The sequence below is a fragment of the Paenibacillus plantiphilus genome (assembly GCF_927798095.1).
GTDB classification, from domain to species: domain Bacteria; phylum Bacillota; class Bacilli; order Paenibacillales; family Paenibacillaceae; genus Paenibacillus_Z; species Paenibacillus_Z plantiphilus.
The window spans coordinates 125115-182785 of sequence record NZ_CAKMMF010000002.1; the positions used below are offsets into that span (position 1 = coordinate 125115).

Below are 57671 nucleotides of genomic sequence, written 5' to 3' on the forward strand. Positions count from 1 at the left end.
GGTCCCTGCGGCGGAGGCTATTGCCGCCGCAGGGACGCTCCACAGCAGCAGCGCTGCGAGCGCGCCCCGCAGCGCCAAGCGCGCCAGACGCGAAGCGCGCCCCCGTGTTGAACCGGGGCGCCGCTGGGTGCTTCCATGATTGTTCTGTATGCTGTTGAAAATGTCGTTCCATTTCAAATGATCCATCATATTCTGCCTTTAACCTGCAAATTAGTATTATGAAACTCATTGGGGATACATACCGATATTTGTGCGCTTCCGCACATTCATCCGTTTATGCACATAGAGCCTAGTATACCTCTCATTCCACCCTACAGCAATGTCCACTTTAGCCTATGTCAATGGACCTAGTTGAGCTTGCCAAATCTCTCAATAAACAGCAGATTCCGCACTGCAATAAAAAAACACTCCCTTCAAATAGAACGGTCAGAACCTCAAATAGGTTTCACCGATAATCTATTCCGGGGAGTGCTCAAATAAATCACAAATATAAAATTAACATATCCGCAGCGAAGGAGAAGAATTGGTGAATAATATCCATACCCGCACCTGGGATAAAGCCCAGCAATACGATTACCGCTGCACTTAACCAAATGACGATTCCCGTTGTTGCCGGAACCGTTATTTCGTGAGCTTCGCCTGTCGAACGCATGAACATTTGACGAATAATCCCGAAATAAAAGTAATAAGATATAACGCTGGTCACAATCATTATCGCTATGATCCAGTAATTCTGAGCTTGCGCCGCTCCAAGCAGGATGAACAGCTTGCCGAAAAATCCGCCCGTTATCGGCAGCCCTGCCAAGGACAGAACGAACACGATGGTCGCAACAGCAGTCCAAGGCGCACGGTAATACAATCCTCCGAAGCCTCTCATTTCTTCATGACCTGCAGCCTTGCTTATTACAGACAATACCGCAAAGGCGCCGATGTTCATAAACAGGTAGATGACCAAGTAAAAAATGAACTCGCCCACATACGTATGCATGCCGCTTACACCCAAACCGACTGGCACTAGCAAGTAGCCCGCGTTCGCCACGCCAGACAGCGCAAGAAGGCGCTTCATGTTATGCTGTCTCAGCGCTGCAGTCGTACCCGCGATCATCGCAGCGGCCGCCATAATCAGCACGGCGAAGGTTACATCCCCCATAATCGGTTGCGTGTAGCTCCCCAATAGCCCGACATTGGCTACAATTCGGAATAAAACCGCTAATGCCGCAGCCTTCGATATAACGCCCAGAAATGCGCTAATCGGAGTCGGAGCGCCTTGATAGACGTCCGGCGCCCATAAGTGAAACGGGGCGGCGGCGATTTTAATCCCGAAGCCTGCCAGTACGAAGAAGAGGCCCACATACATCAATGCCGACATATCTCCTGCTTTAACCGCGCCTTCTCCGATTAAACCAAGGTTAGTCGTTCCGCTAACACCGTAGAGATAAGAAATTCCAAACAATAGCAGCGCTGATGAGATTCCGCCAGTCACTACATATTTGAATGCCGCCTCAGCCGACTGAACGATATACTTGCGCATACCGACCAAGATATATGTCGTAATGCTCAGCAGCTCCAGACCGACATATAATGTGATCAGGTCGGATGAGGACACCATTACCATTGCGCCTACGACGGCGGGAAGAAGCAAGTAATAGTACTCGCCTTTATTCGGTATTTCTTTCTCCTTCACTGTACCGATACTGATCAGTACAATAAGTGCTGCCGCTACCAGGAAAATGATTTTCATCATGCTGGAATAGCCATCGATCCTGTAGCTGTCTCCAAATATGCGAATAACAGTGCCAATCTGTGACAGGGGATCTTCGGTCGGCGCTTCTGCTTTCAGATCGATCAGACGCCAGATGACGAATGCTAGCGAGGTCAGCAATCCGCTTAGCGTCAACCACCCGATGACCGTTCTGCTTATGCGGCTCGGCATCGCCAGATCAAGAATGACAAGCGCTATCGCAACGGCAATCAAGATCCATTCCGGGGCCAGATAGGCAGCATCGCTCCATGTGAAAGGCTGAAGCTCCTTATGTACTACCTCCATTCTATCCCCCCACTTTCCCGCTGAGCTGCTGCAGCAGCGTATCGAAGCCATGCTTCATCGGCTCGGTCAGCACGGCCGGATATATGCCAATGAGCACGATAAACGCCACAAGCGTTATCATGGGCACCGCTTCGATCAGTCTGGCATCCCGCAGCGTTCCGTACTTCTCCTGCATAGGACCAAACGTAATGCCAAGCACGCTTCGCAGTACATACACCGCAGTTAGTATAACGCCAAGCACGGCAATTGCGGTCAGGATGCGCATCGATTCGAACAATCCCAGCAAGGATAGGAATTCGCCGATAAATCCGGACAATCCCGGCAATCCAAGCGAAGCCATGCCTGCTGTCAGAAGAACACCGCTCATGAACGGCAAGCTCTTCGCAAGACCCCCAAGCTCGCCTAGCTCTGTCGTTCCTGTACGCTCGTACAAGCTGCCGACGATCAGGAACAGCAGCGCGGAGATCAGTCCATGCGACACCAGTTGGATCATCGCCCCCTGCAGGCCAATTTCATTAAAGGAGGCAATTCCGAGCAGGACGATTCCCATATGGCTAATGGACGAATAGGCCAGCACCAGCTTGAATTCCTTCTGCACGAGTGCAAGCACCGCGCCGTATAGAATATTAATGACGCCCAGCACAGCCAGCACGACTGCCCACTCATGCGCCTGCTCCGGGAAGAGAAAGACGCCAAAACGCAGCAGGCCGTAAGCTCCCATTTTAAGCAGGATACCGGAGTGAATCATTACGATAGCTGGCGGCGCTTCTGTATGCACCCGCAGCATCCAGGTATGGAACGGAAACAGCGGCAGCTTAATGCCGAAAGCGACCAGCAGCAGTATAAAAATAGTCCAGTGCATCGTCTCCGACATGAACAGATTGCTGTAATTCCCAGTCCATGCCTCGGCAACATTCACTGCTGCCTGCATATCCAGTAAATTCGCTTTAATGGTCTCATAGCTGCCGCTGAAGGTCTGGGTATCTATGTTGAATCCGGCAGTCGATATGAGCAGAACGAATGCAATCAGCATTATGGCCGACCCGATGCCATTGTAAATGAGAAACTTGTTCGCCGCTTTCTCTCGTCCCATGTACCCCCATATGCCAATAAGGAAGAACATCGGTATAAGCGTCATTTCGAAAAATACGAAGAACAGAATGATGTCACGGGCAAGAAATACGCCCAACATGCCGATTTCGAGCAGAAGAAACCAAATATAGAATGACTTCCACCTTTTTTTGATGTGAATCGAGGCGAGCGCGGCCATCAGAGCTACGATCGTCGTTAACAGTAGCAGCGGAAGCGATAAGCCATCCACTCCCATCTCATACTGAAGCTTGAACGACAAAGTGCCTTCAGAGGTGCCCGTCAATCGGTCAAATTGCGTATCGACCCATGTAAACTGCTCTTCATACGGCTTTCCATCGACTGCTCCGTCATAATCGGCATACAGCCAGAACGAGAGAAGAAGAGGAATGATCGTTGCCACGATCGCGGTTGCCCGCAGAGCGCGGCTGCTGCCTTTTGGCAGTAAGGCAAGAACAATAATGCCCAGCAGAGGGGAGAAGGTAATTAGCGACAATATCGGCAGGTCGGACATCATGACCAAAACCTCCTTCCGACAACGGCGATGATGAGAATAACGAGACCGAGTATCGTAATAAGTCCATAGGTTTGCACTTGTCCATTCTGCAGGCGGGTGCCGCCGCGTCCCAGAAATACGGCTGTTCCGCCAATAAAGGATACGATTCCGTCAATTAAGTATTGATCAATCGCGTTCAGCAGCTGGCCAAGACCGCGCAGCGGTTTGACAAGAATGGCCTCGTAGATTTCATCGATATAATATTTGCGCTCCAACAAGCGTGCAAGCCATGGCGCACGGGAGGATATTGCATCCCGTGCTATAGTCCCTTTGACAAAAACAAGCCAGCCCAGGTAGATGCCGAGAGCTCCAACCGCTGTCGATATAACCATTACAAGCCCGCCGCCTGAATGTGCGGCTGCTGCTGTACCGGTAAGCCATTCGCTCAGCGTGCCGTTCCACGGCGTCTCAATGAAGCCTGCCCCGATTGCAAAAACTGCCAATATAATAAGCGGTATTGTCATAGACAATGGCGATTCATGCGCTTTCCCGTCTCCCTTTGGCTTGCCAGTAAATACGAGGAAGAACAATCGTGACATATAGAAGGCGGTGAAGAATGCTGCGACTACACCGACCACAAACAATGTCGGATTCTCATGCAGCGCTGTAGCCAGAATCGCATCCTTGGACCAAAAGCCTGCGAATGGCGGTATGCCCGACAGCGCCAATGCGCCAATGCCGAAGGTCCACGCTGTAATGCGCATTTTGGACCCTAATCCGCCCATCTCGTTAATATTCTGCGTGTGCACGGCATGGATAATGCTACCTGCGCCCAGGAACAGCAGCGCCTTGAAGAATGCGTGCGTGAACAGGTGAAAGACGCCGCCCGTCAATGATCCCAGCCCAAGGGCCATCATCATATAACCTAACTGGCTCACTGTTGAATAAGCCAGAATTCGTTTAATATCGTTCTGAGCAATTCCGATTGTTGCCGCAAATATTGCGGTAAACGCCCCGATATAGGCAACCGTCTCCATCGCGACAGGCGACGCCTGAAAAATATCAAAGGTCCGCGCCACCAGGTAAACGCCAGCTGCTACCATTGTTGCGGCATGAATGAGCGCGCTGATCGGAGTCGGCCCTTCCATCGCATCCGGCAGCCATACATGCAGCGGGAATTGCCCGGATTTGCCTATCGCTCCCACAAAAATCAGAATCGCGATCAACGTCGTTACCCCAGCAGCAACCGCGCCGGTCTGTCCCTCAAACACATTTTCGATTCGGACGAAATCAAGCGCATGGTCCGGCATGTACCAGAACAAGAGCAGAATAGCGATTAGAAGTCCAGCATCGCCGATCCGTGTAACGATAAACGCTTTTTTCGCCGCCGCTCTTGCCGCAGGCTTCGTATACCAGAAGCCGACCAGCAGGAAGGAGCAGACACCAACAAGCTCCCAGAAAAAATAAAGCGACAGCATATTGTCGGCAAGCACTAGTCCGAGCATAGAGAACGTAAAAAGCGCAATATAGCTGTAGAAGACGCTTATTCGCTCATCATCCCGCATGTAGCCAGCCGAATACACATTGACAAGAAAGCTGACAGCGGTCACGACTACGAGCATCAGTGCCGATAAATTCGTTACTTCATAACCGAAATTCAATTGAAAGCTGCCCAGATCAATCCATTTGAAGCCGTCCTGATAATAGGTGGCCCCGTCTCCCATATGCTCGATTAATACGAGTATCGAGAGTACGAGCGATGCGAGCGAGCCAACCGAGCCGATGGCAACGCCCACCCTCCGTCCGCTTCGACCTGACGCAAGCAGCAGCAGAAAAGCTGCCAGCGGAAATAATGGGATAAGCCATGCCATCTCAGAGAACATTGTATCCACTTCGGTTTACCTCCTCATCTCGTCGTATTCGTCGACATTCACTGTACCGCGAGCACGGAACAACGCAATGAGTATCGCAATGCCTACAGCAACCTCCGCCGCTGCGACGGCAATCGTAAACAATGTAAAGATCTGTCCCGTGAGCGACGGGACGACACCGTACTTGGAGAACGCGACGAGATTCAAATTGACCGCGTTCAGCATCAGTTCAATGGAGAGCAGAACGATAACGGCATTTTTCTTCACAAGCGCACCGTATAAGCCAATACAGAACAGAATCGCCGCCACCATGAGATAGGAAGACAACATTATTCGTTTGCCTCCTTCTTCGCCAGCACAATAGACCCGATAAATGCGACGGTCAGCAGCACCGATATAATCTCGAAAGGCACGACATAGCCGGTAAACAGCAGCTTGCCGATCTCCAATGTATTATCTTCAACTGCTTGCAGAGGCTGCTCCTGAGGAAATTCTGTTTGCCGAATCGCATAGAACAGAATACCGAACAATGCCACAGCGCCTATTCCCACCAAGAGGCTGTGAAGTCCTCGCTTGGATTCCGTCTCGCTCTCTTTATGCTTCGTCATCATTATTCCGAAGATCATCAGGATGGAAACCGCGCCCGCATAGACAAGCACTTGGACGAAAGCCAGAAACTCTGCATTCAGCAACACGAACATTCCCGCTATGCCAATAAATACAGCGGCTAGGGAAACCACCATATGAACAACCTTTGTGAAGTTGATCATGAACACAGCGCCACTAATAATAACTGCGGAGAACACGATGAAGGCTATATACTCACCGGTCCATTCAATGTTAAACATCTTTATTTGGCTCCCCCTTTGGCAGCGGCAGGAGCTCCGATATTGTTATTGTCCTTACGCACATTATGATTGTTGCTGTCCAGCCATTCGCGATCCTTGAACAGATCATCACGGCTGTACGAAGCAAGCTCAAAGTTATTCGTCATCACGATCGCTTCTGTCGGACATACCTCTGTGCATAGATCGCATAGAATGCATATCTCGAAATTAATATCGTACGTATCGATAACTTTGCCCTTCTTCTCAGGGTCGGGATTTGCCTTCCCTGTCAATGTGATGCATTCTGTCGGGCATATGCGCGCGCATTGATTGCAGACGATGCACTTGTCAGGCTCGAAATGCTGAATACCGCGGAATCGATCCGGCATGACGAACGGCACATCGGGATAGGAAGTGGTGATCTTCTTCGCGGTCATCGCTTTGAACGTGACGCCAAGTCCTTTCAACAGTCCTTTCATTCCTGCTCCCCCCGTTATCCTTTGATGAACAGCTCAAGATACAGAGCTGTAATGAACACATTCAAGATCGCCAGCGGCAGGAGCACCTTCCAACCGAAGCCCATGAGCTGATCCACGCGAATACGCGGCATCGTCGCCCTCAGCCAGAACAGGAAAAATACGATGCATGAGAACTTGAGCAGAAACCATACTATTCCCGGCACAAAATCAAGGAAAGGCGCCGGTGGATGCCAGCCGCCCAGGAACAATACCGTTGTCAGCGCCGCGATAGCATAGACATAAACATATTCCGTCAGCATGAAGAAGGCGAAGCGAAAGCCGCTGTACTCAACATGATAACCGGCCACAAGCTCTGATTCCGCTTCCGGCAGATCGAACGGCGTCCGGTTCAGCTCCGACACCGCCGCTATAATGAATACGACAAAGCCGATAATCTGCGGCAGGAAATTCCACTCCCAGAACCAGTTGCCCTGGTGCTCGCCGATGAGGCGAAGGTTCAAGCTTCCCGTCATCATTACGACGCCAACAACAGAGATGACAAGCGGAACCTCGTAGCTGATCATTTGCGCAGCGGAGCGCATGCCGCCAAGCAGCGCATATTTATTGTTCGAGGCCCAGCCGCCGATTACGATCGCTATGGTAGAAATGCCTGACAGCGCAACATAGTAGAGCAGTCCGACATTAATATCTGCAAAATATAAATCCTGTGTATAAGGGATGACCGCCAATACGGCAAAGGCCGGCACATAAGCAAGCGCTGGCGCAAGGATGAACAACACGCGATCCGCCTTGCGCGGAATGGTGTCTTCCTTGATCAGCAGCTTGAAGATATCAGCAACGGTCTGCAGCAGTCCCAGCGGACCTACCCGATTGGGGCCGATTCTAAGCTGCATCCATCCGATAACCTTCCGCTCGAAATAGATCGCATATGTAACGAAGCCAAGTACGATGGTCAGAAGAATAACGCCCCATAGAAAAAAGATGAGCGCATTGCCCCAAGTCAGCGATTCGTCCAGCCAAGCACCCATCAGGCGTCTACCTCCCCGACAACAATATCAATGCCGCCCAGAATTGTAATGAGGTTCGTCATCGTTTCGCCAACGAGCAGCTTGGGCAGTATTTGCAGATTCACGAAGGACGGCCTGCGGAACTTCAGCCGGTACGGCTCTGCCTTGCCCTTGGAAACGATATGGCAGCCAATCTCGCCCCGCGGAGACTCGATGCGTACATATACTTCCCCAGCCGGCGGCCGGATCACACGAGGCACCTTGCCCATGACCTCGCCGGAGGATGGCATCTGCTCCAGCGCCTGCTTCAGGATGCGCAGCGACTGGCGCAGCTCTTCGAGCCGGATTAGATAACGATCATAGCAGTCGCCGGTCTTGCCGAGCGGAACGTCGAACTCAAACCGATTGTACAAGCTATAAGGCTCAGCCTTCCGCAAATCCCAATCCACGCCGGTGCAGCGAAGATTCGCCCCGGACAGGCCATAATCTATTGCCGTCTGTGCATCATATTTGCCGATTCCCTTGATTCGGGCAAGGAAGATTTCATTACCCCCGACAAGGTTGTTGTATTCGTCTAATTTCTTCTCCATGTAAGGGATGAAATCCCTTACCTTGTCAAGCCAGCCTTCCGGAGCATCCCACTTCACGCCGCCGACACGCATATAGTTGTAGGTTAGACGCGCGCCGCACAGCTCGTTGAACAGATCAATAATGATTTCCCGATCTCGGAAAGCATACAGAAATGGGCTCATAGCACCTATATCGAGCAGATAGGTTCCCCACCATACAAGATGGCTCGCAACCCGCTGCAGTTCCATCACGATTAGGCGCATGAATTCGGCGCGCTCGGGAATTTCAAGTCCCATCATCGTCTCTACCGCATGGCAAAGCACATAATTATTCGTCATTGCCGATACGTAATCCATCCGGTCGGTATAAGGAATGATTTGTGTAAAGTTCAAATCCTCGGCGAGCTTCTCGGTGCCACGATGCAGGTAGCCCATAACCGGTATCGCTTCCGTTATCACTTCTCCATCAAGCTTGACGATAATACGGAACACGCCGTGGGTGCTGGGATGCTGTGGTCCAACGTTGAGCAGCAGTTCTTCTGTACGAATCACGGCTATTTACACCTCCGGGTCAAGCGGTTCATAATCTTTGCGCAGCGGATGTCCGACCCAATCGTCAGGCATCATAATACGCCGCATATCGGGATGGCCGGGAAAATCAATGCCCAGCAGATCGAAGATCTCCCGCTCATTCCAGTTGGCGGTTGCCCATATCGGCGTTGCGGAAGCAATTGACGGCGTCTCCCGATCTGTCTTCACCTTCATTGCATAATCCTGCTTGCTCTGAAGTGATACGAGATGATAGACGGCCTCCATATGCGTTTCGTAATCAACGCCTGTAACGTTGCGCAAATAATCGCAATCCAGCGTGGGATGCGTCTTCATCAATTGAGCTACCTCGCTCCAACAGTCGCCTTTAACTACAATGACAGGCATATGAGCGTTCATTTCATTTATGTAAGCTTCTTCAACAGCATCCTCTGAGACTAGCGACCGAATAAGCGCAACAGTTTCATCCAGCAGCGGCTGCTTCGGAGACGGCGTCTTCGGTTCCTCAGGAGCCGCCTCGCTCTCGGCTTTCGCCTTGGCTGCAGCTCGCGCCTCACGCGCTTCAGCAGCTGCCTTCAGCTTCGCTTCGCGCTCGGGGTCAACCGCTGGAGCAGCGGTGGTCTCGGCAACGATTGACGGCTCGGCCGAAATGCTCACCTCAGCTTGTTCTGCTGAAGAAGCTGGTTTGTTCTGTTCTGTGTTCTGTTCTGTGTTCTGTTCTGTGTTCTGTTCTGTGTTCTGTTCTGTGTTCTGTTCTGTGTTCTGTTCTTTGTTCTGTTCCTCGTTCTCGCTCATCGGCCTGTCACCCGCTTCCCGGTCTTCGCTTCATAGCGAATTTTCTCCTGGAGCTTGTTAATGCCGTAGATAAGAGCAGCCGGATTGGGCGGGCAGCCTGGTATATAGACATCAACCGGAACAATCTGATCGACGCCCTTCATGACGGCGTAAGATTTCACATACGGGCCGCCAGCAGTGGCGCAGGATCCCATCGCAATGACCCATTTGGGTTCTGGCATTTGATCGTACAGCCTTCTCAGCAACGGCCCCATCTTCTTCGTTACAGTTCCGGCGACAATCATAACATCAGATTGACGCGGGGAGGTACGGAATATGACGCCAAATCGGTCAAGATCGTAATGAGACGCGCCTGTGCCCATCATTTCAATTGCGCAGCAGGCAAGCCCGAACGTTAACGGCCATAAGGAGTTGCTGCGCGCCCATGCTTTGAGCTCATCCAGTGTGCCCATAAAAACATTGCGCTCCAACTCGCGTCGCTCTTCAGGAGTAATCTTCTCTAGATTGAATTCCATGTAAGCACCTTCTTCTTCCAGGCATAGATAAGACCGATCAGCAGCAGACTGACGAAGATCGCCATCTCTACAAGCACAAAAAGACCGAGCTGATTATACGCCACGGCCCAAGGGTATAGGAAAACAGTTTCGATATCAAATATGACGAACATCAGCGCAAATAAATAGTAGCGTACGTTAAAACGCACTTGACCTTCTCCTACTGGCTCGTTCCCGCTTTCATAGGTGGTCTTCTTCTCTTCATTCGGCTTATGAGGCCGAAGCATCCGTCCGAATGTCAGAGCTACCACCGGGAGCAGAATACCCAGTACAATGAAGATCGCAACAATGACATAATTATTAATGTACTTCTCCACACAATCGCCTCCTTGAGTCGTAATAGGGGCGGGAATAGGAGCCTTCGCGCCTTGGTGAAATTTCCCTCACAATTATAACAAAAGCTGTCACTTGCGTCTATGATGTAATTGTATGCGCTTCCTTGTAAAAACAAAGAAATCAGCCGGCATGTATCCTCCTGCATAGAAGAAGGACAAATCCCTAAGTGGACTTGCCCCTCCTCTCATTCCGTTGCCTGGCATCCCGCAGCTTAATTCTTTCTTTTCTCCACTTCCATTAGTCCGATGATTTTGAGCGATTCCAGCTCTTCATCCGTGAATCTGGACAGAAGCTCCTCCTGCTCCTCTTTGGACATCCCTTTGGCATTAGTGGCCAGATCCTTAAGCTCGCCGATCGAGAACTTATCCAGAATAAGCTTGATGGCTTCATCCTTGTTCTTCACGACCAGTTTTTTGCCTGATGGTGTATTCGGAGTATCTGGGGCCTGGGTATCCCCTCCAATCCCTGATTTCTCAACCGCATCCTGAACATCCTCTGCGCTCAAGCTATCCGCCATCAATTGCTGAACCTCGGGATCAGCAAGCAGCTTGTCCACTTCATCGGAATCTATCATTTGCTCAACGACTTCATCCATCACTCTATCCGTGACATATTGATAAGCGTACTGGTAACCGAAATAGCCGGCAACGACTAGAATTGAAAGGGCAATAATCCATTTCTTCATAAAGCCGTCCTCCTGCTCATCTTCTCATTCAGACTGGCGCAGTTCCCAGCGAGCGATGCACCGGTGTATGCTTATGGTCAACAACTATCGGCAATGCTGCATCCCGCAGCATTCCTACTACCCCTACATGCAACGCCGCACCGCACGCTGGTAGCCGCGCGCGGTGCGATACTTGTTATTGCTCTCTGGCTGCTCCGCCTGTCATCGCCGTGATCTTGCTCCATATGCGAGGGTGCATGCTGAACTTCACACAAAGCGCGTTCGGGAGCTTGCGATGACGCTTGCCCAATTGATATCCGATGAATTTCATCCCAGACTCGGCAATAAGCCTTGGCATCCATAGCCATAGACGCTGCTGATGCAATGATTTCAGCTGATTGCGAATCAGCTTCATCCCTTCCTTGCCTACAGCCGAGTATTGGAATACCCAGTCATTGTTGCGCATGGACACCCCGTTATCGAAAAATCGCCGGAACTGCTGCATCAGCGAATAGTTGTGAGAATGAATGACCTGCGCCTGTGCCGCATAGATGACCGTATAGCCTTGAAGGATGCATTTGGCTGCCAGGAACAGGTCTTCATTGAAGATAACCGGCTCTGGAAACCGTCCTGCTTCAACAAATGCCTCCTTGCGAATGGCCGCACAAACATTGGAGCAGAAGAACGTTTTAATGCCAAGCTTGGGCAGATCCGACTTGTCCTTGCTGGCTGCTATATCCGGATAGTTGTATTCCCGCATCATCCGCTCTAGAATCGTTGCATCCGCTCTTGCCAGCTGCCTGCCATACGAGCAGGCAACCTTCTCATCCTGCAGTGGGCGAGTCAATTCGAAAAGCATGCTCGAATCCGCTGGCATGGCGTCCTGCGTCATAAAGACGAGGATGTCTCCCCCTGCCAATCCGGCAGCATAATTGCGAGTGCCGCCATGATCGAATTCACTTTGCAGCACCGTGAACACACGCGCTCCGCATTGTCTTGCAGTCTCCGCCGTGCCATCAGACGAGGATGAGTCAACGACAATGATTTCATAAGGCTGAAGGGTTTGTCCCTGCAAGCGAGCCAGCAGCCCCCTCAAGCCCGATCCTGCATTGTAAGTTGGAATAATAACCGAAATACGAGGCGATACTGTATCATTAGTAGGCATTTTTATTCATTAAACCTTTCGCTATTGTCTTCACAATAATTCGCAAGTCGAACAGGAAGGTCCAGTTTTCAATATAGAAAATATCATGATTGATCCGATCCTCAATCGAGGTATCACCGCGAAGACCGTTCGTTTGCGCCCATCCCGTGATGCCGGGTCGAATATGATGCTTGATCATATACTTGGGAATCTCTTCTTTGAACTGTTCCACGAAATACGGGCGCTCGGGCCGCGGACCTACAACGCTCATATGACCTGCCAGCACATTGAAGAACTGTGGCAGCTCGTCGATGCTCGTCTTGCGCAGCAATGAGCCAAACCATGTTCGGCGCGGATCATTCTCGACCGTCCACTGCGTATCCGCTGTACTCGGATCAGAAACATGCATTGACCTGAATTTGTACATATGGAAGTTGCGACGGTCAAGCCCCATACGCTCTTGCTTGAAGAGGACCGGTCCTGGAGAGGTGAGCTTGATTCCAATCCAGACAGCAAGCATGACCGGTGAAGTCAGAATAATTGCTACGAGCGAGAAGCCAATATCGAATGCCCGTTTGAGAAGCCTGTTGCTCAGCTCATCGAGCGGAATATCCCTTACATTAATCATCGGAAGACCAGCGAAATTGTCGAAGAACGGCCGGGCTGGCAGAAGATCGAAGAAATCAGGAATAATTAACGTTTTGACGCCAGTCCGCTCGCATTTATCAATAATTCGGGCATACTTCTTATGCGCCTTCAGCGGCAGCGCGATGATCACTTCGTCGATCATAAATTTCTCAAGCGTATCGTCCAGATCGTCGATCGTGCCGATGATTGGCTTCATATGGCTGTTCTCCTGCTCATGGGTCGACTGGAAATCATCCAGAAAACCAATAACCTCGTAACCCAGCTCAGGGTGCTGCATCAAATTATTATAGAAGCTCCGGCCAACTGAGCCCGCGCCAAGAATCAATACATAACGTTTGTTGAAGCCCTTGCGGCGAAGACGGGAGAGCACCCGCTTCACAATATATCGATAAGCGATCATACCCACTACGTTCGCAATCAGGAAAATCGCCAAAAACTCACGCGAAATATGAACTTCCTTCGAAATGAATAGAATGCTGAGCAAGCCCAGAAAGCTCAGACCGTGCACTTGCAATATTTTCAGAATGTCGTAGGAAGGACTTTTCCGCCGTCTTGGAGCGTAGAACCTCACATAGAAACCGATTAATATCGCGGCAAAGGAGTAGATCGTCCCCCAGAGAAGATAGTTTTTGAGAGGAAGTGTGTTATAGTGCGACATCAGTCCGCTGCCAAACTTCAACCAGTACGAAAATAAGAACATCAAAAGAGTGCACAGCAGATCCGATAACACATATATTTGGGTCAGAAATCGTTGATTTTGTCGGATCACAGTTATTTCACTCCTTGCTATACCTTATTTTCGAAGTCGAATCTATCAATATTGTATCAAAAAAAGAAGAGGGAACCAACCCTCAGCACTGTTAACTTCTTGCTTTTTTGCTCGAAATTTGATTCTTCAGCGTCCGTCTCTGTCTTAATAGACGAGGGAACGCCCGAATAAGTTCCACCCAGCACTTCAATAATCCCGGTTCAAAAATGATCAGATAGCCGATTTGCAGTAACTCCAGCCCCAGCAAGCGAGGCAATGCAAGCAGAAGCTTCCCACCGCCCGGCTCATTCTTCACGATCATGAACAAGCGGTTGCGGTAGGATATCCGCCGCAGAAACAGCGGAACTTGCTTCCGGCCCCTGCGTCCCGTATATTTCCAGCCGCGCTCATGAACAGCTGTTGCTTCTGCGACATAATAGGATTGCCAGCCCAACTGCCGAGCCCGCCAGGCGACATCGACATCTTCTTTGTATGCAAAGAAGGCCTCATCATAGAACTGTCCATCCATACTGATGTCGGCAATCATCCTGCGCGCATATACAGAGGCAGCGCCGGATACGCCGAACACATCCCCAGACAGCTGCCACTCGGAAACCTGCTCGCCAGCTCCGCGATCCCATGCCTTGCGAGAGCTCCCCATCTCGATACCGGTACTGTCGATGACGTTTCGATCAGAGGCGAGTATGAGCTGCCCTGTTGCGCTTCCTGTACGGGGATGAAGCTCCATATGATTGATGATGCGTGTCAGGTAGTCGGGGTGAAGCTCAACATCGGGGTTCAAGACAAGAACGTAGTCCGATTCCGTATGGCCTATCGCTTGATTCTGACCGCCTGCGAACCCATTATTGACTTCATTGGCGACCAGTTGAACAGGGCTGTCAAAGCGCCGTACAACGTCGCACGTGCCATCTGAAGAAGCGTTATCGACTACAATTATCCGCTCAATCGGATACAACTGCCGAAGAACAGCCTGCAAGCACCGCTCTATATCTGACTCACTGTTATAGGTTACGATGCATACGCTCGCAGTCGCTGTTCGATTCATGGGTTATCATCCTTTTAAATAATGAATAAGTGCGTCCCGCCAGTGTCTTAGCTCTTGGAGACCGTTGGTCCGGATCGCTGAATGATCCATAACCGAATAGGCCGGTCTTGGCGCAGGACGCGGAAATTCTTCTGTTGTACATGGCTCCAGCTGTATCTTCGTCAAACCGCTTTCCTCGAAAATCGCCTGTGCGAATTCAAACCATGAGCATGTCCCTGTATTGGAGGCATGATAAATGCCGTAATAGTCCGTTTGAGTAAGCTCCAATAAAAAGAGAGCGAGATCAAGCGTATAGGTTGGCGAGCCGATCTGATCGTGAACGATTTTCAGGGAATCGCGTTCGCTGGCAAGCTTGAGCATCGTTTGCACAAAATTATTGCCGTACTTGCCGTATACCCAAGAGGTTCTGACGATAAAGTAACGATCGTGCAGACTGGCTACCGCCTGTTCCCCCGCCAGCTTGGACTTGCCATAAACTGTTCTCGGATTCGTATGGTCTATTTCGTTAAAAGGTGTGTCCCCTGTTCCGTCAAACACGTAATCGGTGCTTATATAACACAGCTTCGCCCCGACCTCTCTCGCAGCAACCGCCACATTGCGCGTTCCTACGGCATTAACGCGAAAAGCCTCATCCGGTTCGGACTCGGCCTTATCGACAGCAGTATAGGCAGCGCAATGAATGACAATATGTGGATTGTGACTGGTAAAGACGGCGCGGCATTGTTCCAGATTCGTAATATCCAGAGTATTGCGGCCGCAGCCGCGAATATCAAAGCCAAGCAAGGACAGGCTTGCAAGTTCCCGTCCCAATTGCCCGTTGCCGCCAGTAACAAGAACTCGCGTGGTATTCATCATGAATTCGTACCCAAGCGTTCACCGTACTGTGTTGCATAGTATTGCTGATAGCTTCCGGAGAGAACCTGCTCCATCCACTCCTTATTGCTAAGGTACCAGCGGATTGTCTCTTTTATGCCATTCTCATAATCATATTTGGGCGACCAGCCCAGCTCATTGCGGATTTTGTCCGCATCAATCGCGTAACGGCGGTCATGTCCTAGACGGTCTGTCACGTAGGAGATAAGCGATTCCGGCTTATTCAGCTCAGCCAGAATAGTACGGACAACTTGAAGATTGTTGCGTTCGTTGTTGCCGCCCACATTATAGACTTCTCCTGAAACACCCTTATGCAATACAAGATCGATGGCGCTGCAATGGTCTTCGACATACAACCAATCGCGGACATTCAGTCCATCCCCATAGACAGGAAGCGGCTTATCATTCAGCGCGTTCTGGATCATAAGCGGAATAAGCTTCTCCGGGAATTGGTACGGTCCATAGTTATTGGAGCAGCGCGTTATATTGACGTTCATGCCGAATGTCTCATGATAGGCCCGTACAAGCAGATCCGCGCCAGCTTTGCTAGCCGAATATGGACTGTTGGCGGCCAGCGGCGTTTCTTCTGTGAAAAGGCCTGTTTCGCCAAGAGTGCCGTATACTTCATCCGTGGACACTTGAACGAACTTGGAAACCTTATACTGCTTGGCCAGATCCAGCAGCGTTTGAGTGCCCATAATATTCGTACGAACGAAGATATCGGGATGCAGAATGCTGCGGTCGACATGAGACTCTGCCGCAAAGTTGATAACGGCGTCGACTCCATCATCGAACAATGGCTCCATTTCCGCTCGGTCCGCAATGTCAGCCTTTGCAAAGCGGTAATTCGGATTTCCCTCTACAGAGCGCAGGTTCTCCAGATTGCCCGCATAAGTAAGCGCGTCAACATTGACGAGCTGATACTCCGGGTACTTCTTCGCCATATAAAGTACAAAGTTGCTTCCTATAAATCCGGCGCCGCCGGTAATTAATAATTTCATTGGCTTAATCTCACCTTTCATAGAGAAAGTTCATCTCCGCGTCAGCAAGCAAGGGATGTTTTGTGTCTTTCTCGGAAAGAATAGGTTGACTTGTCGGCCAATCAATATTTAATTCCGGATCATTCCAAGCAATGCCCCGATCATGTTCCGGTGAATATAAATTGTCCACTTTGTATTGCACCTCACAGTTGGGTACAAGCGTACAAAACCCATGAGCAAATCCTTGCGGCACGAGAAGCTGATGTTTATTGGCTGCACTTAGAATAAAACCTTGCCATTGACTGAATGTAGGCGAGCCTTTGCGAATATCAACCACTACGTCGAAAATGGCCCCGCTTGTCACTCTGACAAGCTTGGTCTGTGCATGGGGACTAGACTGATAATGAAGCCCTCGTAAAACACCAGCTTCTTGAGAAAAGGAATGATTATCTTGAATGAAAGTATGATTAATACTGTTATCTAAAAAGGCCGCTTCGTTATAACTTTCAAAGAAAAAACCTCTACAATCACCATACACAGTAGGTTTAATTAGTTTAACACCATGAAGGTTTGTCTGTAAAACTTCCATGAAATCACCCGCTCTTGTTAACTTTATATTTACACTTAGACTTATTATATTGAACAATATTCAGTATGGTGTTCCTTCTGCGAACTTTTCGCTCAATTAATAAGTTAGCGTTTAATTTTGGATCACTTTTAGTTGAAAAGGATATTCAAAGCCATTATCTACAGGATTCGCAACAGAGATATGAATCCAATCATCAGAAATAACGTCAACTCGAATCACATTTGCTATTCCCCCATTTTCCGCTTCCAGTATTTTAGCATCTTTTATTTTCTCAAGATTTTCAACATTATTTTTCATAAGAATAATTGTTTTAGAATTACTTATTCCTTTCGTCCAGTTGGAATCGGTAAGGTTAGCAGCATGTAAAGAATCCTTTTCCAACTCATCCAACAAATCTTCAACATCAGGCAATACATTGATTAATTGGACATTTTCTACAAGCAACTCCGTCAGATCCTGAGGATAAGAAGTAATATTCAACTTCCCTGCTCCCCCAACCAACTTAACTGGTAACCGCGCTTCTGACAGTTCTTCAGGCAAATTATAATTTCCTGCTCTATCATTTGCCTTCTGTTCAGACGACCAGCCATCACTTATATTTACGATCTTATTTATACCCCACCCAAGAATGCGTTTATTGTTCCATACCGATTTATAAGTAATTGAAATCTCGGCAATACTGCCTTTCCCACTCTCGATACCACTTACCTCGATTTCAAATTGATTGTCTGACAATCTAGTTATGTTGACTACTCCCTCGTTATTGACATTCCTTTCTAAATCATTTATCTCCCAAATCACATTATAGGTGTTCATAAATATAGGACGGTATCGCATTAATATTTCCCTGTAGAAAAACCAATTTGCTCGCTTTGCCCACACTTCCCAATACGTAAAATCTTCCCTTATAGTAGTTACATATCTGGGTTTATGTTCTACAAGGTAGTCAATATATTTTTTTCTGTAATCATCGCCCAGAACATGAATGATGTAGTCGATTCCGGTCGGTTGGAATTTCCCTTGCACCGTTTCTAAGGCAGATGCGTACGTAGAAAAAACAGTCTCATTAGGGTTTATTTTTTGGTTTATTATATTCAAATCGTCCCCATAATTAGTCAAATATCCATTTAATTCAGGGACATATACTTGACGTTCTGGGTTAATAGAATCTATCGTCTTAGGGAGCTGAAAGCAAATTATAAACATACTGCTGACACAAAGGATAAAGATAAACCATTGAGAAATGATGTTAAATGTTCGATACTCATAGATCTTTTTAATCACAAAACAAAAAACGGAGATATAAAACACAAGTTGTAGTGATGTAAACAAGCCGCTCTTGTGACTTGTGTATGCATAAGCATAACCACCTATTAAAGATGAAAGAAATAAGAACAATAGTACCGTTTCGTATTTTCCAAGTGTATTTTTCGCCAATTTCATAGACATGTATATAATAAGAACAACACTACAAACTATCTCGAAATTTATCGGTAAATCGTTCAATACTAGAAGTTTATTTAATGGAGTTCTTTCGTAATACCATGATTGATAAGCTGCTACACCCAAGAAATTGTAGTGAAACCAGCTCCAAAAATTACCTACGGTCAGTATGCTTACAAACGTGAAACATGAAACTATAGCACCCAATAGAAATAATATTGTCCTTTTAGCAAACTCTAACCATATGTATCGGAATTGAGATAAAATAAAAATAAAACTGCCGGCAAGGAACGCAGAAATCCCAAAATCATTTGACCATGCAACGCCAGCTCCAATTAATGCTCCAGTTAACAAGCTTCTAACATAGACTGACTTCACGCGTACCGCGATCCATCCGCTACTCAGTAAATATATTATGGATATGAAAAAAATAATGAATATCCGCTGGGGACGAATTGAATTTCCGGGGTGCAAATTCTCAATAAAATCATACCTCTGAAAGTAATCAATAAGATGCATGAAGTCAGAAAACCCTGCCGCCGCCATCATTATAAGAAAAGTAAGCGCCAATGCACTTAATCTCTTTATGCCATTGAGAATAATCACCAAATATATTGTAATAGCAAATAATAATGGAGTAATAAAATAGGTGAAAAACAAGCTGTTAGTGAAATTATTGTCAAATAACAGTAAAGGAATGGAGTTCAAATATAGAGGGCCAAGCCCTAAATAAAAATAGAAATCAGAAAATGGAATTTGACCACTTAATAATCTTCGTATCCCATTGTAATTTTGAAAATCACCGTTAATGGGATAGAAGTCGGAATAAATGATTCGATTAAGCGCATAATATAATGCTACTGCAATAATCAGGAGGAATAAACCTACTGACAAAACTCTTTCATATCGTCCAATAAATCGAACACCTTGTGAATAAAAAAGTTTCAAGCGACTGCGCAAGATGCCAACATCCTTTCAATTAAATCACAGTACTGGATCATTCAAATATTCATCGCATTTAGAGCACATATGTTGATATCCTTGTTAGTCGAAACTCTTATCTAGTAGAGAATCCCTTGTTAGCTCATTTGCATGAGCCAGAGATACATGGGTGCCTGCATCGGTCCACCACCCTTGAAGAATATCATAGGTCAATTCGTTTGCTCTAATGTAGACATTGTTCACATCAGTTATTTCGAGCTCCCCACGCCCGGAGGGAGTCAATGTTCGAATAATATCAAAAACACGATTGTCATACATATAAATTCCAGTTACCGCAAAATTGCTCTTAGGGATTTTTGGTTTCTCTTCAATAGAGACAACCTTACCATTCACTAAATCGGTAACCCCATATCTCTGTGGATCTGGCACTTCTTTTATTAATATTTTTGCACCTGCTAATTGTTTATTGAAATTATTTACATAAAGTGAAATTTGATCTTCGAAAACATTATCCCCTAGAATGACCACCATTCTTTCACCATTCACGAAATTTTCCGCAAGTCCAAGAGCTTCTGCAATTCCTCCCGCGCTATCCTGAACTTTATACGTAAATGTAACTCCGAATTCTGCCCCACTGCCAAGCAAATTTACAACGGCCCCCATGTGATCCTTACCCGTAACAATCAATATATCAGTAAGCCCTGCTTCTTTAAGCTTATCAATCGCATGATAAATCATTGGATATTTCCCTACTGGAAGCAGATGCTTATTAGTTACTTTAGTAAGTGGGAATAGTCTAGATCCTGTACCACCAGCCAAAATAATACCCTTCATAAATTATAGCTCCTTATCGGACATTATATTTACCAGTAAGTAATCCCAACAAAATTTTCAAAAGTAATAAGTTGCCGCGGAGCGGGCTAATCTTCGTTGGTATCTTGCCTTTAGGATATACTCTGCTCACTGGTATTTCTTTGACTGAAAACCCTAATTTAGGAGCTTTATGTGATAGATAAGCTAACAGCTCATAGGTATCAAAAATCCGTCGAAATGGTTTGATTTTGGGATCTAAAAGAAGTTTGCGTGAATGAGCCCTGAATCCGTTAGTAGTATCGGTATACCGAAAACCGGATAAAATCGACATATAAGGAGCATGAATTAATTTGATAGCTAACTTACGGCTAAAAGGAGTGTTTACTTCTTGACCTCCGGGTACATATCTAGAGCCTTGGACAAAATCCATGCCATTATCCAATTCCGTTATAAAATTCGGTATAGATTCTACACTGTCCTTGTTATTCCCATCAATGGTAACAACACCTTCATAGCCACGTTTCATTGCATAAGCAAATCCCATGCGAAGCTGAGCACTTAGTTTACCTGTGTCACGCTTTGTAAGCAAGACGCTAATCCCATTTCCCCTAAGAAAATCATGTGACAAGGAATCGTCAGTACTTCCACCATCCAGAATGATAATATCAATTAGCTCCGATAGACCCTTCATCCGATTTAGCTGTTTGCGTATTTTTTCACCTTCATTAATAACAGGAATACAAACACAATACTTATGACGCTTTGGCAGAAATTCAACACTTTCAAATGAAGGTACTTCCCACTCAGCAGTATTCAACCCGAAACTCCTCCATTTTTCCCGAAGTAGACATTGTTCACATAGCGCAACGCCTGATACAATGCCTCATAATTACTAGTTAGTTGACCATTTTTCATTTCAATTGATACCCACTTATCATATTGGGTTGCTTGTAAAAATGAAGCTATTGCACTGTGACCACTTTTGCAAGTACCAGGAATGAGCAGATTTGGATCACTAATATGAAAATGAGTGGCATGTGGCAAGCACTCAGGCAGAATCTCATCCGGCTGTTCTCCATTGATTAACATCGTGCCTGTATCCAGATGCAAACCAAATCCTGGGTGATCTACATTTTTAACCAACTGAAGCCCCTCTAAAGAAGTTGTTATAAAGTCACAGCCGTATTCCTTTGGATTAGGCTCAATACAAAATATCACACCATTATCTACAGCAGTCTGTCCTATATCCCTAAAGAAACTGACAGCTTCTTCATAGGCCGCATCCCGGTCACAATTTTCAATTAGTCTGTTTTTTGGTGAACCAAACACCAGAGTCTTTATAGAAAGAAGTCCTGCTAATCGAATAATTTTATTCAAATATTTTTTGGTCTCGACTGATCCTTCGCCGAACATGGATAGATGCGGCTTGCCGAAAAGCAGCGCCTGCATGGCTACTGGAGTTAGGCCACGCCCCAGCCATTCATCACGGTATTCTTTAATCTCCGCTTCCGTTGCCTCAATGGGTTCTTGCCACCTTTTAGTAGGTGCAATCTCAATACCAGACACATCATGATTATGCAAGAGGGGCGTTATCTCTGCATTCTCGCCAGCCTCCCACGCAATATTAGAGACGGCTAATTTCATGACTTCCTCAATTCTTCAGACTGAAAGGTCTTAATCTGAGTAAGAACTTCTTGCTTACTAGTCATATAAACAGAATACCCTTCAAATAAAGAGGCATGCTTACTGTGCATGTCATACTTAATCGAAGGATTATCAGTTTCATTCCGAAACACCCTATCAAAACAAACCGTTGCGACTTCTTCCGCCGAAACGGGCTCTGTTGCAAAATTAATCGTACCAACTCCGGCTTCTCTGACAATTGAAAGATCATTCCACAAACGAGACATGTCGTAAAACTGGAATACACTTCGATAGTCCGTTAAATGAAGACAATTTTCATTCATGAGATCAAAAATAAAATTTTTCTTTAATCCCTTTCCAAATAATCCAGGGAGACGAACTATAAAATGACGACTGAACTGCTTACGCACGAACTCTTCTAAAAAATACCGGTGTTTTCCATATGCCTGTGCATTCTCTACCGCAATAGCACTATCCTCATCGACCCCAATAGGCTTCTGGTAAACATCTACAGTTGATATTAAAATAAATTCATCCGCCTGAACTTGAGATAAGTAACTCATTAACCTAGACAAGTTATCCCAATCAGCTTCTGGGTCCTGATTAGCTTTCCACTTTACTGCCGGCGCGCCAGCGCATACGACCTGTGAATAGTGTTTTCCCTGAATCTCCTCAATATTCTTAGAGTTATAAAGGGCATCAAAAGATGTTTGTTGCAAAAGAATCGATCCCACAAACCCCGTAAATCCAATCAAAGCTGTTGTCATATTTTCACCTCGTTGTTTGATTCGGTTGATACAGCAACTTCTTGCATGGCAGTTTGCTTTTCCGTATTTTTCGATTTTTGGATCAATTGAACCGATTGAGTAGAATAGAACGGGCGGTCCTGCAGTTCAATTAATATTCTTGAAATATATTCCCCCAGCATACCGACAATAAAGAAGAGACCGGCAAAGCCAAAGCTAATTAAGATCATAAGGGTTGTCCATCCCTCAACTACGCTTCTATTAAACGAATAATTGAATAGTGCATATCCAGCCATGAATAAACTAAATACAAAAAAGGCTACTGACAAGTAATGTGAAATTTTCAATCCAAGGTTGGAGAAGGAAACAATAATATCAAATGCAGTTCCCATGTTCTCTCGATTCATTTTCTTTGATCGTGACGCAGTAGAATCAATTGTTAATATCATTTTTTTGTACCCGGAATACGCGTACAAAGCTTTACGATATCTCACTTTTTCTTTAAGGTTTAACATTGCGTTTAAAGCACGACGTGAAACTAGACGAATAACCTCGGTTCTCAAATCAAGGTCTAAGTACGAAATTTTATTTATTACTTTATAGAATAATCGTGTTTTCCAAGACGCCGACTGGAAGGGAGATGCGGCAACGATATCATTTCCCTGCATAGAAATGCTAAACATGCTTCTTAATATCGCTTCATCAATGCTCATGTTAATGTCTTCAAACTCAAATACAAAGTCTCCCATCGACTTGATTAATCCGGCCATCATTGCTTTTTCAATTCCATGCTTATGTGAAAGATTGATGATGCATAAATCCCCTTGCATGCATTCAGATGCTTTCTTGGCTTCTGTAACAGTGGCGTCTGTACTTGCGTCATTTACAACAATGATTTCATAATATTCAAAGATATCAGCCAAGGCTTTATCTATTTGGGATAACGATGATTTAATAATGTCTGCTGCATTATGCGTATACACAACAGCAGACACGAACACTTTCTCCTTCACAGCAGCATTTCCTCCAAATCATAGATTGTATTAAACTTGCCTGATAAAACAGAAAGAAAAAGCGGCTTCTGAGAAGATTTGCGAAATACCGTAGGACGGGAATCATCAATCTCCGCAGCATGTAGAACAGTTTTGACAGCATATAATGAGGATTCGTAACGAAACTCTATATCAGGATTCAAAAACTTATTGGCCAACTGATTCATACGATACCAATTCGACTGCGGCTTTTCTGAACAATGATTACAATTTTGGAGATGATCGGATGTACAATCTATTCTGCTGGATTGACAAGAGAATACAGGTGTATCTTGAGATACGGATTCATGCGGTGTATAACTAACTGACGTTAACGAATGATATCCTGTTTTTCCAAATGGCATTATTGAGAAGAATGGACCATCCATTAAAGTAATTCCAACATTGCGAAGATTATCCCCAGCTGAGGTTAAAATAACTTCACATAATTCAAATTTTGTTTTAAATGCTTCATACCCAAAAGTATTTAGTATTTGATTAATACTAGCGTATGTTGCATTTAATACAGTCGATGATGTAATTCTCTCACCACTTATGAGCTCCACTTCGTAAGCATCACAATCTTCTACTACTTTCTTAATTCTTGAATGATATTTAATATCGATGTTATTCATATCCCTGAATTTCTCTAGAAACCATTCTCTCATTAAACTAGCATCATACGTGTATTCTAATGTTTCAAAAGCAGCCTCTACCATACCTTTATTGAAGTAAGCATTAGGATTGACTTCTTCAGATGGTATCTTTACATGCTCACAGAATCGCTGAAACTGCTCAGCATTTGTAAGGGAGTCATACTGGGCAATTGCATAAATTTTCTTGAATTTACTATGAATAGCAAAATCAAAATCCCTACTGAAACGCTCATAATACAATGCAGATTTGGCAGCAGTGGAAACGCTTCGCGGATAATGATATCCATTGTGAACACGAGCTTGATTGATAAAACTTGCACGTTGTATTGGCTTATCATCAGCTTCTAATATTATGACTCTCTTCCCTTGATCACCAAGTAACTTTGCCGCATACATTCCAAAAATCCCCGCACCGATAATAACTGCGTCATATCTTCTCATCATGAGTACACACCTTATGTCCTTAGTAATTAAAAATAATATAGGTCCCGATCATCAGCAATGCTATCCCCAAAATTTTGGATATAGTAAGCGGTTCATTAAAGGCAATAACAGATATAAGAACAACACCAATAGTAGTTAATGCCTGTGACACAGGAGACACTTTACTCAAATCCCCTTTAGACAAAGCTAAAACATAAAAAAAGAAACTCAAACCATAAACAACTGCTCCTGAAATTATATAAGGATTAACAACTAATTTCGTAATATAACCGATAGAAAATCCATTATCACCCAGTCCATTAACTGCATGCTTTAAAAGACCTTGTGCTAATAAATTAAACACCAACGCAGCCAACAGCAAAATTAAAATCATATGAGCTCCTTTCTATTGTATCGAACTAACGATATTATAACAAAGAATCACTTCTTCTATTCCTTTTTAATTGAATAGAAAGAGATGGCAATGATAAAAGGTGCAATTAATGTAACAGAATAAAAGTATCTCGCATCTTGTGCAGGAGTCGAAATCATTAATCCCGCTGCTTCAAACAAAACCGGCGCCACTATAAGCAGTGCTCTTCTATCATTACGACGAATGAAAATAAATCCAAAAAGTAGAACCGCAAATAAAAACATGGCTGGTCTCCAAAACAACCAGTTATTTGAAGGTTTCTCAGTAAACCTAATGATTTTATTTATTGCTTCTTTTAACACTGGAAGAGCATTAAATTGAACTAAATTGTAGGGATTATCAATGATTCCGATATTAGTTGTGTATGTATAACCATCTGTTGGCTGTTGAATTTTCCAAACCAAGGATGTCATGTTCTTCCAATCTTGAATGAAAATCGTTGGATTTCTTCCTGCTAGTTGAAGCCAATATCTAATAAAATCCCATTTATTCTCTGCCAAAATTTCCGCATTAAGTTTAGGGTGAAATAAAAGATAGTTTGCAGAATAGGGGGAGTATATCGTATCCTCTCCTTTCCAACTAGATATAGGCAATATTGAAGTGAATAAGCTCTGTTCTTCAGATCTTAAACCGACATTATGATGTATCATTGTTCCCACTTGATGTAATTGAATACCGAATTTAAAATGTGGAGGCGCAGGTTCAACATTTAATAATCGAGATAATGGCCCACTTATAAAACCAATACCTAAAAGTACTGAGAGCGTTATTAACAGGCTCTTTTTCCAGTATTGCTTATAGAACAAAAACATGAGTACAATAACTCCAATTACAGTTACTATTCCATTATGTCTGAAGAGTCCTACGCCAATCAAAACAACTATAAATAATGAAATATTTACTTTTGACTTCAGCCACTCATAATCAGATTTATAAATATATACCGTGAAAATAACCAACAACAGACTAAGCACAGCGAAAGGGATATCTTTCCATAACGTTACTGACATAACACCATTTACTGGATTGAGAGCATAGAAAAGCAGCAGAATGTATGTAATGGATTTATGAACCCCTAGCTTTCTGAGTTGATAAATAGCCCCTCCTAATATGGATGACATCAACAATATCTGACATATTGATACCAATGCAGGTGAAGAGTTTATTTTATAAATGCCCCATAAAAGCAAGGTGTGCAAAATAGGGTGCCAATCAGTAAATTGTCCGGTTTGTATCTGCATGTACTGGTTAATAGAATCTGCACTCATATTAGCAGGGTAATAAATGATCAAGTAAACTATATAAATTATAAGTATTGTTCCACTATAAATAAAAAACCGCGAGAATCTTCTTGTATGACCCTCACTTCTGACAGGCTTGTATGATAACAAGTATGTAATTGAGACAAATAATAATATGCTCAAAGAAATTACATTTACAATAAAATTAACACCTTGTTCTATAGCAGACAGTTCAGACAATGAAAAGGATACCTCTTGTATAGTACCTGACTCACTGTAGAGATCTTTTTCGATTGTATCACCATTAAAAGATACTATTGCTTTCCCACTCCACGGGTGGCTTCCGAGTTTTAGATTAACACTCTCGTCCACTTCTCCTTGCCAACTGAAAACAGCTCCTTTTACAGCAGACTCCAAAGAACCCTCAATAACTTTCCAACTGTTGCTGTCATAATTAATAGCAAGGTTCTCAAAACCAACTCGCTTACCATCAACACTAAGTTCATTTATCCATACTTCTGAACCTTGTGCACTCGCATTCGCTTCTCCTTTAACTGTAATGGTTAGTTGAGAATCACGAGATGATTGAAAATACCCCGAATTAGGCCCGCTTAAAGGAATCGCCGCAATTAAAGCTAGAGCAAGAATACAACTGAAAACTAATGAAAGCCACAGAGATTTCCTGGAATTGGTCTTCATTTTGCAAATAAATTTCGGTCCAACTTTTGATACTACACCAATAAATACAAATAGAATGAATAAAGCAGTTAAATAAGCCCCGATTCGTGACAATGGAATATTCACTAAAATTGTATTATTCATAAATACAGTTAGAATTAGTGAAATAAAAAAATAAATCCATACAGTTCTATTCAGCAACTCAGGCAACTCCTGACAGTATTTAGATTCATCTGAACAGTTTATGCAACTTAAGTTTAAAAAACAGAGATAAAAGCTTTTTCCCGGTGTTTGAGTTCACAATACGCATCAATTCATATTTCATTTGGTTTCTGTCTTGCGTATCAATAATCTCGGAATGAGTAGAAAAAACCAAATCGGGATATTCTAAAGTAGGGTTATTCCATAAATATCCTGGTCCATTTGCATAAACAAGATTATACAACTCTGCACCGTATTTGTTAAATAGTTCCGGGTGTTCAATTGTAATTTTTTTATATAACTCTACAACTATTTCTCTATCAAATTTTCTTGACATAGAATCGGTTCGAATCCTATAGCTAACTAAAGGACTCGGTATAGAAATGCCGATGCACCCTGCCTCACACATACTTATCCATGCCTCATAATCTTCCATCCCCTTATCCATTTGCAGTTTATTCAATCCAAAACTAATAAAATCACTTTTCCTAATAACAGGAAATGCAGCCAACATATTCGTCAGCAGCAAGTACGGGAATTCAGCATTGTATGTTACCCAAATGTCATCCCGCTTACCGAAATACTGTACCCAAGAATATATGAAAGATACATTACTGTAACATTCCAATAAGTCAATCGATCTCGCATAGTATTCAGGCGATACCAGATCATCTGCATCTAAAAATGTAATATATTCACCTTGTGCAGCATGAGCGCCAACATTTCTGGCATTTGCCAAGCCTTGATTCTCAATATCAATAATTCGGATGCTACTATATTTTTCTTTAAGTTGGGACATTAACTCAATACTCATTTCTTCATCGCTACCATCATTAATGATAAGGATTTCATAGTGCTCATACTGACTATCAAAAATGCTTTGCAAGGTTTCAACTAAGTACTGTCCTAAATTGTAGAAAGGAATGATAATCGATAGCATCCCTTTGGTTCCTCCTACTTGTATAGCAGGCTTACTATAGGGTAAGTTATGATTGGGTGAAGGAAAAATCTTTGAATAAGTGGAATTCACGCCTAATTTTTCAACACAATGATCAAACAAATTTCCGCTGCTCAAATCACACAATGCATCTTCTTTCACATAACATCTTGCAATTTTTGCTGCATCTTCATCCCATACAACAACACAATCTGATGCGGCAAGACAAAATTTTTCCGTTTGACGTACCCAATATAATGGGAAGCGGTAACTGCCGTGATCAGAAAAATGACTGATGTTAGATTTAGAAAACAATAAAATTATAGGAATATCTTTTAACTGCGGATGGCGTGTCCATTTGTGCTGCAATAAAAAGTAAGCATAACTGGCTGCTGCATTCACTACAATTAGGTCGGGCTTAGAAGACACTATACATTCATCTATCATTTCTTCTGTTAAATTTAATGATGACGCCAACGGCTCGCCAAGATGAATTCCAGGAAGATGAGAGGTTGTTCGAATTTTTTTGATTTTACTGGGATCACAATCATATTTATCGTAATTACTAAATATTAAGACATCCATTTTGTTAAGCCACTTCTCAACACTACTTGGAAGTTCGACCTCCCCCTTACCTGGAGCAAACCATACTTTCATCTTAGCACCACCACACTTTCAACTTCGTTTCGCTACCCTGTATGCCAGTTGAAGAATTTTTCCCGCCAATTTCCCTTTAACACCACTCATGCCATCTACTCTAGCTTTTAACCTGTGATAGATTTTCCTCTTCAGAACGATCTCCTGATTAGACCTTGATTCAGAGTTGCTCTCCATTGAGAGATAAGGCCATAATTCAAAAGGCATCCACTCCCTCTCCTTGGAAAGACTATGTGAGAACAATACATTTTGACTGCTGCTAATATCCAAACTGTAATCGGATGTATGAATGAGTACTTCCGGAATCACGTAGCCTTCCTTATTCACATTTAAACGCTCAGCATAAGCTCCATACCTGATATCGTAAATATCTCTTAGCGTTGAATTGTTTTTCCCACGACAAATCATTCTCGTTAATGCTTCATATGGCATATAAGGATTATTCCGATGAAGTTCGTATTGCAGAGGATGGGTCTGCTTACCTGAATTATAGCATCCAACGTACTGCACATCAGAATTATTCAAAAATACTTGCTTTGATTTTGTTAAATAGACAGGACTAATATTATCATCTAAATAGCATACCAGATAGTGTTCGCCTATCTTTAAATTCTCAACTTCGGTAAGATCAAGCTTTCTTGCGTATCTCATCTTACCTAAAAAAGCAACTGGCATTCCCTGTCCTTCAGCACTATTTAAAACATAGCTTCTCTCTGGATTAACCCCAGGCAATTGATGAAATTTATTAATTTGATCAAAACTCACCGGTATCGGGCTTTCATTGATGATAATAAGAGAAAGATCGAATGGAATTTCCACCCTATTCTGATGATTGTCTATAAAGATTTCATTTGAATTATAAACTTCTATAAATTCTGATGGTTTAACTACTGTATACGGTCTGGATAAATTCCGCAAAAGCTCATCATCTTCAAATAATCGAGATATATTCCTCATCAAATCTGCACTTGACCCGTCAAAAAAAAGAGCATTTCTCTCATGAGTAAAGAAATCCTGGAAAGCTGGTATAGAATTGCAGATTACAGGGACTCCTAAATTATACAGTTCGTGAATACTGTAACAAAATGATTCAACAAAGTTGGGGAAAATAGAAAATCTTATTGTTTGAAGTATCTTCTCTAGTTCTTTTCTATTAAGCTGACCAGTGAACACAAACCTTTTTTGTAGCTCATTAGGGATTCTCTTAAGAAGCTGTTCCTTATAAGGCACTCCATTCGCATCTAAACCATCATAACCAACTAAAAAAAATCGGGTTCGATTCGTTGGATTCAAGGATATATAAGAAAGTGCTGCATCAATATACAGATCCACACCTTTTAGTTGGAATATCCTACCATAAAATAGGACATCTTGTTTTTCATTGCTTTGTTTATACTCAATGCCTTCCCATGCTTTCACCGGAGGAGTCGAAATTTTTATTTTATTTTCTGTTACTTTATATCTCTGGGCATAAATTTGCCCCCATCCTTTTGAGGGAGCAAGAAGAATATCCGCATTTCTTATAGCATCTTTCTCCATCTGATACATCTCTAGTTTTTCATGCTTGAAATCCAGCTGATTCTGTTCTAAATCCATTAAGTCAATTGTACAGTGTGCACGGACGGCTAGTATACAATTTCTAAATTGCCCCTCATACTTCTTTGCTTGGATGGAAAAGTATCCTATCCCAACGTAATCAAAAAACTCTATAAAATCAACTTTTTCCCTAAAGGAAATTTTTTTTAATCCGCAATAAAACTGGAAACTTTTCCATAAAAACAAATTCCGGAAATGATCAATTGCCGGTAAATCCAAATCTTGAAGCAATGTTTGAAGACACTCTACTTTAATATGATCTGGATTAGGAAGAGTAGACTGATACTGTTCTGAGAACAGCTGACATTCATGTAGTGGCATATCCAAGAGCAATATTATCTGATTCTTCGGATCTTGCAATAATTCGTGAATTGCACTCCAAATAAATACACCACACCCGCCTGGGTTAATTGGTGCCAGTTCATAAGAAACAAATACATACGTTCTCGTCATCTCTCTACGACTCTCTTCCCAGAAATTCATTTACACTTTGTATAGACGAGCTTCGATTTGCTTCTCGCCATTCTTTATATAAATGAATAATTTCTTCTTTGTAACGCAATGCCATTTCAGCTTTTTTGGCAATTTCAACAGGATCATCAGGTTTATTGACCACAAGATAATCCTTTAATTTAGAACTATCTTCGAAATAATGATGATTAGGTCCGGTAATGCATGGAATCCCCATCTCTAAACTTTCTAAAGGCAATAAAGGCGCGCATTCTGAGAACGTGATATAGAAGTTAATATCATTTTCGCTCATTTTGCTTAGCATTTCACTGCGTGGTACTGTAGTTTGATTCCCATCAATTCTTATATCTAATTGATGAGCAAATTGTTTCATTCGCTCATTATATGGAGTCGCATTAATTTGAGCTCCCTTGATTAAGCTCGCCGCCGCAATTTGCGTGTATGCATTTTTATTCCATGTATTTCCTGATGCATACAATCCGATAATAACCTGTCCCTCAGCAGTATTAACTTTTCTTTTCTCTAATTCAGTTTCAAATGTGATTGCATTCTTAACAAAAAAAGTACGGAAACCTTTTAACCGATATAGTTCTGCCATACTTGCCTTGGCAAATCCAAGTGAGTCAATAATATTCAAGTAATACAGGTGGAGTATTTCCTGGAATCGTATCCAAGAGTAGTCCTCAGACATATGGGTTGTGTTCCCATGCCAAAAAACCTTTATAGATGTCTCAGGTGAGATACTTTTAATTTTCACAGCCAAATCGTGATATCCGATCGCAAAACCGCTGAAAGTAATAGTTCTAAACTTTTTCGCGCCAAGAATAATAGCAATATTATTCATCTGTTCTTTATTATGAATTTCTTTTACTTCTATTGTCGTATTAAATAATTCATTGGTGGAATTCGAGACCCCCAACCATTCCGGTTGATATATGGCAACATCGGCCCCTTCCGAAATTAATTCCACCTTATTCTTTATTGCAGAAGTAATACTGTCAAACTGCTCATTTGCTTCTAGGGTGGTATTATTTATTTCGACTGCATCTAAGCGACTGTTTCTATTCCGCTTCACAAAAGCGCGTAGAGGTCTAGTCATAGCATAAAAACGATCCATGCTTCTAAAACGTGCGACCAATTTCCATGCCAATGAACCTTGAATATCTTCCAACACTGAACTCAGATAAATATTGTTCGTTTCCAGTTCATTTGTTTTTCTACTTAAATCACTATTAATTGATTGGAGTTGACTCACTCTTGAATTCAACTCATTGTTTGAGAGACGAAACTCGTTGTTCATTTCCGTTAATTTATTTTTCTTGCTTTCCAATTCAGTTAGTATCTGTTTTGCCTTTTCGCATTCTGACTCTAATGCTTTTATTTGTTGATCTAAAGTTCCCTCTCTCTCTTGACGATTTTGGAGTTCAATAGTTCTCCAGCCAACTTCACCTTCAAATTCCTGCATACGCGGCAGTATTCGTTGATCAATTAAATAAAGCCTTCTATACATCGTTTTAATTTCCACTTGCTGATAACGAATATCATCAGAAAGCGGAATAAAGTATATATCTTGATTGGATGCCACTTTACTTAATATGATGCATTTTTTTTGTAGAGCAGCATAGTCTTCTACAATAGCATGCCCCCAGCAACCACTATGATCTTCAAAAACCAATTGAGAAGATTCTACATGTGTATTCTCAAAATGTAGAATGCCATGTTTAGATACCCTTATGAGCTCTGCCAGTATTCCTTGAAGATGCTCCGGACGGATATGAATCAAGACAGAAACCGTGTATACAATATCGAAGAACTTATCTGGAAAAGGAAGTTTTGTTCGCGGTTCAATTAAAATCATTCGGTTTATCAATTCTTGCTTATCAGCTAATCTATTTTTCAAACTATCTAACATAGTAGGGCTTTGATCCACGCCATATACTTCAATGTTACTAAGTTCATCCAAGTACTCGACATGCCTTCCAAATCCAACGCCAAATTCTAATACTTTCGATTGGTTTGGAAGCTTGGAAAATATACTAGATAGAACTACTTCTTGAATACCATATAAGGGCTGCATGGAGCGTCTTTTTTCGACTTCATCCATCCACCCCAAGCCATTTTCTTGCCACCACATCTCGTTCTCAAAAATTTTATTTTCCATTTGAGTCTCCTCTTACCTTGATTTCAACTGGTACATGTATTTTATAATGAACAGGCCTGTCTAGTTTCCGTACAACTTCAAAAGCAACAACCCCATCAATTTGTTCGTACAAGTAAACATCCGAGTAATTTTTATCTGTTACTCGATTCAAAGCAACAGATATGGAATAACTCCCCTGCCGCAGCAAAACTGGGAAATTAAAGCTTACCCTTTTCACTTCTTCCTTCTCCATATCAAATAAATCAATTTTCTCATCAAACATTGTTGTTCCGAATAAATCAATACCTGTAATATCTCGCACTAAGAAAGATATATTGACATTGTCTGTCTTAATTTTAGATTTTATTTTACAATCCAGAATAATATTTTGCCCAAACTCAACTGCTTTTATTGGATTACCAACATAGTCTAGAGTTTCTACCGCCTCAAAAGAAACTTCTCCTTTTCCATATTTAAAATCACTTTTACTGGTTGCAGCATAGTTGTCGTTGCTATCATCATCACTGTCTGTTCCAGCAACATTATTTAGTTCTTCACGAATCATCGCCAAATATTGGTTAGTTATTCGTTCTGAAGTGCCAACATTAATCAATTTTCCCTTTTGCATTAATATTGCGGAATTACACATCGATTTTATCGAATCCACAGAATGACTAACAAATAATAATGTGACCCCTTGGTCCTTCAATTGTCTCATCTTAGAGACACATTTAGCTTGAAATGCCATGTCTCCTACCGCCAAAATTTCATCGATAATCAATATATCCGGATCCATATTTATTGCTACTGCAAAAGCTAAACGTGCAAACATACCGCTGGAGTAAGTTTTAACAGGTTGTTCTAAGTGATCTCCAATATCAGCGAAATCTTCAATTTCTTTTATTTTCTCCTGAAGCGCATCTCTATTAATTCCAAACATAGCAGCGTTCAAATATATATTTTCTTTGCCTGTAAATTCAGGATTAAATCCCGAACCCAATTCTAAAAGAGCAACTACCTTCCCGTTTACCTGTACATCTCCGGTTGAAGGCGCAACCGTCCCTGCTATTATTTGCAGCAATGTGGATTTTCCAGACCCATTCTTCCCCACTATTCCTACAGTATCACCTTTTTTCACTTCAAAAGAGACATCATCAAGTGCTTTAAATTCCTCATGCCGTATTTTTTTCGTAAAGAATTGAAAAAATCTCGCACTAGGTGAATGGTACATCTGGTATGCCTTACTAATTCCATCAACTTTAATCGCTACCTCATTAGATAACATCTGCAAATCCCTTCTTCAGAAAATAGAATAAGCCAAGTCCCAGAACAAAAACGAATGATGCTCCTAATAGAGCCAGTCCAAACTCAGAAAGATCAAACATTTGTCCTCTAATAAATATATCTCTTGAGAAATCAATAATAGGTGCAATAGGATTAATAGACAACAAAAACTGAAACTGTTTCGGTATTATCTCTATTGAATAAAACACGGGAGATAAATAAAATAATACATTTACCGCAATTCCGGTTATATATGTCAAGTCTCTTAAATATACACCTAACGCTGAAACTACCAATGCAATCCCCGCAGAGAATAATATAACTGGAATGAAAACGATTGGGGCAAATATTAATGTCCAGTTCGGAGTATCAAGTAACAATACTTTCCCAATAGCTAAAAGCCCTACAGAAAACATATTGTTCATTGCAGTTGATAAGACAATACTTATAGGCAGTATTTCTATTGGCATGACAACTTTTTTTATATAATTGGCGCTTTGTGGCAGTACCGCAACAGCACGATTAATAGACTCAGCAAATATATTAAAAGGAATCAATGCAGAAAAGATCATAAGCGTATATAGCATATCACCGCTTTCCACATCATTGCCCCACTTCAACTTAAATACAGCAACAAATATGAAAGAATATACCGCCAGCATTAGCAGTGGTGAAATAATCGCCCATACAATCCCTAGAGAGGAACCTTTATATCGCTGCAAGAAATCACGCTTTGTAAATTCTAACAATAAATTTCGAGAATGAGAAAGTGTTAACAATTTTCTTACGAAGAGCTTTGCGTGTCTCATAAAATCCCCTTAAAATTACGAAATGAAATGTTTTTGGAAGACAATACTCAAAGAAGCACTTTCCGAGACTTGTTGTAATATATTAAAGTATTTGAAAGTCCGGTTTTCAGGTCAATTTGCGGTGTCCAACTTAGCATTTGTATCGCGCATGAATTATCCAACTGGCTATCTCGGATATCTCCAGGCCTCTCTTCTTCATAAATAGGAGATAATGAATTTCCGACAATCTCCCCTAGAATATTCAACAGTTCATTTAGTGAAACACTCGTATTAGAGCTCACATTAACCGTACCCTGACTTCCTAAACAAAGCGATGCTAAGTTGGCATTGACTACATCATCTATAAAAATAAAATCGCGAGTTTGATAGCCATCTCCTAAAACAACAGGTCTTTCTCCCCTAGAAATTTTATCAAGAAAAATTGCAATCACTCCTCCTTCCCCACGAGGGTCTTGTCTAGGCCCATAAACATTTGAATAACGCAGTATTGTATAATCCAATCCATACAATTTATTAAATGATTTAATATACAATTCAGGCGTATACTTTGTAATTCCGTAGAATGACTCTGGATTTATTGTATGACTCTCTTTAATAGGCAAATATGAAGGCAACCCATACACAGCTGCAGATGAAGGATAGATAATTTTTCTAACCCCATTATCTACACATCCTTGAAGTATATTCAAAGTTCCCCTAATATTTATCTCCTGATCCAAGAGAGGTTCCTTTAACGATCTTCCAACACTTACTTGTGCTGCATTGTGGATGACCACCTCTGGTTTGAAGTCACGAAATACTTGTTGCATTTCATCAGCATTAATATCGATCCTGACACATTGATGACCATACTCTAGATTCTTTTCGAGTCCTGTAGAAAAATTATCAACGATTAAAATTTCATGTCCATCTTTCTTGCAGGCATCAGCAATATTTGAACCAATAAACCCGGCCCCGCCGGTGATTAATATTCTCATAAGTAATCAGGTTCTTCCCTTCACAGTTATTTTCTCCTCGGCTTTTAGGCAAAGCCTCATATATTGAAGCAGTTCTTCTTTCAACTCTTCATGATCCAAAGCAAAATTTAGTGTCGTTTTAATAAAACCCAATTTTTCGCCTACATCGTAACGAGTCCCATTAAAGTGATAGGCTAAAATTCGTTCATATTCAATTAATTTACTTAAAGCATCCGTTAATTGAATTTCACCGCCAGTACCCTCTTCTTGATAAGCAAGTATATCCATAATTTTAGGGGTAAGAATGTACCTGCCCATAATTGCTAAGTTTGACGGCGCACTTTCTCTTGAAGGTTTCTCGATTAAGTTCATAATATTGTATATTTGATTGTTATAATCAACCACATCGACAATTCCATATCTTGACACTTCTTCATTAGGAACAGGCTTAACTCCTACTATAGACGACTGATGGATTTCAAAAAGTTGCATCATTTGTTTCAGACAGGGGACTTCCGCTTTTACAATGTCATCACCCAATAAAACAGCGAAAGGTTCATTCCCTATAAATTTCCTTGCACACCATATAGCATGGCCAAGCCCCTTAGGTTCTTTCTGCCGTATGTAATGTATATCAGCCATGGCTGATGATTTTTGCACTTCACTTAAAAGTTCGAATTTCCCCTTCTCTCGCAAATTATGTTCCAATTCAAAACTGCTATCGAAATGATCCTCTATAGCGCGCTTCCCTTTCCCTGTTACTATAATAATATCTTCAATTCCCGACTCTACAGCTTCTTCTATAATGTATTGAATCGTGGGCTTGTTAACAATTGGCAACATTTCTTTGGGCATCGCTTTAGTCGCTGGAAGAAACCTAGTGCCGAGACCTGCTGCTGGTATTATCGCTTTTTTTATTTTCATATAAATTAATACCTCCAGTAAATGAGTTTATCGATGGATTTTCGAACAAAGCCTAATTGTAAACTAGAGATGCTATTATCGGATTTAATGCTATTAATTGATATTTATTAACGCCATTTTACCAAAACTCAAATTTTAATGCTATTTTATTAGTCCGCCATTTATTGTGAATCGCTGATATATTAGCTTGTCTTTCTTATATGAGGTAATTATTAGAGCAGACACTATCTAGCTTTAAACTCCCCACTTTGTTAAAATTATAACTTGTGAGATCCTACAAACGCTATTACCAATTCAAAGGAGCTTTTACTATGAAAAAGAAACTCCCGTCGCCTTCACAACTAAATCGCGACGACAGTAACACATCCCTACTACAATGGGCCATACTAGCCGCAGTCATCCTCTTTATCCTTATCTTCCAGTTTCGAGTAGCGCTATTCAACGGATTCACTATCGGCAATGGCTTTGCCTTTGGCTTTGAAGCTCCTTTACTTGAAGCCATGATCTACACATTCGCACTTTTGCTTATTGCCGGCATACGGTTCATTAGCATTTGGAAGTTAAATGACTATAGAGCAATTCTCTCAATGGCTGTATTGTTTCTTCCTATCATGTATCTAACATCCTATTCCAGCGCAGTAACTGTACACAACGCCAAGATGATGGTGCTCACTCAATTTATGATCGCCACCTTCTTCATAATAGGTTTGTATATAGCTGAGAACAAGCTTCACCGCAACATAATAGCTTTGACCATTCAACTATCCGGCTACGCGGTCGTCATCTATGGATTAATGAATCTCTTCGGCCAGGCATATTTCCCTAATGCGATGTGGAAAGCCGATGAATCTTTCAGGATGACATCGATATTCCAATATTCCAACACTTATGCTGGTTTTCTCACTGCATTGTTCTTGGCTGGTTTATTCCTGATTATTCACACGAAACAGTGGCAATGGCGCTTCCTCCATGCCTTTATGCTTGTACCAATCTGGGTTTCTTTCATGCTTACTTATTCTCGGGCTGCTCTATTAGTGGTACCGGTTCTTGTCCTTGTTATTCTCCCTTTCCTGCGTATTAGCAAGCAATTCACTTATTTAATATACATGTTTCTCGCAATTGTTTCATCTTTGGCTATTTTGAGTAATATAACTGTAGTTGCGGATAAAATAGCCATCGCGCTTGATTTTGCTTCTGAATTAGGAAATACATTCTCCATTTGGAATGAACAACCGATGCTCGGCTGGGGGATATTGCTTGGAACATCAATCATAGTCGCAGCGGCCATAACATTCATTCATCCAAGACTGCTGCAATGGCTTAACACGAAAACAACTAGATTTAATTCAAATAAGCTCTCTTTCATCATAGTTCCTGCCATCTTCATTATTGTGGGAGTCTTGGCAGCCACACTTATTCTATCGAGCAGTGGGATCAGATCTCTGTTGCCTGCAAGCATTGCAGACCGAATTACCAATATTAACTTTCAGCAGCACAGTGTATTGGAACGTACAACCTTCTACAAGGATGCTCTCAAAATGTCCGCTGATTATCCGCTAATTGGAGCAGGCGGCGGAGCTTGGACTCTGTTATATGAAGAGTATCAGAACAATCCTTATAACAGCAGACAGGCACACAGCTACTTCTTTCAGCTATTAATAGAAATTGGCTGGATCGGCCTCATCCTAATGATTGCATTTCTGATTACGGTCTATTCATTGTTTATTAGATCGTATTTCAAAAATCCTGAGCTGCGTGGCGGACATTTATTTTTCTTTATTCTATCAATTTCGATCCTTGCTCACAGTATTATCGACTTCGACATGAGCTACAGCTACCTGGCGATAATAGTGTTTCTATCCCTTGGCACAATGCTAGCTCCATATCACAAGAAATTAATTATACCTTCGTTGGAAGCGTTCAAAGAGCGTAAATGGCATCTTGTCTATCCAATTATACTTTCAGTTCTCGCTATAATCTTGTTACCCTGGGTATACCGTGAATATAATGCTAATCTCTCTTTCCGCCAAGCCATTCATATGGCTGTGAAGGAGCAGAAACCGCTTGATCAAATCATACCTTTTATTGATCAAGCCATAATTAATTCACCGACTCAACCAGATTTCACGCTCAAGAAAATAAACTGGATGAAGCAAGCTTATGAACAGACCGGTGATCCCAAATACCGTCAAGAAACAAAAAAATTAATTGATCAACTGAAACATTTTGAGCCCTACAATCGTTTTCTATTATTAGAGGAGTATTACTACTACAAATCTGAAAATGATTCCGGCAAGGTATTACAAATTTTAGATGAAGGAATCAAGAAATTTCAATGGGATATAAACTTCTATGAAGCAGCGATTATGGAATACTACTTGGCCGGCGAAGCGGATAAAGAAACAAATCCAGAACTCACGGACTCAAAATGGAAGCATTCTCTCGAATTGTATCAGAACGTCTTGGATCGTACAGAACAGCTCAAGGCTTTGCCAGAAGAACAACTTCAAGGTCGGAATTTCAATGTAACTCTTCTAATAAGACAAGCTATTGGACTTATTCATTATTATCATAGAGATTACCCCGAGGCGATTAACCTGCTTAATCAGGACATTGCTGGGGATCTGAATGATCCTAATGTGAGAATAACAGTCAGATACTATTTAGCTGCCCTTGAAGCAGTCGGACAAAAAGATGACAATTTGTTCACAAAGTTGATTGAAGCCGATGAAAATGAGAGAATAGCAGTTGAAGACTTATACAAGACTAACTAACGGAAATTTCTAATTATTTCTAGCGCTATTCGTTCATTGTATAATTTAACTCTTTCATTCCTCACTAACCTGATATATAATAACTAATCGATAGCATTCTCTATCCTTTCATGAAAGGAGGTGAAAATGAAAATGAAAAAAGTTTTTAAAAGCAAAATTTCAGCACTTATCGCAACATTGATGATTGTTTCAGCACTCGTACCGGTTCTTGCATTCGCTGCTAACGCGAATGAGATCAAAGTTAAGATCGATTCGCAAACCGGTAATGTGACAGGTTCTGTATATGTAACAGATACTGTGTACAGTGATCTTGGTGGTAATAACGTTATTGTTTATGTATATGGCGAGAATGCTACTACAGCTAGTAGTACAATTACTGCTACTTACAATGCAAACGGATATTACACATTCAGTACATCAGTCTCATGTGCTACATACGTGACTCTCACATCATCTGTTGCCGGTCTCACTTACGGCGAAATTCGGAACACGAATACTTGCAGTAGTGGTAACAACGGTGGTTATTTCCCTGGTATCGGTAATAACGGCGCTGTAATCGACAACAATGGTAAAGTAGACGGTAACGGACTGGGCAATCTCTTTGCACAAGATAAGAACCAAACGATCACATCCAAATCCGATGTAGTAACAATTCCTGCAGACGCTTTGATCAAAGGTGAGTCTCTGACGCTTAAGCTGGAGGATGGTACTTCCATCACTCTGCCTATCGCTGCACTGAAACTGGAAGAGCAAGCTAAATCCCTTGGGGTGGAGCTTAAAGATCTGGTGATCCGTGTAGAACTGAAGAAACTTGCTGGTGACGCTGCTAAAGCGGTAACTGATGCTATCTACGGAATCGATGCGAAACCACTGGCTACGCCAGTTGATTTCAAAATCGTAGCTGTTGGTAACGGTAAGGAGCAACAAATCAACAACCTTGGAACGTACTTCAAACGTACTCTTCCAGTTGCTGGTACTGTTGATTCCAAAACGGTAACCGGCGTATTGTACAACCCAGCAACGAAAGAGCTGAGCTTCGTCCCAGCTACGTTCGCAGCTGAGAATGGCAATACGATCGCTACCCTTCTCCGCAACAGCACGAGTATCTACTCTGTCATCCAACTGGACTCTGTATCCTTCAAGGATCTGGCGAACCACTGGGCACAGAAAGATATCGAAACTCTGGCAGCGAAGTTGGTTGTTGAAGGTACGGGCGCTAACAAGTTCGAACCTAGACGCAACATCACTCGCGCTGAGTTCGCGGCACTGATCGTCCGTTCACTCGGACTTGATGCTACTGGTACAACATCGAAGTTCTCTGATGTTTCGTCCTCCAAATGGTATGCTGGCGTTGTAGCTGCTGCTGCTGAAGCTGGTATCATCAAAGGTGACGATAAAGGTAAATTCAATCCGAATGCGAACATCACTCGCAAAGAGCTATCTGCAATGGTAGTTCGTGCAGCTGCATTTGCAGGTAAAGAAGTTAAACTGACAGATGCGGAAGTATCTGCAGCACTGGCTAACTTTACGGATGCTAGCAACTTGGGCTGGGCAAAAGCGGAAGTCGCTGCTGCTGTTAAATCCGGTGTTGTTCTTGGCCAATCCGCTACGAAAGTAGCAGGTAACGCTAACGCAAACCGTGCTGAAGCAGCTACAATGGTTATCCGTTTCCTTGGTAACGTTGGGTTCATCAACAACTAATCCTTCTTAGCCAAAAAGAAAGAGCTCCCTTATGGGGGCTCTTTCTTTTTGGCCTGCATATATCATCAGTTGATCGCATTCAAACAGTGACCCTAATTATAGATCGTTTAAGTAAAAACTTGGCCTAAAGTTGAAGTAACCTCTGACTACGTTGGTGAGGTTCGCTACAGGGACCGAATAAACTTTTTGATCACTGTTGTTCATGGATTTCCTGATGCTTGGAGTCTATGCTGCGTTGTTTGGGTCTGCAAATATTCCTTGATACTATGGACATTCTCAGGACTCCGTGTACCGAGAAAACTCCTTGTCACGATCCATTGCTGCGGTTCGGAAGCTTCCTTGCGGGTACTGGCTTGCAGCTGCGCCAAAAGCGATCTTCATCGAATGTGCGGTGCGGTGCGATCCGGCAATGCATGGAAATACCCACAAGGAATCGTCCTCGTATTTCAACGGTTTGCGACAGATTACTTCGTGATACAGTATCTACGACTCAGAAACATCGGCCTACCCTATATTCCAATCCATCCATAACAAAAAGCACCGCCTCTCTCACATCATACATGAGATTGACGGTGCTTCATTGGTACTAGCTGTTACACGCGATGCTTGGCATCCAGACGGTTGATCGCACGCTGCAGTGACATCTCCGCACGGCGGAAATCAAACTCGTCACGCTTGCCGCTTAGACGCTGCTCAGCACGCTGCTTGGCAGCTTGTGCACGCTCAATGTCAATATCCGCCGGCAGCTCAGCGCTCTCGGCCAGGATAACCACCTTGTCCTTACGGACTTCGATGAAACCACCGTTAACAGCAATCACTTGTTCTTTACGATCCTTCTTGATTGTAACAGGCGCGATCTTAAGCGGTGTTACGAGCGGGATATGATTCGGTAGAATCCCCAGCTCGCCTTCAACGCCCTTAACGATCACCATGCTAACCTGCTCAGCGTATACTTTACGCTCAGGTGTAACGATTTCTAATAAAAAGGTGCTCATGTGGAACCCTCCTGCCTTTCGCTATTACAGCGTTTTGGCTTTCTCCACGGCTTCTTCAATCGTACCAACGTACATGAATGCCGCTTCCGGCAGATTGTCATGCTTGCCGTCCAGGATCTCTTTGAAGCTGCGAACCGTTTCTTTAACCGGTACATATTTACCAGGCGTACCTGTGAATGGCTCTGCAACGTGGAAAGGCTGGGACAGGAAGCGTTCGATTTTCCGTGCGCGGGCAACGGTCACTTTATCTTCCTCAGACAGCTCATCCATACCAAGGATCGCGATAATATCTTGAAGCTCTTTGTAGCGCTGAAGAATTTTCTTAACGCCTTGAGCGACATTGTAATGCTCTTCGCCAAGTACTTCCGGTGTCAGAATACGCGAGGACGATGCCAGCGGATCAACAGCCGGGAAGATACCTTTCTCGGAGATTTTACGCTCCAAGTTAGTTGTAGCATCCAAGTGGGCAAATGTTGTTGCTGGAGCCGGATCGGTATAGTCATCGGCAGGAACGTAGATTGCTTGAATCGACGTAACTGAGCCTTTTTTCGTGGACGTGATACGCTCTTGCAGTTGACCCATCTCAGTTGCGAGTGTTGGCTGGTAACCTACCGCGGATGGCATACGGCCAAGAAGCGCGGAAACCTCGGAACCTGCTTGGGTGAAACGGAAGATGTTATCGACGAACAGAAGAACGTCTTTACCCTCTTCATCACGGAAATACTCAGCCATTGTCAAACCTGTCAAAGCAACACGCTGACGTGCGCCTGGCGGCTCGTTCATCTGACCGAATACCATTGCCGTCTTAGGCAATACGCCGGATTCCTTCATCTCGTGGTACAAGTCATTACCTTCACGCGTACGCTCGCCAACACCTGCGAATACGGAGATACCGCCGTGCTCTTGTGCGATATTGTTGATCAGCTCTTGAATCGTAACGGTTTTACCTACACCCGCGCCTCCGAAAAGACCGATTTTACCGCCTTTTGCATAAGGTGCCAGCAAGTCGATAACTTTAATTCCTGTTTCCAGAATTTCCGATTGCGTGGACAACTCATCGAAAGTCGGCGCCTCACGGTGAATCGGCAAGTTCTTAGGAGATTTAGCTTCGCCTGCATTGTCGATCGGTTCGCCCAGAACGTTGAACACGCGGCCAAGTGTTGCTGCACCTACCGGAATGGTAATCGGTGCGCCAGTGTCCACAACTTCAGTTCCTCGAACGAGGCCATCTGTCGTACTCATGGCAACAGCACGAACGATATTGTCGCCAAGATGAACAGCAACTTCAAGCGTCAGGTTGATATCTTTGCCGCCTTCAGCTTGAGCCTTATGCTCAACTTTGATCGCGTTCAAAATTTCCGGCAAGTGACCGCGTTCGAACTCAACGTCGACAACCGGACCCATGACGGATACAACGCGTCCTTTTTTCATGGTTTTCCCTCCTGCTTCCTTCATGGTTTCTTATCGAAAACCGGTGTAAGTCCGGTCAATTATGACTGTGCATTCGCTCCAGCGACGATCTCGGAAATTTCCTGAGTAATTGCTGCTTGTCTCGCACGGTTGTACGTCAGCGTCAGGTTATTAATCATCTTCGTCGCATTCTTCGTTGCATTGCCCATTGCTGTCATCCGTGCACCAAATTCACTTGCTTTACCGTCCAGCAGCGCAGAGTAGATCAGTGTCTCTGCATATTTCGGCAGCAACACTTCCAGCACTCCCTCAGGAGATGGCTCATACTCATAATTCGCCGCTGCTGTTGAACCGCCTACTTCTTCAAGCGGCAGCAAACGTTTAGCCGTCGGAATTTGCGTCAGCGCGTTGACGAATTCATTGTAGAACAAGTAAAGCTCATCGTATGCACCCTGCTCAAAGTTGCCCACTGCAGCGGAAGCAATCGATTTGATATCCGCAAATGATGGGGAATCCGGCAGCCCGGTTACTTCCTCCACGATCGGCATATTACGGCGGCGGAAATGATCGCGCCCTTTGCGTCCAATAACGAATAGAACATATTCGTCAGTTGACTTATGCTTTTCTTGAATCATAAGGGTCAGCTTACGAATGATGTTAGCGTTATAACCGCCTGCAAGTCCGCGATCAGAAGTAATGATCAGATAGCCCGTTTTCTTGATTGGGCGTGATTCCAGCATAGGGTGCTTAACGCCCTTCGTGCCTGCCGCAATACTCGCAACGACTTCCTTCATCTTCTCCGCATACGGACGAGCAGCTAGTGCAGCTTCCTGTGCGCGTCTCAGACGCGAAGCGGCAACCAGCTCCATCGCTTTCGTAATCTGCTTCGTATTCTGCTTGCTCTTAATTTCCCGCTTAATGTCGCGCATGTTAGTAGCCATTTGGTTCACCCGCCTTTGTTGCTTGGCCATGAATGACATCGCCAAAGCCTGGTGTTGTTGCCTATTATAGGAGCTGCGCACGCAGCGCAGCCGTCATATCGTTATGCTGATACAGTAAAGCCCTTCTTGAACTTGTTGATTGCATCTACGAGAGCTTTCTCGTTGTCAGCAACAAGATCCTTGGTATCGCGGATCGATGCCGGAATTTCCGGATGATTCGAGTCGAGGAACGACAGGAATTCTTTCTCGAAGCGCAGAATATCCACTACTGGAATTTCATCAAGATGGCCTTTAACCGCTGTGAAGATGGAGATAACTTGCTTCTCAACCGGCATTGGCTGGTTAACGCCTTGCTTCAGAATTTCCATTGTACGAGCACCACGGTTGAGGCGCGATTGCGTCGATTTATCAAGATCGGAACCGAACTGCGAGAACGCAGCCAGCTCACGGTATGCTGCCAGATCAAGACGGAGCGTACCAGCAACCTTTTTCATCGCTTTAATTTGCGCCGCTCCGCCTACACGGGAAACGGAGATACCAACGTTGATTGCCGGACGTTGTCCGGAATAGAACAGGTCAGCCTCAAGGAAGATCTGTCCGTCGGTAATGGAGATAACGTTCGTCGGAATGTATGCGGATACGTCAGACGCTTGCGTCTCGATGAATGGCAATGCGGTCAATGAACCGCCGCCGTTCTCTTCGTTCAGCTTCGCTGCACGCTCCAGCAAACGGGAGTGAAGATAGAAGACGTCGCCCGGATAAGCTTCCCGACCCGGAGGACGGCGGAGCAGCAAGGAAAGCTCACGGTATGCTGCCGCTTGTTTGGACAAGTCATCATAGATAACGAGAACATGCTCGCCTTTATACATGAAGTATTCACCCATCGCGCAGCCTGCGTATGGAGCCAGGAAGAGCAATGGAGCCGGCTCGGAAGCAGCAGCCGTTACAACGATTGTGTAGTCAAGAGCACCATTGCGGCGAAGTGTTTCTACAACGTTGGCAACCGTCGATTGCTTCTGACCGATTGCAACATAGATACACTTCACGCCTTTGCCCTTTTGGTTGATGATGGCATCGATTGCGATAGCCGTTTTACCTGTTTGGCGGTCACCGATAATAAGCTCACGTTGTCCGCGGCCAATCGGAACCATTGCATCAATTGCTTTAATACCGGTCTGCATAGGCTCATGAACCGATTTACGGTCAATTACGCCTGGAGCAGCGGATTCAACAGGACGGAAAGTTGTCGTGTTGATTGGGCCCTTGCCATCAACAGGCTGTCCAAGCGCGTTAACAACGCGGCCAAGCAGCGCTTCACCTACAGGAACCTCCATGATGCGGCCAGAGCGTTTCACTTGGTCGCCTTCACGGATATCCTTGTATGGTCCGAGAATAACGACACCGACATTGCTCTCCTCCAAGTTGAGAGCCATACCGATAACGCCATTCGAGAATTCGAGAAGCTCGCCGGACATTGCGTTCTCCAGTCCGTGCACACGAGCGATACCGTCACCGACTTGGATGACCGTCCCGACATCTACAACTTGAATCTCGGATTTATATTGTTCGATCTGTTGTTTAATCAGCGTACTGATTTCATCAGGTCTGATACTCAATTCCGTTCACCCCTATCTACAATGCTTGAGTTTTCAAAGACTTTTCCAGACGTGCCAGCTTGCCGGACAGACTTCCATCGAACAGACGGTCGCCGATGCGCACCTGCACACCGCCGAGCAATGCCGGATCCACGACTTGCTCCGCTACAATTTTCTTGCCTGCAACCGCACTGAACTTCTCTACGACTTTTGCCAGCTCGTCTGCGCTCAGCAGCTTCGCTGTATATACAGTTGCTTGCGCTTGTCCAAGCGCTTCACCTGCAATCTTCGTATAGGCTTCATATACTGCGCCAATCGCCTCATGGCGTCCGCGAGCAATAAGAAGCTCCAATGTATTCAGAACAGCATCGGATATTTTTCCGGATAACGCGCCTTTAATAAGGGCGGTTTTCTTCGTAGTGTCGATATTCGGGAACCCAAGGAAGCTGCTGATTGACGCATCTCCTTCAAGTGCTTGAACGACGAGTTTCAGCTGTTGCTCGATATCTGCGATCGCATTCTGCTGCTGCGCAAGCTCGAACAACGCTTTAGCGTAGCGCTTGGCTACAACACTCTCGCGGCTCATTTGCTTCCAACCTCTTTCAAGTATTGGTCAACAAGCTGCTCCTGCGATTTCTCGTCGATTTGTTTCTCGATAATTTTCGAAGCGATCATAACAGACATGCCGCCCACTTGGCTGCGCAATGCTGCAATCGCTTTATTTTTCTCGCTATCGATATCCTTAACTGCCTCGTCCTTCAGACGACCAGCTTCAGCTTTCGCAGCATTCATGATGTCGTCTGCTTGCTTCGAGCTTGTAACTTTAGCGGACTCAATAATCTCGTAAGCTTCCTTGCGTGCTTGCTCAAGCGCTTTTTTCTGCTCTTCAAGATGCTCGCCAGCTTGCTTGCGGCTCTCTTCAGCAGTACTCAATTGCTCTTGAACGAGCTTCTTGCGTTGTTCCATAATACCCATCAATGGTCCGAATGCATATTTGCTAAGGAGCCATAACAGCGCGAGGAACGCGATCATTGTAAATACGGTCGATTCCCATACAAATTTATCCATGTATGACACTCCTTTCTTCGTTCATTGCTTAATTGATGTGCCAATCAAAACGAAGGCGTGGATGGCATAGGCCAACCGCGCCAACCGTTATATGGAAACCTAAGCAGCTCCGAAGTAAAGAAGGAAGCCGATAACTACGCCGATGATAGGAACTACCTCAACGATACCTACACCGATAAACATCGTTGTCGAAAGCGTACCGCGAAGCTCAGGCTGACGGGAGATACCTTCGATTGTTTTACTTACGATCATACCGTTACCGATACCTGCGCCCAATGCGCCCAAACCAATTGCCAAAGCTGCTGCCAAAAATTCCATTTTGAAATCCTCCTAAAAAAGGTTATTTTTTGTTTTGCTTGTATATAGTGATTCCCGCCTTGCGCGAGGCGCTCGGTACAGCCGGGAAATTAAGCACCTTGCCTTAGTGATCCTCGTCATGCACGGTTGCTTGCGAGATATACACCATCGTTAGAATTGTGAAAAGGAACGCTTGAATCCCACCGACAAAAATACTGAATCCCTGCCATACGGCCATTAACGGGATACCTATCCATCCCAGCATGAGAATTGTCGAAATAAGTACCTCGCCGGCAAAAATATTCGCGTACAAACGCAGCGAAAGCGTAAGCGGCTTGGAAAGCTCTTTCATAATGTTCAGCGGGAAAAAGATCGGGAACGGTTCAAAGTAGTGCTTCAGATAATGCTTCGTATTCTTCGTCACACCGAGAAAGTGAACCAGGAAGATAACGATAATCGCCAGTCCTGCCGTTACGGACAAGTCCGCTGTCGGAGACTTCCACCATGCGATATGGGCATGTCCATCGTATTTGGTAATATCAGCTTCGGTTACGACTACCGAGCCTGCGATTTCCAACGGTTCATGATGCTCTGTCACGATACCGAACGGAAGACCGAGAAGGTTCGATATAAAGATGAACATAATCAACGTAATCCCAAGATTGATGAAGTGCTTCGCCTTGCTGAGCGGCATCGTGCTAGCTACGGTGTCGTGTACGAACTCGATAACCCACTCCATAAAGTTCTGCATCTTCGAGGGATTGTGAACAGACAGATTGCTCACGGCTACCCGCGCGATAATGAATACGATTAAGCAGGATACGATGACCGCGATCCATGTGGAGAGATCAATGTGAAAACCTGCAACCTCAATTACCGGAAATATATGCATATTGTGTTTTCACCCCTTTCCGCTGCTGCGCTTGGAATAAGTAACGATACCAATCAGAAAAACCATTATCTGTACATAAAAGGCTGCGGACAAGGTCGCTGCGACATTCAGATGTTGCGGAAACTTGTTGGCAATCATGACGACTAACAGTACGGTGGCAAGCCTTCCTGCCAAACCAAGGCTCATCTTCCTCGGACCCTGTTCGACTGTTATGCGGCCAATGTAATCAATACGCCGGCGCAATAGCAGCCCGTTGAACAGACTGGCTCCGCAGCCCAGCACAATACCTGCTGCAACCGCTCTGCCATCCGGAACGAAAGCCCAGACTACCGTGAATAGCGACATCATGTAAAGAGCCGATCGCATTGCTTTCTTCAAGATTTCATCCATCGGTGTCCTCCATTATGAGCCTGACCAGTAAGACACAGGATAAAATGCCTGCCGCTACGCCAACAAGCACACCGCCTATCATCCAGCCTGGCGAGTCTCCAAACAACGTGCCGACATAATAGCCCAAGAAGATGCAAATTGCGAAGTCTAACCCCATTACGCCGACGAGCCCTGCAGCTCGCCACGGATTGTCTCCGCTACCCTTTTTTTTCATGACATTTACCCCTGTCAACCCTCATACATTTTATCGAAGCGGCATGACTTTTGTCAATTGATATAAATTCAAACATTTAGTGAACGGTATGCCGCAAAGCCTTGATGTATCAAGGTTTTACCGCCCACCAAACCGTACAGTAGCACTGTATGCTGTAACCTTCTCCATCAGCCCTGCCATACCGTCCAAACTATGAACGTTGTGTGAACGGCTGAGGGCGCTCGCTTGTCCGTCCAAAATGATGCAGAATCGCTTCAACAATCCTTACAGACGCTTGTCCGTCGCCATATGGATTAGCGGCCTTGCTCATTCGGTCGTACAGTGCAGAATCTGTCAAAAGCGCATAGGCTCTGTCGAATACGAGCGCCTCATCCGTACCAACCAGCTCAAGCGTGCCGGCTTCGATTCCTTCGGGACGTTCTGTTGTATCACGCAGCACCAGTGTTGGCACGCCGAACGAAGGCGCCTCCTCCTGCATGCCGCCCGAGTCCGTCATAATCATGTAGGCATGCGGATAAATATTATGGAACTCGAATACGTCCAGCGGCTCAATCAGCTTGATTCGCGGATGGCTGCCGAGAATTTCATTGGCGGGCTCGCGAACAGCCGGGTTCGGGTGAACCGCGTAGACGATCGCTACATCCTCGAACGCATCCGCAATTCGTTTGACCGCACGGAAAATATTGCGATGCGGCTCGCCCAGCGATTCACGCCTGTGAGCTGTCATCAGAATCATCCGCTTGCCCTGCGCCCAGTCAATAACGGGGTGGGAGAACGACTGGTCTACCGTATATTGGAATACATCCGTCGCCGTATTGCCTGTCACATAGATGGCAGCCTCCGACTTATTCTCCTTGCGCAGATTGCCAGCCGACCAATCTGTCGGCGCAAAATGGACATCAGACAGCACGCCAGCAAGCTGACGGTTCATTTCCTCAGGGTACGGAGACAGCTTATTCCAGGTACGAAGACCTGCCTCTACATGGCCAACCTGTATTTGCTGAAGGAATGACGCATAGCTGGCGAGGAAGGTCGTCTGGGTATCGCCATGCACCAGCACGATATCCGGCTTGGCCTCGCGAAGAATCGGTTCAAGCCCTTCCAGCACGCGCACCGTCGTCTCTGTCAGCGTCTGCCGATCCTTCATCACATTCAGATCATAATCCGGCTCTATCTTGAAGAACTCAAGCACCTGGTCAAGAATTGCCCGATGCTGTGCGGTCACGCATACGATTGACTCGATCTCATCCCCATGCTTCTCCAGCTCCAGTACAAGCGGAGCCATCTTTACTGCCTCTGGACGCGTTCCAAAAATAGTCATTACTTTAAGTTTAGCCAATGAAAGTCACTCCTATTAAAACTGATTCATTTTTCAACCATATCTCTGGTTCATGCAGGATCGCGAAACATCTACTTGGTTCCGAACATCCGGTCACCGGCGTCACCAAGTCCGGGCACGATGTAACCGTGTTCATCAAGCCGCTCGTCCAGTGCCGCAATATAGATATCCACGTCAGGATGCGCCTTCTGAACAACAGCGACACCTTCCGGCGCTGCAATCAGGCACATCAGCTTGATCTGGACGCAGCCGCGCTGCTTCAACGTATCAATGGCCGCGCAAGCGGAGCCTCCTGTCGCCAGCATAGGATCAATGACAATAAGCATCCGTTCTGTCGCATCAGACGGCAAGTTCACATAATATTCAACCGGCTCCAGCGTGTCAGGGTGACGGAATAATCCAATGTGGCCTACCTTGGCTGAAGGAATCAGCTTCAGAATGCCATCGACCATGCCTAGTCCTGCGCGCAGTATGGGGATCAGACCCAGCATACGACCGGAGACGACATTGCCAACTGCTTCCGTAACCGGAGTTGATACCGGAACAGCCTGGAGAGGGACATCTCTTGTCAGCTCATAAGCCATCAAGGTCGCCACTTCATCAACAAGCTCCCGAAAATCCTTCGTATTTGTACTTTTATCACGTATGTGTGTCAGCTTGTGCTGAATGAGCGGATGGTCACAAACTGTAAGTTTGCCCATATGTATCACCCTCCTGTGAAGACTGCTTCGCCTGCGGATTCGCAACCTGTTTTACAATTCAATCACAACCTTGTTTATTATAGCATCGGATGCTTCATTCTGCACACTTCCAGGGGGCTTGAATTATGAATACAAGCAAAGAACAGGCTGGTATTTCCGCCTTATGGAGATAGCTGAAGAGCATTTTGCTATGCTTTGGCATCTGTAAGGTGGTTTTTCAGCGTTACAGCGCGCCTCACTCCTCTTTTCCGTGCTGTAACGCGGTATTTCCGCCTTATGGAGATAACCGAAGGGCATTCTGCTATGCTTTGGCATCTGTAAGAAGGTTTTTCAGCGTTACAGCGCGCCTCACTCCTCTTTTCCGTGCTGTAACGCGGTATTTCCGCCTTATGGAGCAAATATCTGTACTGACTTTCTCTATAGTCTGACTTTATACGAAAACAGAAAGTAACTCCCAACTCCCATTTTCATTCTGGGAGGCCGCACCAACAACATCATAAGAGTTTTTACAGGTAAATAACTTGAAATGTCCGCTATGTCCGCTATGTCCGCTATGGGCGTGTTAGCTGTCTTTGGCAGGTAACGAAGATGGTAGCAAACGGCTCATCCACTCATGCAGAACGTCCGTTGCGATTATCCCTGTAGACTTTCTCAACAGCATGAAAGAAGCATACAACTCGTTCATACGCAAAATAGCGCCCCCCCTATTACTGGAGACGCCGATTCACATGTATGTGCGAGCATATTTCTCAGCAGGCACTTTCCGCTGCTCTCATGCATGTCTCAATACATGTCTGAATACATGTCTGAATACATGTCTAAATGTATGGTCTGCATATCCGAATGCATGTCTGCCTTTCTGCATGCCCGTATGTCTGTCTGCAGTCTGCCCATTGCCTAGCTGCTGCACCCGCCCCCACCACAGCTGCTGCCGCATGAGGAGCCTCCGCCTGAAGAGTCGCCGCCAGAGGAGCCCCCGCAGCCGCTATTCGAGCCGTCATTGCCGCTGCCCTTGTCATCGCTGCCGTATACAGCTGGGGAGCTCCCACAGCTGCTGTTGTTGGTCACATCCCGCTGCTCCTTCGTTTGCGCGCCATCCATCTGCTGGATGAATTTATCCTCGGAATCCATCGAAGCAAAAAACAACGCACCCGATAATATGCCTGTCATATAAACAGGGTCGCCCCAATTGGCGGTATCATTCGCAGAATTCCTATCGGCGGGTCTACGGTCCAGCGCTGCTCTCGCCAGCGACGAGCCCCGCTCGATCAAATAATGCATCGCGCTGCGGAGATCCTCGAACTTCTCGGCTGCAGCAGTATTGAAGTGCCGCTCCAGCAGCTCTTCCCGGCTGTGTTCTTGCAGCTCTGCGATGCGTTCCTTGGACAGAGGCGTCCGATAGAACGCTCCCCACAGACGCGAGCTTGGCGCAGCAGCCTCGAACAGTTCACCATAAACCCAATCGAACCATGCTCTTTCGCCGGAATTCGGCTTACTTCCTGCCGCATGCGGTGCATGATGGATCATGCTTCCGCATAATTGCTTGCCGAATTGCTCGTACTCCCAAGTAAACATGAGTATCTCATGCCATACATCATCCACTTTCGCACTGTACATCGGAACATTGCGCAGCAAAGCGCACATAAGAAAATATCGTTTCAGCTCAAACCATAACCAGTTCCACTCATCGTCACGAAGCCGGGGCTGCGCTTTGAGTACGCGATCCTTCACTCTCGCCTCAAAGTCAGAGGACAGCGCAGCTTCCAGCCGCTTCGCAGCCGAATGCGCGGGATGGCCCTCCGGCACTCCTAGCGCTACGGGAGGCTTGCTTGCAAAAACAGACGGCGAAATTCTCGATATCCTTGGCGATGACCCGCCGCCGACTCTTGACCCGCGATTCTTGCTGCTTGACCGAACGACAACAACCGAAATCATAACAATAAGAACGAATACGAAAAGTACAGCCACACCGCCTACACCCATACGAATCACCTGCTTGTTATTGGTATAGCTCCATCATAGCATGAGAAAAGCAAGGGTCACACCCTTTTTATGTAAAATATTCACTATTCCATGTGAATGGGGATATACAAGTCAATTTCCGTATCCGCATGATCTGCGCCAAGGAAACGCGCATCATACAGTTCGTAATCGATCGCCTCTACCGGTACAAGGCCGTTTTGAGGGAGCAAGCATTCGTAGATCCCGCTCATAGTGTGTACGATCCCCTCGACATTGCCTTGATGGGAGAACACCGCATAAGATTGCTCAGGCACCTCAACCTTAACCATTCCATGCGGCACTTGCACTTCCACTTCCCCCACCTCAAATCCTGCGACATAAGTAAACAATCCATCCTTCCCCGGAATGCCCAGCCCATAGGATATATCCGGATTGACGATATGACTGACCTCATGCTCGCGCAATTCAAACCGCTCCCACAAATCGCTTATACTGCCACCGCTGTCCGAGCTATGCCACTCCATCCCCACCACTGTAAAAGCCGTTCGCCTGACGATTCGCACCTCTCTATCCAGCTTGCCCGCGCTCCCCATGTCACTTAGAATCTGTTCGACATTATGAAGCAGAGCATGCTGCCTGGCAATTTCATCGCGAATGAGTTCTGCCTGCTCCTCCAGAATTCGCTTGATTCGCTCGTCATCATACAAAGCGCCGCAGCACTTAAGCTCGCGAATAATTCCAATTCCCACTTTCATTGATCGCAGAAAGAGAATGCGCTTTAATTCGTTCAGCTGCTGGGGCGCATAATAGCGATACAAATTGTCGCCCCCAACTTTTGCGGGTGCAAACAATCCAATCGCGTCGTAATGGCGCAGCGTTTTCGTGGAGACCCGGAAAATCCGGGCTAGTTGGCCAACCGTAAGCATTCGTCACCCCGCATCTGCTCTATCATCGCAGCAGTTCTTCAACAATCTCCTCTTCAATAGCTGCAAGACGATTCAACGCCTGAGACAGCATGGACCAGTCCTCATGAGCAGCATGCGTATGGCATTCGCCAAAAACCACCGCTTGCCGGGCTTTCAGCTCTGACAGCGCAGGTGCGAAATCCTTCAGGAAGTCAGCGGTGTCCATTGCTCTGCGCGCCCCAAGCTGGAACAGAAAGTGCTTCATGTTCCCAATACTATCGGGTGTCATGTCTCCTTTGCTTACTGCATCCGCGAATACTCGAATAGCAGCAGCATTCACAATCCTTCCATTCCGAGCAGCCCACTCTATCGTTCTACTGTACAAGTTTCTATAATATTTCATTGCTTGCTCGCGGATTTCCTGCAAGGACGGATGATTTATGCGCGTTGGCTGCGCCCACATCCGATAGGGTCTGCGCTTCCACTGAATGTTCTCCGCCTTCCAGGCTTCAATTAAAGAGGCATGAGACAGCTTCACATGCGGATAGCCACCCGGATCATGGATATAGATGAATTGATCGTCCATCCGGTGTGCCAGAACATAATGATCGCAACCGCCCAGGTAAGAATGATTGGGATTGTAGGTCAGCATCCCCATATCTAGTGGCCCAATAACGACAGGCCCTTGCGAGAGCGCCTCTCGCAGAGCCGCCAACGGAGCACCATCCTCTTCTGATAGCGGCGGACTTCCAACTGCTGTAAAACCTAGCAGCTTCAACGCGTTATCGATTCCTGCATCCGGTGTGTGATCACCGTTGAACCAGGCAGCTTGCTGCGATTCCTCCCAAACTGCGCCAAATCCGACACCTGTCAGCACTTCAATGACTGATGGGGAGATCCTTTCACCGATACTTTCAAGCAGCATAGCAGTAGAGTTCGCATAACAATAAGCTCCGTTCCCAATATAACTTACCATCACATTCACAGCCTTTCTGTTGGGTTGAACTAATCATACAGCGTTTCCCCAAGGGGAAGGTCAAGCGTGCTAGCCATCTTCACATAACCTCCTACGTAAATACATGCTGCACTTCCATTGTGCCATCCATTTCTGCGCGAGAACCATCCGCTTCCGCAACACCTCGATCCCCGGACTGTTCGTGCACTCGCGTTTAGGAGGACTATGCGCCCTCCTCTGAACGATATGCCCACTTGCAGTGGAGAGCGTCCAAGACATGCAAAAAAAGCTGCTCCCGCATCGTCTGATGAAAGACGGCAGGAGCAGCTTTTAATCGCAAAGCTTAGTAAGCCAGGCCAGGGTAGAGCGGGAATTGAGCGGTCAGATCACGAACCATGCCGCGCGCTTTTTCAAGCACTGCCTCATCCTTCGGGTTCTTGAGCGTGATAGCGATCACCTCTGCGATTACCTTCATCGCCGCTTCATTCATGCCGCGCGCAGATGCCGCAGGCGTACCGATACGGATACCGCTAGTTACGAACGGACTTGTCGGATCGAATGGAATCGCGTTTTTATTGACCGTAATTTGCACGGAATCAAGCACATGCTCCGCTTCTTTACCTGTAATGTTCAGGTTGCGAAGGTCGATCAGCATCAAGTGGTTGTCCGTACCTCCGGATACAAGGTTCAGACCATGTCCAATAAGTGCTTCTGACAATGCTTTTGCATTGTTGACAACGCTTTTGCCATATTCTTTGAAAGAAGGATCAAGCGCTTCGCCGAATGCTACAGCTTTCGCTGCAATAATATGCATAAGCGGTCCGCCCTGGGAGCCTGGGAATACAGCTTTATCGATAGCTGCTGCCCACGGCTTGCGGCACATAATCATACCGCCGCGAGGTCCGCGAAGCGTTTTGTGCGTCGTAGTCGTTACGAAGTGTGCATGCGGCACTGGGCTTGGGTGAAGACCAGCGGCGACCAATCCAGCAATATGCGCCATATCGACGAAGAACAATGCGCCTACGTCATTTGCGATTTGACCCATCTTCTCGAAATCAATGATGCGCGGGTAAGCGGATGCGCCAGCAACGATCATGCGCGGGCGATGCTTGAAAGCCAGCTTGCGAACTTCCTCATAATCAATCGTGAACGTCTCTTCGTTTACGCCATAAGCAACAAAATTATAGAGCAAGCCGGAAGCATTGACCGGGCTGCCGTGCGTCAAGTGTCCGCCATGTGCAAGGTTCATACCAAGAACCGTATCGCCAGGCTGAAGCGCCGCCAGATAGACAGCCATGTTCGCTTGTGCGCCGGAATGCGGCTGAACGTTAACGTGCTCGGCACCGAACAGCTCCTTCGCACGATTGCGAGCGATATCCTCAGCAATGTCTACATGCTCACAACCGCCATAGTAGCGTTTGCCCGGATAGCCTTCCGCATATTTGTTCGTCAGTACAGTGCCCATTGCTTCAAGCACTGCTTCCGAAACAATATTCTCCGATGCGATAAGCTCGATATTGTCGCGTTGGCGCTGCAGCTCAAGGCCGAGCGCTTTCACCAATTCAGGGTCTTGCTTACGTAAATTTTCCATTGTTCAATATCCTCCCTTTATATAAATAACAAAACACGGCTAATCACACGTATTGCTGCTTCTGGCATTGTCCTCATCCGTATAGACAGCACGGCTCCCGCCGATAAGCTTGGGACGCGCATAAGCCATCGTTGCATGGGCGAAGCCAATGGTTCGAATGGACGGCCGTACCGGCACTGCCACGCGACGGAGATGCATGCCGATGAAGGTATCGCCAATGTCGATACCGGCATGAGCCTGCACCGTTTCCGTCAAGCAAGCATCAGTCAGCTGGCGGTAAGCGAAAGCGGCCATTGATCCTCCGGCTCTGGGCATCGGAATAGCCGACACCTGCTCAAGTCCATAACGCTCCGCAACCTCTCGCTCCATCACCAGCGAACGATTCAAATGCTCGCAGCATTGGAAGACAGGATGAAAGCCGATGTCGCGCCGCACAGCCTCAATGCCTTCGTAGATCGCTTCAGCGGTCTCCAAAGTACCTGATGTGCCGATATACTGACCTTGCACTTCACTCGTGCTCACTCCGAGAACAAGCAGCTGCCCCTCGCGCAGACGGGCAGCGCTCGCCAGCTCACGCAAAATAGT

The 57671-nt window shown here is 44.9% G+C and carries 54 protein-coding genes and 1 pseudogene (1 of these 55 only partly in view); 2 read left to right on the forward strand and 53 right to left on the reverse strand.

What is annotated here, in order from left to right; all coding sequences use genetic code 11:
• The 35 genes from L6H65_RS01970 to galU form a co-directional block, all read right to left on the reverse strand.
• Positions 1-189: hypothetical protein (locus L6H65_RS01970; RefSeq protein WP_236338640.1), on the reverse strand; the 189-nt coding region annotated here is incomplete at its 3' end.
• A gap of 292 nt (positions 190-481) precedes the next feature.
• Positions 482-2047: an NADH-quinone oxidoreductase subunit N gene (locus L6H65_RS01975; protein ID WP_236338641.1), complete on the reverse strand. Its 1566-nt coding sequence runs from the start codon at positions 2045-2047 to the stop codon at positions 482-484.
• A gap of 1 nt (position 2048) precedes the next feature.
• Positions 2049-3653: a complex I subunit 4 family protein gene (locus L6H65_RS01980; protein ID WP_236338642.1), complete on the reverse strand. Its 1605-nt coding sequence runs from the start codon at positions 3651-3653 to the stop codon at positions 2049-2051.
• On the reverse strand, positions 3650-5524 hold the full coding sequence (nuoL, locus tag L6H65_RS01985; RefSeq protein WP_236338643.1) for an NADH-quinone oxidoreductase subunit L: 1875 nt from the start codon (positions 5522-5524) through the stop codon (positions 3650-3652). The genes L6H65_RS01980 and nuoL overlap by 4 nt, the downstream gene beginning before the upstream one ends.
• Before the next feature lie 6 nt (positions 5525-5530).
• Positions 5531-5833 carry an NADH-quinone oxidoreductase subunit NuoK gene (gene nuoK, locus L6H65_RS01990; RefSeq protein WP_236338644.1) on the reverse strand — a complete coding sequence of 101 codons (303 nt, stop codon included), beginning with the start codon at positions 5831-5833 and terminating at the stop codon, positions 5531-5533.
• Positions 5833-6351: an NADH-quinone oxidoreductase subunit J gene (locus tag L6H65_RS01995; protein WP_236338645.1), complete on the reverse strand. Its 519-nt coding sequence runs from the start codon at positions 6349-6351 to the stop codon at positions 5833-5835. The genes nuoK and L6H65_RS01995 overlap by 1 nt, the downstream gene beginning before the upstream one ends.
• A 2-nt stretch (positions 6352-6353) precedes the next feature.
• The gene (gene nuoI / locus L6H65_RS02000; RefSeq protein WP_236338647.1) at positions 6354-6809 is read right to left on the reverse strand and encodes an NADH-quinone oxidoreductase subunit NuoI; all 456 of its coding nucleotides are present in this window, start codon (positions 6807-6809) and stop codon (positions 6354-6356) included.
• A gap of 14 nt (positions 6810-6823) precedes the next feature.
• Positions 6824-7837: an NADH-quinone oxidoreductase subunit NuoH gene (nuoH, locus tag L6H65_RS02005; RefSeq protein WP_236338648.1), complete on the reverse strand. Its 1014-nt coding sequence runs from the start codon at positions 7835-7837 to the stop codon at positions 6824-6826.
• Positions 7837-8937 (reverse strand): NADH-quinone oxidoreductase subunit D, encoded by a 1101-nt coding sequence (locus L6H65_RS02010; protein WP_236338649.1) that lies wholly within the window; start codon positions 8935-8937, stop codon positions 7837-7839. The genes nuoH and L6H65_RS02010 overlap by 1 nt, the downstream gene beginning before the upstream one ends.
• A 6-nt stretch (positions 8938-8943) precedes the next feature.
• A complete protein-coding gene (locus L6H65_RS02015) occupies positions 8944-9729 on the reverse strand; it encodes an NADH-quinone oxidoreductase subunit C (protein ID WP_290370285.1) in 786 nt (261 codons plus the stop codon).
• Positions 9726-10244: a NuoB/complex I 20 kDa subunit family protein gene (locus L6H65_RS02020; protein WP_236338650.1), complete on the reverse strand. Its 519-nt coding sequence runs from the start codon at positions 10242-10244 to the stop codon at positions 9726-9728. The genes L6H65_RS02015 and L6H65_RS02020 overlap by 4 nt, the downstream gene beginning before the upstream one ends.
• Positions 10229-10600 (reverse strand): NADH-quinone oxidoreductase subunit A, encoded by a 372-nt coding sequence (locus L6H65_RS02025; protein WP_236338651.1) that lies wholly within the window; start codon positions 10598-10600, stop codon positions 10229-10231. The genes L6H65_RS02020 and L6H65_RS02025 overlap by 16 nt, the downstream gene beginning before the upstream one ends.
• A 230-nt stretch (positions 10601-10830) precedes the next feature.
• Entirely contained in the window at positions 10831-11304 is a 474-nt protein-coding gene (locus L6H65_RS02030; RefSeq protein ID WP_236338652.1) for a hypothetical protein, read from the reverse strand.
• 175 nt (positions 11305-11479) lie between these two features.
• Positions 11480-12448: a glycosyltransferase family 2 protein gene (locus L6H65_RS02035; RefSeq protein ID WP_236338653.1), complete on the reverse strand. Its 969-nt coding sequence runs from the start codon at positions 12446-12448 to the stop codon at positions 11480-11482.
• Positions 12438-13844 (reverse strand): undecaprenyl-phosphate glucose phosphotransferase, encoded by a 1407-nt coding sequence (locus L6H65_RS02040; protein WP_236338654.1) that lies wholly within the window; start codon positions 13842-13844, stop codon positions 12438-12440. Before L6H65_RS02040 ends, L6H65_RS02035 begins: the two co-directional genes overlap by 11 nt.
• Before the next feature lie 91 nt (positions 13845-13935).
• Positions 13936-14889 (reverse strand): glycosyltransferase family 2 protein, encoded by a 954-nt coding sequence (locus L6H65_RS02045; protein WP_236338655.1) that lies wholly within the window; start codon positions 14887-14889, stop codon positions 13936-13938.
• A gap of 6 nt (positions 14890-14895) precedes the next feature.
• Entirely contained in the window at positions 14896-15744 is an 849-nt protein-coding gene (gene rfbD / locus L6H65_RS02050) for a dTDP-4-dehydrorhamnose reductase (protein WP_236338657.1), read from the reverse strand.
• Positions 15741-16763, reverse strand: coding sequence for a dTDP-glucose 4,6-dehydratase (rfbB, locus tag L6H65_RS02055; protein WP_236338659.1), 1023 nt, complete (start codon positions 16761-16763; stop codon positions 15741-15743). The genes rfbD and rfbB overlap by 4 nt, the downstream gene beginning before the upstream one ends.
• Before the next feature lie 10 nt (positions 16764-16773).
• Positions 16774-17331 carry a dTDP-4-dehydrorhamnose 3,5-epimerase gene (gene rfbC, locus L6H65_RS02060; protein WP_236338660.1) on the reverse strand — a complete coding sequence of 186 codons (558 nt, stop codon included), beginning with the start codon at positions 17329-17331 and terminating at the stop codon, positions 16774-16776.
• Positions 17332-17442: 111 nt separating this feature from the next.
• Positions 17443-19734, reverse strand: coding sequence for a hypothetical protein (locus tag L6H65_RS02065; RefSeq protein WP_236338661.1), 2292 nt, complete (start codon positions 19732-19734; stop codon positions 17443-17445).
• Between the two features lie 84 nt (positions 19735-19818).
• A complete protein-coding gene (locus L6H65_RS02070) occupies positions 19819-20550 on the reverse strand; it encodes a sugar phosphate nucleotidyltransferase (protein WP_236338662.1) in 732 nt (243 codons plus the stop codon).
• A gap of 13 nt (positions 20551-20563) precedes the next feature.
• Positions 20564-21346 (reverse strand): glycosyltransferase family 2 protein, encoded by a 783-nt coding sequence (locus L6H65_RS02075; protein WP_236338663.1) that lies wholly within the window; start codon positions 21344-21346, stop codon positions 20564-20566.
• On the reverse strand, positions 21343-22173 hold the full coding sequence (locus L6H65_RS02080; protein WP_236338664.1) for a sugar phosphate isomerase/epimerase family protein: 831 nt from the start codon (positions 22171-22173) through the stop codon (positions 21343-21345). Before L6H65_RS02080 ends, L6H65_RS02075 begins: the two co-directional genes overlap by 4 nt.
• On the reverse strand, positions 22170-22940 hold the full coding sequence (locus L6H65_RS02085; RefSeq protein WP_236338666.1) for a Rossmann-fold NAD(P)-binding domain-containing protein: 771 nt from the start codon (positions 22938-22940) through the stop codon (positions 22170-22172). The genes L6H65_RS02080 and L6H65_RS02085 overlap by 4 nt, the downstream gene beginning before the upstream one ends.
• Entirely contained in the window at positions 22937-23932 is a 996-nt protein-coding gene (locus L6H65_RS02090; protein ID WP_236338667.1) for a glycosyltransferase, read from the reverse strand. Before L6H65_RS02090 ends, L6H65_RS02085 begins: the two co-directional genes overlap by 4 nt.
• Positions 23929-25050 carry an FAD-dependent oxidoreductase gene (locus L6H65_RS02095; protein WP_236338668.1) on the reverse strand — a complete coding sequence of 374 codons (1122 nt, stop codon included), beginning with the start codon at positions 25048-25050 and terminating at the stop codon, positions 23929-23931. The genes L6H65_RS02090 and L6H65_RS02095 overlap by 4 nt, the downstream gene beginning before the upstream one ends.
• 19 nt (positions 25051-25069) lie before the next feature.
• Positions 25070-25423: an EamA family transporter gene (locus L6H65_RS02100; RefSeq protein WP_236338669.1), complete on the reverse strand. Its 354-nt coding sequence runs from the start codon at positions 25421-25423 to the stop codon at positions 25070-25072.
• Positions 25424-25479: 56 nt separating this feature from the next.
• A complete protein-coding gene (locus L6H65_RS02105) occupies positions 25480-27582 on the reverse strand; it encodes a DUF6020 family protein (protein WP_236338670.1) in 2103 nt (700 codons plus the stop codon).
• A gap of 28 nt (positions 27583-27610) precedes the next feature.
• On the reverse strand, positions 27611-29176 hold the full coding sequence (locus tag L6H65_RS02110) for a glycosyltransferase family 2 protein (RefSeq protein ID WP_236338671.1): 1566 nt from the start codon (positions 29174-29176) through the stop codon (positions 27611-27613).
• Between the two features lie 18 nt (positions 29177-29194).
• Positions 29195-31225 carry a glycosyltransferase family 4 protein gene (locus tag L6H65_RS02115; protein ID WP_236338672.1) on the reverse strand — a complete coding sequence of 677 codons (2031 nt, stop codon included), beginning with the start codon at positions 31223-31225 and terminating at the stop codon, positions 29195-29197.
• Between the two features lie 4 nt (positions 31226-31229).
• Positions 31230-33404, reverse strand: a complete 2175-nt coding sequence (locus tag L6H65_RS02120; protein ID WP_236338673.1) for a methyltransferase domain-containing protein — start codon at positions 33402-33404, stop codon at positions 31230-31232.
• Positions 33394-34668, reverse strand: coding sequence for an ABC transporter ATP-binding protein (locus L6H65_RS02125; RefSeq protein ID WP_236338674.1), 1275 nt, complete (start codon positions 34666-34668; stop codon positions 33394-33396). Before L6H65_RS02125 ends, L6H65_RS02120 begins: the two co-directional genes overlap by 11 nt.
• Positions 34658-35476: an ABC transporter permease gene (locus L6H65_RS02130; protein ID WP_236338675.1), complete on the reverse strand. Its 819-nt coding sequence runs from the start codon at positions 35474-35476 to the stop codon at positions 34658-34660. Before L6H65_RS02130 ends, L6H65_RS02125 begins: the two co-directional genes overlap by 11 nt.
• Before the next feature lie 47 nt (positions 35477-35523).
• Positions 35524-36453, reverse strand: coding sequence for an NAD-dependent epimerase/dehydratase family protein (locus L6H65_RS02135; RefSeq protein ID WP_236338676.1), 930 nt, complete (start codon positions 36451-36453; stop codon positions 35524-35526).
• A gap of 6 nt (positions 36454-36459) precedes the next feature.
• The gene (gene galU, locus L6H65_RS02140) at positions 36460-37356 is read right to left on the reverse strand and encodes a UTP--glucose-1-phosphate uridylyltransferase GalU (protein WP_236338677.1); all 897 of its coding nucleotides are present in this window, start codon (positions 37354-37356) and stop codon (positions 36460-36462) included.
• Between the two features lie 311 nt (positions 37357-37667).
• Here galU and L6H65_RS02145 point away from each other — a divergent pair, with 311 nt between their 5' ends.
• Both L6H65_RS02145 and L6H65_RS02150 read left to right on the forward strand, forming a co-directional pair.
• Positions 37668-40130, forward strand: coding sequence for an O-antigen ligase family protein (locus L6H65_RS02145; protein WP_236338678.1), 2463 nt, complete (start codon positions 37668-37670; stop codon positions 40128-40130).
• Positions 40131-40256: 126 nt separating this feature from the next.
• Positions 40257-41831, forward strand: coding sequence for an S-layer homology domain-containing protein (locus tag L6H65_RS02150; protein ID WP_236338679.1), 1575 nt, complete (start codon positions 40257-40259; stop codon positions 41829-41831).
• Positions 41832-42082: 251 nt separating this feature from the next.
• Here the strand turns inward: L6H65_RS02150 and L6H65_RS26885 are convergent.
• From L6H65_RS26885 to L6H65_RS02235, 18 genes and pseudogenes are all read right to left on the reverse strand, one after another.
• Positions 42083-42227 (reverse strand): annotated as a pseudogene (locus L6H65_RS26885) (IS30 family transposase); the annotation flags it as partial.
• Between the two features lie 197 nt (positions 42228-42424).
• A complete protein-coding gene (locus L6H65_RS02155) occupies positions 42425-42826 on the reverse strand; it encodes a F0F1 ATP synthase subunit epsilon (protein ID WP_236338680.1) in 402 nt (133 codons plus the stop codon).
• Between the two features lie 24 nt (positions 42827-42850).
• Complete coding sequence (gene atpD, locus L6H65_RS02160) at positions 42851-44257, reverse strand: F0F1 ATP synthase subunit beta (RefSeq protein WP_236338681.1); 1407 nt, start codon at positions 44255-44257, stop codon at positions 42851-42853.
• Positions 44258-44316: 59 nt separating this feature from the next.
• Positions 44317-45177: an ATP synthase F1 subunit gamma gene (atpG, locus tag L6H65_RS02165; protein ID WP_236338682.1), complete on the reverse strand. Its 861-nt coding sequence runs from the start codon at positions 45175-45177 to the stop codon at positions 44317-44319.
• Positions 45178-45278: 101 nt separating this feature from the next.
• A complete protein-coding gene (atpA, locus tag L6H65_RS02170) occupies positions 45279-46793 on the reverse strand; it encodes a F0F1 ATP synthase subunit alpha (RefSeq protein WP_236338684.1) in 1515 nt (504 codons plus the stop codon).
• A 16-nt stretch (positions 46794-46809) separates the two neighbouring features.
• On the reverse strand, positions 46810-47358 hold the full coding sequence (locus L6H65_RS02175; RefSeq protein WP_236338685.1) for a F0F1 ATP synthase subunit delta: 549 nt from the start codon (positions 47356-47358) through the stop codon (positions 46810-46812).
• Positions 47355-47840 (reverse strand): F0F1 ATP synthase subunit B, encoded by a 486-nt coding sequence (atpF, locus tag L6H65_RS02180; RefSeq protein WP_236338686.1) that lies wholly within the window; start codon positions 47838-47840, stop codon positions 47355-47357. The genes L6H65_RS02175 and atpF overlap by 4 nt, the downstream gene beginning before the upstream one ends.
• A 99-nt stretch (positions 47841-47939) precedes the next feature.
• Positions 47940-48158, reverse strand: coding sequence for a F0F1 ATP synthase subunit C (gene atpE / locus L6H65_RS02185; RefSeq protein WP_236338687.1), 219 nt, complete (start codon positions 48156-48158; stop codon positions 47940-47942).
• A 103-nt stretch (positions 48159-48261) separates the two neighbouring features.
• Positions 48262-49029, reverse strand: coding sequence for a F0F1 ATP synthase subunit A (gene atpB, locus L6H65_RS02190; protein WP_236338688.1), 768 nt, complete (start codon positions 49027-49029; stop codon positions 48262-48264).
• A 9-nt stretch (positions 49030-49038) separates the two neighbouring features.
• Complete coding sequence (locus tag L6H65_RS02195; RefSeq protein WP_236338689.1) at positions 49039-49419, reverse strand: ATP synthase subunit I; 381 nt, start codon at positions 49417-49419, stop codon at positions 49039-49041.
• Entirely contained in the window at positions 49412-49633 is a 222-nt protein-coding gene (locus tag L6H65_RS02200; RefSeq protein ID WP_236338690.1) for an AtpZ/AtpI family protein, read from the reverse strand. The genes L6H65_RS02195 and L6H65_RS02200 overlap by 8 nt, the downstream gene beginning before the upstream one ends.
• A gap of 190 nt (positions 49634-49823) precedes the next feature.
• Positions 49824-50972 (reverse strand): non-hydrolyzing UDP-N-acetylglucosamine 2-epimerase, encoded by a 1149-nt coding sequence (wecB, locus tag L6H65_RS02205; protein WP_290370288.1) that lies wholly within the window; start codon positions 50970-50972, stop codon positions 49824-49826.
• Positions 50973-51043: 71 nt separating this feature from the next.
• Positions 51044-51673: a uracil phosphoribosyltransferase gene (gene upp, locus L6H65_RS02210; protein ID WP_236338691.1), complete on the reverse strand. Its 630-nt coding sequence runs from the start codon at positions 51671-51673 to the stop codon at positions 51044-51046.
• A gap of 897 nt (positions 51674-52570) precedes the next feature.
• Positions 52571-53656, reverse strand: coding sequence for a UCP032817 domain-containing protein (locus tag L6H65_RS02215; RefSeq protein ID WP_236338693.1), 1086 nt, complete (start codon positions 53654-53656; stop codon positions 52571-52573).
• An 83-nt stretch (positions 53657-53739) separates the two neighbouring features.
• Positions 53740-54561 carry a GyrI-like domain-containing protein gene (locus L6H65_RS02220; RefSeq protein WP_236338695.1) on the reverse strand — a complete coding sequence of 274 codons (822 nt, stop codon included), beginning with the start codon at positions 54559-54561 and terminating at the stop codon, positions 53740-53742.
• A gap of 22 nt (positions 54562-54583) precedes the next feature.
• Entirely contained in the window at positions 54584-55516 is a 933-nt protein-coding gene (locus L6H65_RS02225; RefSeq protein WP_236338837.1) for a YobF C-terminal domain-containing protein, read from the reverse strand.
• A gap of 322 nt (positions 55517-55838) precedes the next feature.
• Positions 55839-57086, reverse strand: a complete 1248-nt coding sequence (glyA, locus tag L6H65_RS02230; protein WP_236338697.1) for a serine hydroxymethyltransferase — start codon at positions 57084-57086, stop codon at positions 55839-55841.
• A 39-nt stretch (positions 57087-57125) separates the two neighbouring features.
• Positions 57126-57671, reverse strand: the 3' portion of a protein-coding gene (locus tag L6H65_RS02235) for a TIGR01440 family protein (protein ID WP_236338699.1). It continues 51 nt past the right edge of the window; the window shows 546 of its 597 coding nt (coding positions 52-597); its start codon lies off the right edge, out of view; it ends in the stop codon at positions 57126-57128.

Coding starts and splice junctions, on each gene's coding strand:
- L6H65_RS01975 (WP_236338641.1), bottom strand. CDS start 2,047: ATGGAGGTAGTACATAAGGAGCTTCAGCCTTTCACATGGAGCGATGCT.
- L6H65_RS01980 (WP_236338642.1), bottom strand. CDS start 3,653: ATGATGTCCGACCTGCCGATATTGTCGCTAATTACCTTCTCCCCTCTG.
- nuoK (WP_236338644.1), bottom strand. CDS start 5,833: ATGTTGTCTTCCTATCTCATGGTGGCGGCGATTCTGTTCTGTATTGGC.
- L6H65_RS01995 (WP_236338645.1), bottom strand. CDS start 6,351: ATGTTTAACATTGAATGGACCGGTGAGTATATAGCCTTCATCGTGTTC.
- nuoI (WP_236338647.1), bottom strand. CDS start 6,809: ATGAAAGGACTGTTGAAAGGACTTGGCGTCACGTTCAAAGCGATGACC.
- nuoH (WP_236338648.1), bottom strand. CDS start 7,837: ATGGGTGCTTGGCTGGACGAATCGCTGACTTGGGGCAATGCGCTCATC.
- L6H65_RS02015 (WP_290370285.1), bottom strand. CDS start 9,729: ATGAGCGAGAACGAGGAACAGAACAAAGAACAGAACACAGAACAGAAC.
- L6H65_RS02020 (WP_236338650.1), bottom strand. CDS start 10,244: ATGGAATTCAATCTAGAGAAGATTACTCCTGAAGAGCGACGCGAGTTG.
- L6H65_RS02030 (WP_236338652.1), bottom strand. CDS start 11,304: ATGAAGAAATGGATTATTGCCCTTTCAATTCTAGTCGTTGCCGGCTAT.
- L6H65_RS02035 (WP_236338653.1), bottom strand. CDS start 12,448: ATGCCTACTAATGATACAGTATCGCCTCGTATTTCGGTTATTATTCCA.
- L6H65_RS02045 (WP_236338655.1), bottom strand. CDS start 14,889: ATGAATCGAACAGCGACTGCGAGCGTATGCATCGTAACCTATAACAGT.
- rfbD (WP_236338657.1), bottom strand. CDS start 15,744: ATGATGAATACCACGCGAGTTCTTGTTACTGGCGGCAACGGGCAATTG.
- rfbB (WP_236338659.1), bottom strand. CDS start 16,763: ATGAAATTATTAATTACCGGCGGCGCCGGATTTATAGGAAGCAACTTT.
- rfbC (WP_236338660.1), bottom strand. CDS start 17,331: ATGGAAGTTTTACAGACAAACCTTCATGGTGTTAAACTAATTAAACCT.
- L6H65_RS02070 (WP_236338662.1), bottom strand. CDS start 20,550: ATGAAGGGTATTATTTTGGCTGGTGGTACAGGATCTAGACTATTCCCA.
- L6H65_RS02080 (WP_236338664.1), bottom strand. CDS start 22,173: ATGAAATTAGCCGTCTCTAATATTGCGTGGGAGGCTGGCGAGAATGCA.
- L6H65_RS02085 (WP_236338666.1), bottom strand. CDS start 22,940: ATGACAACAGCTTTGATTGGATTTACGGGGTTTGTGGGATCGATTCTT.
- L6H65_RS02095 (WP_236338668.1), bottom strand. CDS start 25,050: ATGATGAGAAGATATGACGCAGTTATTATCGGTGCGGGGATTTTTGGA.
- L6H65_RS02100 (WP_236338669.1), bottom strand. CDS start 25,423: ATGATTTTAATTTTGCTGTTGGCTGCGTTGGTGTTTAATTTATTAGCA.
- L6H65_RS02110 (WP_236338671.1), bottom strand. CDS start 29,176: ATGAAAGTATGGTTTGCTCCAGGTAAGGGGGAGGTCGAACTTCCAAGT.
- L6H65_RS02115 (WP_236338672.1), bottom strand. CDS start 31,225: ATGACGAGAACGTATGTATTTGTTTCTTATGAACTGGCACCAATTAAC.
- L6H65_RS02120 (WP_236338673.1), bottom strand. CDS start 33,404: ATGGAAAATAAAATTTTTGAGAACGAGATGTGGTGGCAAGAAAATGGC.
- L6H65_RS02125 (WP_236338674.1), bottom strand. CDS start 34,668: ATGTTATCTAATGAGGTAGCGATTAAAGTTGATGGAATTAGTAAGGCA.
- L6H65_RS02130 (WP_236338675.1), bottom strand. CDS start 35,476: ATGAGACACGCAAAGCTCTTCGTAAGAAAATTGTTAACACTTTCTCAT.
- L6H65_RS02135 (WP_236338676.1), bottom strand. CDS start 36,453: ATGAGAATATTAATCACCGGCGGGGCCGGGTTTATTGGTTCAAATATT.
- galU (WP_236338677.1), bottom strand. CDS start 37,356: ATGAAAATAAAAAAAGCGATAATACCAGCAGCAGGTCTCGGCACTAGG.
- L6H65_RS02145 (WP_236338678.1), top strand. CDS start 37,668: ATGAAAAAGAAACTCCCGTCGCCTTCACAACTAAATCGCGACGACAGT.
- L6H65_RS02150 (WP_236338679.1), top strand. CDS start 40,257: ATGAAAATGAAAAAAGTTTTTAAAAGCAAAATTTCAGCACTTATCGCA.
- L6H65_RS02155 (WP_236338680.1), bottom strand. CDS start 42,826: ATGAGCACCTTTTTATTAGAAATCGTTACACCTGAGCGTAAAGTATAC.
- atpD (WP_236338681.1), bottom strand. CDS start 44,257: ATGAAAAAAGGACGCGTTGTATCCGTCATGGGTCCGGTTGTCGACGTT.
- atpG (WP_236338682.1), bottom strand. CDS start 45,177: ATGGCTACTAACATGCGCGACATTAAGCGGGAAATTAAGAGCAAGCAG.
- L6H65_RS02175 (WP_236338685.1), bottom strand. CDS start 47,358: ATGAGCCGCGAGAGTGTTGTAGCCAAGCGCTACGCTAAAGCGTTGTTC.
- atpF (WP_236338686.1), bottom strand. CDS start 47,840: ATGGATAAATTTGTATGGGAATCGACCGTATTTACAATGATCGCGTTC.
- atpE (WP_236338687.1), bottom strand. CDS start 48,158: ATGGAATTTTTGGCAGCAGCTTTGGCAATTGGTTTGGGCGCATTGGGC.
- atpB (WP_236338688.1), bottom strand. CDS start 49,029: ATGCATATATTTCCGGTAATTGAGGTTGCAGGTTTTCACATTGATCTC.
- L6H65_RS02195 (WP_236338689.1), bottom strand. CDS start 49,419: ATGGATGAAATCTTGAAGAAAGCAATGCGATCGGCTCTTTACATGATG.
- L6H65_RS02200 (WP_236338690.1), bottom strand. CDS start 49,633: ATGAAAAAAAAGGGTAGCGGAGACAATCCGTGGCGAGCTGCAGGGCTC.
- upp (WP_236338691.1), bottom strand. CDS start 51,673: ATGGGCAAACTTACAGTTTGTGACCATCCGCTCATTCAGCACAAGCTG.
- L6H65_RS02215 (WP_236338693.1), bottom strand. CDS start 53,656: ATGGGTGTAGGCGGTGTGGCTGTACTTTTCGTATTCGTTCTTATTGTT.
- L6H65_RS02220 (WP_236338695.1), bottom strand. CDS start 54,561: ATGCTTACGGTTGGCCAACTAGCCCGGATTTTCCGGGTCTCCACGAAA.
- L6H65_RS02225 (WP_236338837.1), bottom strand. CDS start 55,516: ATGGTAAGTTATATTGGGAACGGAGCTTATTGTTATGCGAACTCTACT.
- glyA (WP_236338697.1), bottom strand. CDS start 57,086: ATGGAAAATTTACGTAAGCAAGACCCTGAATTGGTGAAAGCGCTCGGC.